The following is a 57,671-nucleotide window of genomic DNA, read 5'->3' as shown; positions in this document are numbered from 1 at the left end:
AGGTAAAAGATAATTGGTTTTAATCTTAAATAATGAATAGAATGATTATGAAGAAATATATATTCCTGATAGTGACAGTCGTTTGTCTATTTGCATGTAAGGACGGCGATGAAGTGCGGCAGACAACCTCCCCGGAGGCTTCTTTTTCTATAGATAAAGAAGAATATACGGTCGGTGATATCGTTTATCTGACTGATGAATCAGTAAAGACGGAAGGAGAGATAGTAGAGTATTTCTGGCATTTTGGATTTGAGGGGGAAGGGAATAGGGCTACTACTAAAGATGCGTCCGTTTTGTATAAGAGGGCTGGAACCTATGTTATTAAATTAACCGTGACAGATGAATTCGGAGGATATGCAACTGCATCCCATACTGTTGTGATTCGTCCGACGAATATGCCTCCGGTTACAAACTTCAGCTATAGCCCTGCCATTTGTAAAGTGAATGAGAAAGTTCAATTTACCGATAAGTCTGTGGATGAGGATGGAGAAATTGTTTCTTACGAGTGGGATTTTGGCAATGGGCAGACTTCTCAAGAAAAAGACCCGGAAATAACTTTCACGACAACAGGATTTGTAACTGTAAAGCTGACAGCTACTGATGATCGTGGAGCTACAAATACAAAGCAAGCTACTTTATACGTTCGTGATACTTCTATATCCGGAGTAACTGTCCTTTGGGATAAGACGTTTGAGGTATCCTCTTCTTTACGGTCTATCTCTCCTGCTGTAGGTGACAACGGGGATGTATATGTGTCATCCAATGCACTCCACCTTTTTGCTTATTCGCCGTCTGGAGAGCAAAAATGGATGTTTGATTTAAGTAAGGACGGAGGAGCTGGAGATCAAGGTTCGTCTCCTATGGTAGGTGCGGACGGAACTATTTATATGGGTGCGAGTACAACAGACAAAAACATAAGCAGCAGTCTGTATGCTATTCATCCGGATGGAACACAAAAGTGGAGATATGAACTAGGTATTGGTACTAATATTCCCTATATTTCTCCCGCTTTGTCTCGTGATGGCAATATCTTGATTGGAAATAGAGGGACCGATGGTTCTGTACACATGGTTGACCGTAGTTCCGGCAGACAACTTTGGAGACGCAAATCTCCCAATGGTGGTGCTAATGGTGGTATATCGGTTGGACAGAATGGAGTTATCTATTCAGCCTTGTCGGGAGCGAACGGATTTGCCCGTACTACGCAAGATGGTGTGAACTTGTCTCCTAATCTAGGGAAAGGAAATACGGCTGCTGCTGTATATCCCGCTATTGATGCGCAAGGAAATGTATATGTGGCATTTTCAGAGGGAGTGGTTGCTGCTTATGATAACCAGGGTAATGAGCTATGGAGATATCCGGCGAGTGGTACTATGGGCAAGATTGACCAGGGAGGACCGGCTATCGGTGCTGACGGAACCATCTATGTGGGTACAAAGAATCCGAATGCCCAAGTTGTTGCCCTGACTAAAGGAGGAGCAAAGAAATGGAGTTATTCCTCTGTCGCTGAAATAGGAACAACACCGGCTATAGACAGTGACGGAAATATTCACATCTGTGATGATGGCGGTAACTATATAATATTGAATGCTGATGGTACGGAGAAATATAAGAGACAATTAGGTTCTAAAATTTGGTCGTCACCAGTCATTGCTGACTATGGTATTGTGTATGTCACGTATGAGGATAATGGTGCCTGCAAATTGATAGCTATTGATTGTGGTATTGAAGGGCCTGCAAATTCACCATGGGCACAGCGCGGACAGAATGCAAAAAGAAATGCTTTACAAAAATAAAAAGATATGCTTAGAAAGATAAATATATTAATAGCTTTAACCCTTCTGATAATAGGAGGGTTAGAGGCACAGAATCATTCGGATAAAATAATTGCGAATCTACAGAAGCCTGCAAGTAATTCAGTTTTAGTTGTTTCTCATCGAGCTGACTGGCGTAATGCTCCGGAGAACTCCCTGCAGGCTATCCAGAATTGTATTGATATGGGGGTAGATGTAATTGAAATCGATCTGAAGAAAACCAAGGATGGACATCTGATTTTGATGCATGACAAGAAAATTGATCGTACTACAACAGGAAAAGGTTATCCGGCAGACTATACATTGGAAGAATTACGTCAGTTCCGTTTGAAAAGTGGTACAGGGCATAAAACAGCTCATTTGATACCGACATTGGAAGAAGTAATGTCATTATGTAAAGGTAAGATCCTTGTTAATATTGATAAAGGCTATGATTACTTCAAAGATGTATATGCTGTTTTGAAAGAAACAGGAACTGTTCAGCAATGTATTATTAAAGCCGGACTTCCTTATGAACAAGTCAAGGCTGAAAACGGTGATGTATTGGATAAGGTAATCTTCATGCCTATTGTACAACTTCATAAAGACGGGGCGGAAGCTGTCATTGATAGTTATCAGACACATATGAAACCTGCTGCTTATGAATTAGTGTTTGATAGTGACAGTCCGGAGATTCTTAATTTGATAAAGAAAGTACGTAATACAGGCTCTAATCTTTTTATAAATACGCTTTGGCCCGAACTATGTGGCGGGCATGACGACGACCGTGCAGTAGAACTTCATCAGCCGGATGAAAGTTGGGGGTGGATAATTGGCCAGGGAGCCAAGCTAATTCAAACAGACCGCCCAGCTCTATTATTAGAGTATCTACGCGAAAAGAAACTTCACGACTAAACGCACTTTCTTCATGTTGAAACAACTAATCAATTTTTACAAGGTCTCTTCGCCGAGACCTTGTAACGGAGAAGCTTTGTCTTCATCCGATGCTCGCCGTCTGAAGTTTCTGAAATGGTCTACTTTCCTTTCTGCGACTTTTGGTTACGGTATGTATTATGTGTGCCGTCTTAGCCTGAATGTCGTAAAGAAACCTATTGTAGATGAAGGCATTTTTTCGGAAACAGAGTTAGGCATCATAGGTTCCGTATTGTTTTTCACCTATGCCATCGGAAAATTCACGAACGGTTTCCTTGCCGACCGTAGTAATATCAACCGTTTTATGACTACCGGTTTATTGATAACTGCTTTGGTTAACCTCTGTCTCGGTTTTACTAATTCTTTTATCCTGTTCGCTATCCTTTGGGGGATTAGCGGCTGGTTTCAATCTATGGGAGCAGCCTCTTGTGTAGTAGGGCTTTCTCGTTGGTTCACGGACAAAGAGCGCGGTTCATACTATGGCTTTTGGTCTGCGAGCCATAATATCGGCGAAGCGTTGACTTTTCTGATAATAGCCTCAATTGTCAGTGTGTTGGGCTGGCGGTATGGTTTCTTCGGAGCCGGTATAGTGGGATTGATAGGAGCGTTGATCGTCTGGAAGTTCTTCCATGATACTCCCGAAAGCATGGGATTTCCTTCGGTGAATGTTCCCAAACAGAAAAAGGAAATGAGTGAGACAGAAACGGCTGATTTTAATAAAGCACAGTGTCAGGTATTGCTGATGCCTGCCATTTGGATACTGGCTCTTTCGAGTGCTTTTATGTATATCAGTCGTTATGCTATCAATAGTTGGGGCGTTTTTTATTTGGAAGCTCAAAAGGGTTACTCTACATTGGATGCCAGTTTTATCATTTCTATTTGTCCGGTCTGTGGCATAATCGGTACTATGTTTTCAGGTGTTATTTCCGATAAGTTATTTGGTGGACGTCGCAATGTTCCTGCGTTAATTTTCGGGTTGATGAATGTGTTTGCTCTTTGTTTGTTTCTCTTAGTTCCGGGAGCTCATTTTTGGATAGACGTGTTGGCAATGGTTCTTTTCGGTTTAGGTATCGGAGTTTTGATCTGTTTTCTGGGTGGTTTGATGGCAGTGGATATTGCTCCCCGTAATGCTTCGGGTGCTGCATTGGGAGTAGTCGGTATTGCCAGCTACATCGGTGCCGGATTGCAGGACGTGATGAGCGGTATACTGATAGAAGGGCAAAAGACTGTTCAGAATGGAGTAGATGTTTATGACTTCACCTATATCAATTGGTTTTGGATTGGTGCTGCTTTGCTTTCGGTGTTGTTTGCTTTGCTGGTATGGAATGCAAAATCAAAAGAAATGGATTAAAGTGAGTACATTAGGTTAGAATATAAGTCTTTGTTTTCGAGGTATTAGACACCATTCCGGGAAGTAAGTAATGATTGCTTATCTTTCTGGAATGGCTTTTTTATAATCAATTAAATAGAAAGTTTTATGGAAAATTCATTGAATGATGAATTATTGTGTTCATTGAAAGATGAACTTCGTGAAGTAACCGCACAAATCAATGTGCATAGTGAAAAATTAATGGATCTGCTCGACCAAAAAAAAGAATCGTCAGTCAACTGACTCGAGAGATGTCGCATCTCACGCCTGTCATCATCGAGTATCGGGGAAATCCGAAGCAATATGTCTCTGTTGTGCTCGATGCCATCAATCTGGGTAGGTTGACGTATGACGGAGTAGCAAATTGCGAACAGACTTTTCGTGCGTTAGCAAGCGTTGTAGATGTGATAAGCCCTAAGAATGGGAAAACGCTTAGTGTAGAGACGCTGGTGTCTTATGAGAAGAAAAAGCGTGCTGGAGAATTTGAGGAAAAATAATATAAAATAAAAAGACGATTGTTGTATAGTTGAACAACAATTCGCATATTTGCAGTATGGAAAGCCTCAACGTAACCTCCGTACATACGGAGGTTACGTTGAGGCTTTCATGGAGACTTTAACCGAAAAGGAACAAGATAAAATCCAGTATGGACTACTCTTGTTGAAAACACAAGAAAGACTCTCCACTAAATTTGTAAAATTTGTTCAGGACGGAGTTTTTGAACTTCGTACAGAATATAATGGTAATATATACCGGGTATTTTTCATATTTGATGATGGAAATATTGTAGTGTTGTTTAATGGCTTTCAAAAGAAGTCGCAAAAAACACCGGGTAGTGAAATAGATAAAGCATTAAAAATAAAGGAGGAATATTATGCAGATAAACAATCATCAAATAGTAGATTATGACGCTGTTCTTGGTGCGAAATTTGGAGCAGAAGGTACTCCCGAACGTGCGGAAGCAGAAGAAAAAGCGTATGCTTTCTATACCGGGCAAATTATCGAAGACGCAAGGAAAAAGGCTAAGATTACTCAAGCAGAATTAGCCCGGCGTATCGGTTCCGACCGTTCTTATATTTCAAGAGTGGAAAGTGGTCAGACAGAACCTAAGGTTTCTACCTTCTATCGCATCATGAATGCGTTAGGTTGTAGGATCGAATTTTCGATGTCTTTATAAAAAGCGATTAAAAAAAACATGGTGGGAAATTTGAAAAAGATAACTGTCTTTTTCAAATTTCCCACCGTTTTTTTGAGGAAGAAAAAGGAAAAGGTGAGGGTAGGTGAGGGTAAATTTCTAACATTCGTATTTTTTTTTAGAAGAAAATAGAAGAATAGAAATAAGAAATATAAAAATGAAAAGTTGCAAAAGTACCCTCACCAACCCTCACCTTTTTGCGTGCGAAGGAGATGAAATCTTATTCATATAGCCTGTTTGATTTCACCTGTTCCGTATCAATAATGAATACAGTGTATCTTCTCCCGTTTTTTCCCTTATGAAATTCGAAGCCGTGTTTGGACATCACTTTTCCTAGTTGGGCTTTGGTTCCGTGAGAATATTGATACCCCGTCCGTTCGCGAATCAATTCCGCAATTTCAGTGACCGTCAGATAATGCACCTTTTCGAAACGTTCCGGTTTGCGGATATGTGTCAACACCAGTTCTTCTTCCGGTGAGTGGAAAATGAAATCCTCGTTGTTCTCTTCAATCCGTGAGTTTTCCGACTGGGTGAACCAATACTGATACCCCGGCTTGTTGAGTAGATACTTGATTTGTGCATACAATTGCGTGTAGTTTATTTTGATAAACTCCATCGAGTCGACATGAAAGCAGAGAAAACGGCGGTTACCTGTGGTGTCGTGAAGCACTTCCTGGTAATTGCATGTGCCGGCAAAAGAAGCCGTGTGAGGGAAGTTCTGTGAACGCCGCGCGTATGGCAGGCGGATGCTGATTACTTTGCGGGTAACCAAATCCTTGAAGATATTCAGTTCCCGTCCGTTCATCCCTTCAAACTCATCCAGATTGATAAGCATCGCCTGCGCTATTTTGGCCAGATCATCCTTGTTGTTCGGGTTGATAAGACCGGTAGAAAGATAGGCGCGCAATTCGGGCGGCAGCAGGTTGTTGATAAACGTAGTCTTTCCGATGTTCTGTATTTCGCTGCAAAGCAACAAAACAGTGTGGTTCACCACATCGTCTTGTGTGGCGGCAGCGCACATTCCCACCAGATAACGTTCCAGACATTCTACCCAAAATTTCTGGTGACTAGTATGCACGCTGTTGGCAAGGATACCGATATAATCCGTTCCGTCCCATTCAGGCAGCGAGTCTAAATATTCGCGAATAGGATGGTAAGTGCTGCTGAAGTCGGAGTAGATCAGATTTTGAATTGTTTTGACGGTGCACGAATAGCCTAGTTCGTTCATCTCCATCCAAATGCTGTTTTCCATCATTTCGTCGAGAATATGGAAAGGTTCCGGTTGCTCCGTGTCCGTTTTCCTTCTGCGATATTCCATGATATGAAGCACTTCGTTGTAGCGTGTATCGTAATTTTCTTTGATATGTTGCTCAATCTGTAATATTCGCTTCTGCGTACTATTCAGCTTGCGGGTGTCGAATTCCTCATTGTGTCCGTAAGCACTCCCGATCAGTGCGTCCATTTCATCCGCGGGAAGATCGGTGAACTGGCTCTTGATAAAAGCTGCCGCCTCTTCCTGGGGGACACCGTAGCGATTGTACATACAAGCCAGGCAATGCAGGTAGTTGTTCCGGTTGCCGGTGACGTACTTTTCGGATTTATTGTGATAATAGTTCAGAGTCACCATTAAGGAAGCGTGCGAGGAATGGTAGTTGAGTGCCACTTGTTCGGTGAGGGGATTGTTGTCTGGTGCTGTCGTCTTTTTCTTTTTGCCGGATGCCCTTTTCTTCTTTTGAGACTTGAAGAACATCGGTGGCTGTTCCACGATGACAGCTGTGGCATCGGGATTGAAATAAATATCCGGATCGTAAGAGAACAGGCAAGTGCGGCTGACATCCTGTCCGGAAGTGTCGACCTCAACTCCGCAGAGCTGGGCATAAAAGGAAGCGATTTTGTGATAAGCGGCATGATGGAAATCTTCAATTTCCTGAATCGTTTCGGGCAATGTCCCGTCCGTCCGGCATACACGTACCACGATTTTCAGTCCCATTCCTTTGGGACTGATGAAAGCGATGCGGGTGTGGGCACACTTTTTTGCCAGTGCGAGGATGCGTGCCAATGCTTCCTGTGTCTGATGGTCGATGTCTACCACGATGTATCCCAGATACTTGACGAGAGTTGCGTTTGAACGTCCTCCCCGGTAGTTGGCTGAAAAGGTGATTTCCGGTAGTTCTATTTTCTTTTCGTTTGCTGCTTTCTCGCCTTGTTCCGCGAAGATTCGGCGCACGTCCTCCACTGTTTCCCGGTATGTGCCGTTGCTGATGGCCGATACGATTTCTTCTTCTGTCATTTCGGCTATGACGCGGTAAAAGTCTTGAAAGATGGTAAAATGCTCCATGTTGGTTTGTTCTTTTTAATTTGCGGTTGCAAAGAAATTTGTTTGTAAAATAATAGAATGGAACTTTTCGTTTTTTTGATTAAGTTCCTAGGGTTCTCCCAAATAGCGTATGATCGTTGCCACTTGCCGGGGAGAGAGAAGGCGGTTGCGGGCACGATAGCCTTCTTGTTCGAGTTCTTGCAGGAGCGGAAGGTTGTAGACAATCCAACGACGTAGTATTTGTAAGGCTACTTTGAGGCATACGTTGGGGTTGTAAAGATGAGCTAGTTCCGACTTTTTATAAGTGCGGATATGAAACGGCTGATCCGGATAATACATGATGAATGATGTTTGGTTTATGCTATAAAGTTACTGAAAATTAATGGTTTATTAAAAGAATAACGTCATTATTATTCATAGAATATCAGGAAACTTCGTTGGGGAATCCGGAGGGTGAAAAATGTGTTATCTTTATGTCGTTAACAAATAAGGAACGCGCTCGAAATGTATGAAAATTTAAAATTATTTTATTATGGCAATGACAGTAACTTATTCAGTAGTGCCGCGCAAGAATCCTGCCAAAAAGGATGAGTCGGCAAAGTATTACGCGCAGGCACAGGCTTCGGGAGAGTTGGATTTTGAAGAGTTGTGCGAGGGAATCACCAGTCGGTCTACCTGTACGGAGACAGATGTGCGTGCCGCCATTTCGGGTATTCTTTATGAGGCGAAGCGTGCGTTGAAAGCGGGAAGAATAGTCCGGCTGGGTGATTTGGGCAGTTTGCAGATCGGGTTGAACAGTGAAGGAGCTGTGTCGGTCAAGGAGTTTTCAAGTTCGCTGATTACGGCTGCCCATATTATTTTCCGTCCCGGAAAGACGTTGGCGGACATCACGAAGATTCTTAGCTACCAGCAAGTAACGACGCGTGCGGTGGCCCAAACGGGCGGTAGCGGCAATGAAGGAGAAGACGATGACAAAGGTTCCGGTGGCGGTTCAGACGGTGGTGGAAGCGGAGAAGCTCCGGATCCGGCAGCATGATAACTTTAATATTAGATCAAATGAAAGAAATTGTAACTAAGATTTTGGATGTAATCATGTTCCTTGTGCCTTTCTTCGGAAAAAGAAAGCGGAACAGAATTGTGAGAGAGGTGCGCTTCAATGCTACCCATAAGGAAGTGTGTAATGTGAAAACGACGGAAAGGGAGAAGGACGATGAGAAAGATTAGTCTGATTGTGATTCACTGCTCTGCTACCCGTGTCGATCGCGACTTCACGGCGAAGGATGTGGACACTGCCCATCGCTTTCGGGGCTTTTCGTGTTGGGGGTATCATTATTATATCCGCAAGTCGGGACAGATAGAACCGATGAGGGATGAAGATACGGTGGGTGCTCATGCACGCGGTTTTAATGCGATTAGTTTAGGGGTGTGCTATGAAGGCGGGCTGGATGAGAACGGAAAGGCAGCGGATACACGTACTTCCCGCCAGAAAGAGGCGATGCATCGTCTGGTAAGCGAGTTGTTGCAGCGTTATCCGGATGCAAAGGTGGTCGGTCACCGGGACTTGAGCCCTGACACCAACTACAACGGAATTGTAGACCCCTGGGAACGGATCAAAGAATGTCCCTGTTTTGAGGTGATTGAAGAATTTGAGAGTTGAGAATGGAGAGTTGAGAGTTGGCTGCGCACTGTTATACTGCATAGTTAACTCTCAATTCTCAACTTCTTCAACTAATTGACCACCACAGTAGTGAAATACTCTTTAAATACCTCCGCGGCTTTTTCAAGTTGTTCGGGGGTATTTTCTTTTACGTCTTTCAGTTTGTATTCCTGCTCCATCGCTTCATACTTATGTACGCCTAATGTATGATAAGGCAGGATTTCCACTCGTTGCACCATCTTATATTTTCCCAGAGCCTCTCCTAAACGGCGGATGTCTTCTTCGAAATCGCTGTATCCGGGCACTAATACATAACGCAGCCAGAAAGGTTTCTCGTTTTCTTCCAGCCATGCTGCCGTGCGGATGGTTTGCTCGTTACTTCTTCCGGTCAGTGCCTGATGGCGTGCCGGATTGAACTCTTTAATATCCAGCAATACAAGATCCGTCAGTTTGAAAAGTTCTTCTACTTCTTCGTTCCAGATACCGCCGTTGCTGTCTATGCATACATGTATTCCCTTTTCTTTCAGTTCACGCACCAGGGGAACCAGTGCTTTGGCCTGAAACGTAGGTTCTCCTCCGGAGAAAGTGACTCCTCCGCGTTTCCCGAAAAAAGGACGTTGGCTCATAGCCATGCGGACGATTTCTTCCGGTGGGGTAGGTGTACCTCCTTTTCCGGCTATCGTGTCGGGATTGGCACAATACAGGCAGCGGAAATTGCATCCTTGAAGAAAAACGACGAGCCGTAAGCCCGGCCCGTCGAATGTTCCCATACTTTCGTATGAATGTACGTTTATCGTCATATTGAGTAGATCTGATTACATACGTTCGTGGAAGCTACGGCTGATTACTTCCAATTGATGTTCGCGGCTCAACTTCACGAAGTTTACGGCATAACCGGAAACACGGATGGTAAGCTGCGGATATTTTTCCGGATGCTCCATGGCGTCGTAAAGCATCTCACGGTTCAGCACATTTACGTTCAAGTGGTGAGCGCCTTTGGTGAAGTAACCATCCATCATTGTCACCAGATTTTCTACGCGATCCTCTTCAGTAGCTCCCAGTGATTTCGGAACGATGGAGAAGGTGTTGCTGATACCGTCTTGTGAGTCGCGGTAACGCAATTTCGCTACGGAACTCAAAGAGGCGATAGCACCGTTCTTGTCACGTCCGTGCATCGGGTTGGCTCCCGGAGCAAAAGCGACACCTTTGGCGCGTCCGTCGGGAGTAGCACCTGTTTTCTTGCCATACATCACGTTGGAAGTGATGGTGAGCAAAGACAGAGTAGGACGGGCATTTTTGTAAACCGGAAGTTTCTTCAATTCTTCGCTGAAGAAATAGACCAGGTCAACACCCAGGTGGTCTACCTTGTCGTTGTCATTACCGAAGCAAGGGAATTCGCCTTGAATATCGAAACCTTCTGTCAGACCGATGTCATTGCGGCGTGCAGTCACTTTGGCATATTTGATGGCCGACAGTGAATCGAGGGCGATAGAAAGTCCGGCTACACCGTAAGCAAGGTTGATGCGCGGGTTGGTATCTACAAGAGCCATTTGGGCTTTTTCGTAGTAATACTTATCATGCATATAATGGATGATGTTCATCGCTTCGTTGTAAACACGGGCGATTTCTGTCAATACCTTCTTGTAGTTGCTCATTACTTCTTCGAAGTTCAGTGTGTCGCTGGTTAGTACGGGGATGTTTTTCACCATTACCGTGCCGGTGTTTTCGCAACGTCCGCCGTTGATGGCAAGCAGCAGGGCTTTAGCCAGGTTGCAACGTGCGCCGAAGAACTGGATTTGTTTTCCGATTTCCTGATAAGATACGCAGCACGCGATTCCGTAGTCGTCAGACTGGCGTACTTCACGCATCAGGTCGTCGTTTTCATATTGGATGGAAGAAGTGTCGATAGATACTTTTGCGCAGAATTCTTTGAATCCTTCCGGCAGTTCCGAGCTCCACAATACAGTCAGGTTCGGTTCCGGTGAAGGGCCGAGGTTGTAGAGTGTTTGCAGGAAGCGGAAAGAAGTCTTTGTCACCTTGGTGCGTCCGTCGTTGAGGCGTCCGCCCAGAGATTCGGTTACCCATGTCGGGTCGCCGGCAAAGATGTCGTTGTAAGATTGCATACGCAGGTGGCGCACCATACGCAGTTTGATGACAAACTGGTCGATCAGCTCCTGTGCGAAAGATTCTGTGATGGTTCCTTTGCTCAATTCATATTCCATATAAATGTCGAGGAACGAAGAGACGTTACCTAGTGACATGGCAGCACCGTCTTGTTCTTTTACGGCAGCAAGGTAAGCCATGTACACCCATTGTACTGCTTCTTGTGCGGTGTAGGCAGGACGGCTCAAGTCGAGTCCGTAGTATTCGCCCATTACCTTCATGTCCTTCAATGCCTTGATTTGCTCTGCCACTTCTTCGCGCAGGCGGATGCGGGCTTCGGTCATCGGACCGGTAAGGTTACGCAAATCTTCTTTTTTTGCCTCAATCAGTCGGTCGATACCATAGAGAGCCATACGGCGGTAGTCGCCGATGATACGTCCGCGGGCATAGTTGTCAGGAAGTCCGGTGAGGAATCCCAGAGAACGGAACGAACGGATTTCTTCGGTATATACGTCAAATACTCCGTCATTGTGCGTCTTGCGGTAGTGAGTGAATATATCTTTTACACGGTCGTCCACTTCCACGCCGTTTTCATGGCAGGCTTTGCTCACCACGTTGATACCTCCGAAAGGTTTGATTGCACGTTTCAGAAGTTCGTCTGTTTGCAGACCGACGATCAGTTCGTTTTCTTTGTCGATATATCCGGCTTTATGAGAAGTGATGGTTGAGACGGTGACATTATCCAGTGAGCGTACTCCGTTATTGGCTCTTTCTTCTGCCAGTGCTTCGAGGCAGCGGTTCCATACAGCTTTAGTGCGTTCGGTAGGTCCTTCGAGGAAAGAAGCATCTCCATAATACGGAGTGATGTTGTGACTAACGAAATCTCTTACGTTGATTTCTGTGCTCCAAAGACCGTCTTTAAAGATCTTATTTAATTCCATAAATGATAAAATTAGAGGTTGTAGTTATCCTTTTCTTTAGAGCGCACAAAGTTACAACGTTTTTTCATATAATCAGCATAAATATGCTCTATTTTATGCTTTTCAACATAAAATACCTAGATATTGCTATTCTTTGGAAATGACTTCTTATGGCTACATAAAAGTGATATGTTTCATCAGTATGGATGAAATTTGTCCTTTCAGTTGATTGGCGTTAATTGGCTTAGGCATATAAGCGTCAAATCCGTTTTCCATCACTCTCTGCTCGTCCGAGGCATAGGCAAAAGCCGTGACGGCTATGATGGGAACCCGTTGGGAGTATTTGCGTATTTCTTTGGTAGCCTCGTATCCGTCCATCACTGGCATGTTGATGTCCATCAGGATAAGCTGCGGATTGTGCTCTTTAAACAAGGTTACTGCTTCTTCTCCATTCCAGGCATGTACTAAGTTGTAGTCTTTCTTGAGGATGGACTCTATCAAACGGTAGTTGCTGCTATGGTCTTCTGCCACCAGAATACAGATTTTCTGCTTCTTGATTTTAACAGGTTCTTCTGCTGCTTCCTGTTGCGGTGCTTGAAGCGTAGGATGGTAAGAGAGAGTGAACCAGAATGTAGATCCTTTGCCTGTTTTTGAATGTACGCCGATTTCACCTCCCATCTGCTGGATGAGGGTTTGGCAAATGGAAAGTCCCAGGCCTGTGCCTTGTACAAAGCTGTTCAGCTTGACGAAGCGTCCGAAAACACTTTCTTGCTTGTCTTCTGAAATACCGCATCCGGTATCGGTCACATAGAAATAAAGTATCTCTTTTTCGCGTATTTCATAGCCGAAATGTATGCTACCTGTTTCTGTGAATTTGATGGCGTTTGTTACCAAATTGATGATGATTTGTGAAATTCGGTTACGTTCGGCATGAATATAACATTCCGGTTGCGGAGTTGTGAGTGTAAGCGTGACTTCTCTGTCGGGGGATAGTTTTAGGCGTAACGACTGTTCCAGCTCTTCCATTACCTTGTTTAGTTCGAAGTCTGTATAGAGAAAGTCCATAGTACCGGCTTCAATCTTCGAGAGGTCGAGAATATCGCTGATGAGTTGTAAAAGCAAGGTGTTATTGTTTTCGATGATGCTGACATACTCTCGTTTTTCCTCCTCCTCTTCGGTGGATGCCAATATTCCGGAAAATCCGACAATGGCGTTGAGCGGTGTGCGGATTTCGTGGCTCATGTTGGCAAGGAAAGCAGATTTCAAACGGTTGGATTCTTCTGCCCGGTTCTTGGCGGAAATCAAATCAATTTCCATATTCTTCCGGTCGGTGATGGTTAGAGAAGAACCTATCAGAGTTTCGGCTGTCCGTTTTCGTCATAACTGTCTATTGCGATCTGGGTCTCTATCCAGTCTATTCGTTTCGCTCCATTCACATTATTGAGAACGCGATATTCCAATTTGGCTTTTTTGCAGTGTCCCGTTATGAAATTGGTGCATATTTCTTTCACTTTAGGGAGGTCTTCTGCGTGTATTTTTGCGAAATACTGTTCGTCGGACATGGATAGTTGTTCGTCGTTTATTTCTTGATTCTCGTTGCTTAGTGCCTTGTTTACATCATAATGGATGGTATGTGTCTTTAAATCCCATTTCCAAGGGATGATATTGGCTATGTCGAGTGCCATAGACAGTTTGTGATTGATGGAACGCATTTGCATTTGGGCATGATGCAACTCTGTACTGTCCATGCAGAATACGTCCATGAAGCGTCCGTCATTACTGGCATTTACTACTACGTCGTAGAAAGTGTCTATCTCTTTATAATAATAAGAAAAGGTAATGGAACGTTTTTCCTTTAAAGCGATATTCATGAAATGCAGAAATTGTGGCAGTGATTCTGGGAATATTTCACTTCCCCGCTTACCGATAATTTGGTGCTTTTCGAAGAATTTCTTTTCGAAATGCTTGTTTACGTCTACATACATCGTGTCTACAATCCGCCCGTCATCATTCTTTATAAGTTCTTCCACCATGTAGAGGATAGGCATGTTGTTGATAATATTATAATATTTACCGGTGCTTTCCAGTTCTTTGTGTTGGATACGCTTCATCTTTTCGAGTACACGCACGCGATGGTACTGGAAAAATAGTAATAATAGAATAACTAGGCAGGCGATTCCAATAATTGTGTATTCGTATTTCTCCCAAAAGGTGGGAGGAGCGTTATAGAAGATCGTATTATCGGGACAACGTTTCGGGTCGAGGTTGCGCTGAATTAAGGATTGATAATTAAATATGGGTGTTGCATCCTCGGCATGATAGATTGGGGTGTAACGTGGTTGCTGTCCGTGGAGTATATCCTTGATGGTCTTTAGCATCCGGTCGATATACTTCTTTTCATTATAGATATAGCCGCCTACGATTCCCCCTTCTTCCTGTATTCCTACTTTTCTGAATGAGAACAAAGGGACAGGCGAAGTGGCTATGATGCGGTGTGAGTTGGTGGTCATCACAAGGTTGTCTTCATAGTCTTTTCTACGTAGCCAGGAAGAAAATATAAGTCCGGTAGTACGTGGATTCTGTTGATTAAGAATTGCGAAGAGACTGTCGGTGGAAGTGTCTTCTGCCGAGATAAGCTGATAATCCAGTTCCGGGTATTTTTCTTTGATAATAGTTGAGAGGTCATAATTGTTTTGCTGGCACATATAGGTACCGTCAGCTATATAAATCACCTTCTTCATTTGAGGAATGAGTTGTTTCATAAGTTGCAGGTTTTCCTCCATGTAGAGTTTTGCATGCATCATGGTCAGGTTCATTGTCTTTTGCAGGTCGCTGATTGGAATCCGCTGTTGTGGAGTGAGTGGGTGAGCCTCAATGATGAGACTGTCGGGCCCCGTGTAGTCTCGTTCACCACATAACAACATGGGAATGTCCGGCCATATCTTATTCAGGTTATCGCAAAATACGAAACTGGCATTTCCTATAAATACCACCATTTTAGGAGTGTATTGGGGAAGCTTCTCACATATACCTTCTTCAAACTTCTCTACATTTACCGAATTCTTCTGCACTGCAAACATTTTCAAGTTGATGGTATAAACTCCTATGGTGCTGTCTTGTGAGGCCATCGTAACGATGGGAGTAATGAAACTGTTACTCCATGGGTTAGAATCAGCATAAGCACTAATAATCAGAATATGTTTTATATTTTTTTCGGGCAGGTTGCCAGCCGATAAAAAGGAATGTGTGAGCAGGCAAAGAAAAAGAATACTTACCTTAAATATACTTCTCATGTTGTTTTTCGCTTATAATATGTTTATTTTGCCGTGAAAACAGGGCGAAGATATGCATAAAAAGCAAATATACAAAAGAAATATGAGAATAAATTTGCGAGCGGTAAATAGACTACTTTCACGGTCTTCATCGTTTATGCAGAAAATATTTCCGAATTTTTTGTCTTAAAAATATTTGCGTATTAAAAAAAGAGTTGTACCTTTGCACCGCTTTTAACAAAAAGCACTTCTGATAAAGAAGTTTTGGAGAGGTGGCAGAGTGGTCGATTGCGGCGGTCTTGAAAACCGTTGTACCGCGAGGTACCCGGGGTTCGAATCCCTGTCTCTCCGCTAGAAAGCAGCTTTTTGCTGCTTTCTGTTTTTATAGAGAGTTGTTCTCTAGTTGGTAATTATAAGGAGAGGTGCTCGAGTGGTTGAAGAGGCACGCCTGGAAAGCGTGTATACCCCTAAAGGGTATCACGAGTTCGAATCTCGTTCTCTCCGCTTTTTTGTTTGTTGTTAAAAAAATGTTTGAAAGCGGCTGCCTTGATTTTTCAAAGTAGCCGCTTTTTATTCCGGACATTTATTCCAACTCCTCGATAATCTTCTTCACATCTATCGGTTGCAATCTTCCGTACACTTTCTCGCCAATCATCACTACCGGAGCCAGTCCGCAGGCACCTACGCAGCGCAGGCAGTCCAATGAGAATTTTCCATCCGGTGTGGTTTCGCCGACTTCGATGCCTAGTACGCGTTTGAATTCTTCGAGCAACTTCTCGGAGCCGCGCACGTAACATGCCGTACCCATGCAGACGGAGATGGGATGTTTCCCTTTCGGGGTCATGGTGAAGAAGGTATAGAAGGTGACCACTCCATATACTTTCGATACGGGGATATTGAGTTTGGAAGCGATGATGCGTTGCATCTCTTCGGGCAGGTAGCCGTGCAGGTGTTGCGCTTCGTGCAAAATATTGATTAGTTCGCCCGGGTTGTTTCCGTGCTTGTCGCAAATCGTTCGGACTTGTTCTGCCACATCGCAGGCTAGTTTTATATCTGACATAATACTCTTCGTTTAAAGTTAATCCATAGATTTGTTGAAATAGTGCGTGTGCAATAGCGTTTCCGATATCTCGCCCAGTGGTTTGCCGAGATATTCTTCGTACAAGGTCTTGATGTACGGATTCTCGTGCGATTTGCGCAAAGGCTTGTTGGCGTCTTCGCGGTAGAGTGCGTTGGCGCGTGCATACAATATTTCCGAGTTGCCATGATGCAACGGCTGTCCGCCTCCTCCGATGCAACCTCCGGGGCAAGCCATAATTTCGATTACATGATATTCGTTGTGCCCGTTCCGTATGTCTTCCAATAGATGGCGGGCGTTGCCTAGTCCGTGTGCGATGCCTACTTTTAATTCAAATCCGTTTAGGTTGATGGTAGCACGCCGGACACCGTTAAGTCCGCGTACTTGTTCGAAGTTTACATTTTTCAGAGATTCTCCGGTATAGATTTCATAAACAGAACGGAGGGCGGCTTCCATTACACCACCTGTTGTACCGAAAATAACGCCGGCACCGGTCGACTCACCCATAGGGTTGTCAAACGGGCTGTCCAGTACCAGCGGGAAGCCGATATTGGCGCGTTTAATCAGTCGTGCCAGTTCGCGGGTGGAAATAGAATAATCTACGTCGGGAATACCGTTCACTTTAAATTCATCGCGGGCACATTCATACTTCTTTGCCAGACAGGGCATGATGGATACAACTACCAGCTTTTCTCTGGGAATTCCCATCTTTTCCGCCCAATAGGATTTGGCGATAGAACCGAACATTTGTTGCGGTGAACGGGCGGTGGATGGAATGTCCAGCATATCCGGGAAGTGATGTTCGAAGAAGTTCACCCATGCCGGACAGCAGGAGGTCAGGATAGGTAACCGTACGGACTTATCTCCGTTGAGATAGCGCGTCAGACGGTTTAGTATTTCCGATCCTTCTTCCATGATGGTGAGGTCGGCGGCAAAGTCAGTATCGAATACATAGTCGAATCCCAGTTCACGCAGGGCATAAACCATTTTTCCGGTTACCAGTGTGCCGGGAGGAAAACCGAATTCTTCGCCCAGGGCAGCACGTACGGCAGGGGCTGTTTGCACAATCACCACTTTATCCGGGTTGGCTAAGTCGTCGAGCAGACGGTTCGTATAATCGCGTTCGGTCAGTGCACCCACCGGACAGACAGCTACGCATTGTCCGCAATAGGTACATTCGCTTTCCGTCATCATCCGGTCAAAGGCAGGGGCTATCGTCGTGTTGAATCCGCGACGGATGGCACCGAGCGCACCGACTGTCTGAACATCGTTGCAGACACTTTCGCAGCGGCGACAGAAAATACATTTATCCATGTTGCGCACGATGGAGGCAGTGATTTCCCGCTTGCGGGGAGAGAGCTCGCCTCCATTGAAAGGCATTTCGCGGATATTAAAGCGTAGCGCTAATGTCTGAAGTTCGCAATTGCCACATTTGGGGCAGGTGAGACAGTCGTTGGGATGATCCGACAGGATAAGTTCGGCTACCACTTTGCGTGCGTTCATCACACGTAGCGTACTGGTTTTCACTACCATTCCTTCCGTGCAACGGGTAGCGCAGGCAGGAGCCAGATTGCGGCGTCCTATAACCTCGACCACGCAGATGCGACAGGAAGCAGGATTGTTCTTTATGCAGGTGCCTTTCAGGTCGATGTGACATAGGGTCGGTATGTTGATGCCGATTTTCGTGGCGGCTTCAAGGATGGTACTTCCTTCGGGGACGGTGATGAAATGACCGTCTATCTGGAGTGTGATTTGTTTATCTTCCATAGTAATCGATTTTAGCAGACAAGAATAGCGTTGAATTTGCAGCGTGCCATGCACATACCGCACTTGATACATTTATCGGGAGCAATGACATGTGGCTTGCGCACCAGCCCGCTGATAGCATCCGCCGGACAGTTTTTGGCGCATAGATGACAACCAATGCAACGTTCCGGACTGATGGTATACGTTAATAGTGATTTACATTGCTTGGAACGACAAGTCTTATCCCGCACGTGTTCCATATATTCATCGTAGAAGTTATCCAATGTGGATAAAACAGGATTCGGAGAGGTTTGTCCCAGTCCGCAGAGGGCCGTATCTTTGATGACTTGTCCCAAAGTGGCAAGTGTGTCCAGGTCTTTTTCTGTGCCTTTTCCTTCCGTAATCTTGTTCAGTAGTTCCAGCAGACGTTTGTTTCCAATGCGGCAAGGTGTGCATTTCCCGCAGGACTCTTCCACTGTAAAATCCAGATAAAAGCGTGCTACGGATACCATGCAGTCGTCCTCATCCATGACAATCATCCCTCCTGAACCCATCATGGAACCGGCCGAGAGAAGGTTGTCAAAGTCAATGGGAGTGTCCAGATGTTTTTCTGTCAGACAGCCGCCTGACGGTCCTCCTGTTTGTACAGCTTTGAATTTCTTTCCGCCTTTGATACCTCCTCCGATTTCGTAGATTACTTCCCGAAGAGTAGTTCCCATCGGCACTTCGATCAGCCCTACATTATTAATCTTTCCGGCAAGAGCAAACACTTTGGTTCCTTTGGAACGTTCTGTGCCAATCGTTGCAAACCAGTCGGCTCCTTTGGTTAGAATAATGGGAATATTGGCAAGTGTTTCCACATTATTTACATTGGTTGGTTTTCCCAGATAACCGGATTCGGCAGGGAAGGGAGGTTTCAGAGTCGGCTCTCCCCGTTTTCCTTCCATCGAATGAATAAGGGCAGTTTCTTCTCCGCATACAAAAGCTCCGGCTCCGTAACGTATTTCTATGTCGAAACTGAAATCTGTTCCTAAGATATGATCCCCCAGTAATCCGTATTCGCGTGCCTGATTGATAGCTGTTTTCAGTCGGTTGATAGCTAACGGATATTCGGCACGGATATATACTAATCCTTTGGTGGACCCGATGGAATAACCGCAGACACACATCGCTTCTACAATCGAATGTGGATCGCCCTCCATAATGGAACGGTCCATGAATGCACCGGGATCTCCTTCGTCGGCGTTACAAACCACGTATTTGACATCTGACTGTTGTTTGTTGGCAAATTCCCATTTCAGTCCCGTCGGGAAACCGCCACCGCCACGTCCGCGAAGTCCCGAACGTTTGATAATATCAATAACGTCCGTCGGCTGTTTGTTAAGCAGGCAATCGGCCAATGCAAAGTATCCTTCACGGGCGATATACTCTTCAATATTTTCGGGATCGATAAAACCACAGTTACGCAATGCGATGCGGAGTTGTTTCCGGTAGAAATCCATGTGCTTGGAGTCGCTGACGGTATGTTCCGTTTTGGGATCTACATACAGCAACCGTTCGATTCTTCGTCCTCCGATGATATGCTCGTTGATGATTTCTTCCGCATCTTCGGGAGTGACTTGGGTGTAAAAGGTATTATCGGGGATAATTTTCACGATAGGACCTTTTTCACAGAAGCCGAAACAGCCTACGGTGATGACTTCTACTTTGTCGGTGATTTCGTTCTTTTGGATGGCTTTTAGAAGATTGTCTGTAATACCCTGGCTGGAAGATGCCTTACAGCCTGTACCACCGCAGATCAGAATCTGAAGATGTTGCGCACCGGATGCCAGTCCGTAACACTTTTCAGTCACCTTTTCATTACTTTCTTCGCGCAATGAAAGATTGTGCTCTGCTCTCTTCCTGATTGTTGCCAAATCATGGATAGATAAAATTTTCATAAGTATCAGAATTGTTAGTCGGTTTTTTGCAAATATAATTCTTTGTTTGAAATAACAGCGTAGTCTCGTACAAATAAAATTGTTCTTTGACGGAGGATTTAGGTAAATAAATCTCTATCTTCGTATTTAATAGGTATCAAACCTAAAAAAAGAAAATTGAAGTATGAGACGAATTTTACTTGGACTATGTTTTCTATCCTTTCTGAACAGCGCATCCGGACAAGAGATTCCTTTGCCGGAAAAGATGCCGCAGACACATCCGCGGGTACTGACTACTCCGGCGGGAAAGCAGGAAACATGGAAGCTGATTAAAAAAGAAGAATGGGCGAAAGATGTTTTCAATAAATTGAAGGAACGGACGGAAGTATATACGAACCTGACGGATGCTCAACCGGCGTGGTTGCTGTCTCGTTTGGCAATGTACTGGAAGTCTCATGCCACGGAAGTATATGTGAAAGGTGAAACGTTCGACCATGCAGGTGGTGAAAAAGCTCCTTATCCCACTGTGCGTTACACAGGAACCCGTGGCACAGCTGCTACCCACGGCCGTCCCAAATTGGCAGATGTCGTTCCTTATGATGATGAGGATGGGAATGTCACTTTCTGCAATAATGCACTTCCCGACCGTCCTATGGAGAGTGTACACCCATCCAAAACAGGCCGGAATATTGAAAGCCTGAACTGCGAAATCCTGGGAATTGCCCGTGATGCCGCTTTCCTTTATTGGATGACGGATGAAGAGAAATTCGCTAAACTTGCCGCAGGGGTCTTTGATACATATATGACAGGTATTTATTATAGAAACGTGCCCATCGACCTGAATCACGGCCATCAGCAAACATTGGTAGGATTGACTTCTTTCGAAGTAATCCATGAAGACGCACTCCATATCGCTGTCCCTTTATACGATTTTCTATATAATTACCTAAAGGCCAATTACCCGGATAAAATGGAAATCTACGCCGGAGCTTTTAAGAAATGGGCGGATAATATCATTGCGAACGGTGTACCTCATAACAACTGGAATTTGCTACAGGCACGGTTTGTTATGAATGTCGGATTGGTATTGGAAGACAATAAGGAATATGCCGACGGAAAAGGACGTGAATATTATATCGACTATGTGATGAACCGTTCCAGCATCCGCCAGTGGAGTCTGACGCGATTGGCAGATTATGGTTTCGATATAAATACGGGAATTTGGGCAGAATGTCCGGGATATAGCAGTGTGGTAATCAATGATTATGCCAATTTCGTGAATCAGTTTGATACGAATCTGCAATATGATTTGGTGAAAGCAATGCCTGTATTGTCGAAAGCGGTAGCAACCACTCCCCAATATCTGTTTCCCAACCGTATGATTTGTGGCTTTGGAGATACGCATCCGGGATATTTGAGTACGAACTTCTTTATCCGTATGATACAGAATGCACAGGCGAACGGGAAGAAAGAACAGGAAAACTGTTTCACGGCTTTATTGAAATGCCTGAACCCGGATTTGGGAAATGATAAAACAGAAAAGAAGAATGTGCGTGTATCTGTCAATTCTTTCTTTGAAGATAAACCGCTGACGCTAAATCCCAAAGTGCAGCCGGGAAAGATAGAAGATTATGTTTCTCCTTTGTTTTATGCTCCCAATGTGTCATGGCTGGTACAGCGCAACGGTATGCATCCGCGCAACAGTTTGATGATTTCGTTGAATGGCAGTGAAGGTAATCACATGCACGCTAACGGCATTTCGATGGAACTTTACGGAAAAGGATACGTATTGGGTCCGGATGCAGGTATCGGGCTTTTCTTGTACAGCGGACTGGATTATGCGGAATATTATTCTCAATTCCCCAGTCATAATACAGTTTGTGTGGATGGAATATCGAGCTATCCGGTGATGAAAAGTAACCATTCTTTTGATTTGCTTTCCTGTTTCCCGGCATCAGCGGAACCGGGCAAAGCATTTACGTCCGTTACTTACAGTAACCTTTATTTTCGTGAACCGGAAAGCAGGGCGGATCAGACCCGTATGATGAGTATTGTCACTACCGGGGCGGAGACGGGGTATTATGTCGATGTATTCCGCAGCCGGAAAGAGAAAGGAGGCGATAAGATGCACGATTACTTCTATCACGACCTTGGGCAGACTTTGACATTGACAGCAGCAGATGGCAGCGACCTGAATCTCCAGCCTACGGAAGAACTCGCCTTTGCAGGCGCACATCTTTACGCTTATTCCTATTTATATGATAAGAAAGTGGCTGCAACCGCTAAGGATGTCAAGGCAACTTTCACCATAGATATGAAAGATAAGGACGGCGATGATATATACATGAATCTTTGGATGAAAGGCGAACCGGATCGTGAAGTCTTTACGGCTTTGGCGCCAATGACCGAAGGGCTAAGCCGTACACCGAATATGCCCTATAATATAAAGGAGCAGCCGACGCTGACATTTGTTGCCCGTCAGCATGGAGAAGCTTGGAATCGTCCTTTTGTCTCGATATATGAACCGAGTACGAAAAAGGAACCGTCTGCTATTCAGTCCGTCTCTTACTTTGATGCAGAAGGAGCAGGTTTGGAAGATTTTGCCGGAATCTGTGTGAAAAGCAAAAACGGACGTATAGATCATATCTTCTCTCTATCTGATGCTGCACAAACCGCTACTTATCAAGGAATGAAAGTGAAAGCGGATTATGCTGTTATTAGCAATGAATATGCAGGAAACCGGACGTTGTTTTTAGGGAATGGAACCCAATTGGTTGCACCCGGGGTAATGATTCAGACCGACAATGCCGCTAATGTATTGCTCGAAAAGAAAGAAGGGAAATGGTATATTATTTCTTCTGCTCCCTGTACGGTTGTTATCGGCGATAAGAAGATAAAACCCGATGCTGCGTCGGAGCCTATGTTGTTGCGTATCTGATGTTTCATTGGTAATAAAGAAAAATTGTATATCTTATCCGTAGTATGGTATATTATGGCCTAAGATGGAAATTGTTGCAATAAAAAACAAAAAAAGCGTGTTTAAACGTTTTTAATACTATATTTTTTCTAATTTTGTGGCTTTCTGTCCAAGTAGTATATAAAATGGACAGTAAGCCCTTTTTTGTGGGTAAATATTTAGTGGGAAATATTTAGTGGGAAATAAATGATGGTATATGTGATGAGAAATGGTCGCAGGGTAATAGCTGCGTTATCATTTCTGTTATTATGTTGTGGTGTACATGTGCACGCACAACGGGTGGCTGTAAAGACAAATGCATTGGGTTGGCTGACCGCCAGTCCGAATGTAGAAGCAGAATTTGTATTGGGTAGTCATGTCTCCTTGAACATGGGGATTGCTGCGAACCCAATCAGTACAGACAACTTTAAAACGACTTTCACGCATTTTCAGCCTGAAGTTCGTTACTGGCTAAATCGTCCGATGGTGAGTCATTTTCTTGGAATCACCGCTTTCGTGAATAATTTTGATATGATGGTAAAAGATGTGCATCACAAAGGCGATGCATACGCCGCTGGTTTGACCTATGGATACGCATGGGTGCTGGGCGATCATTGGAACATCGAAGCAACTGCCGGAGTGGGTGTGTTGCGCTACCGTCAGTTTAAGTATGATAAGGGTACTCCGAAACCGGGTGCGGTCAACGATAGTAAGACCACCATTGCACCTGTCAAACTGGGGGTATCCTTTGTTTATATTATTCGATAACGAACATTAGCTAGTCAGAAAAGAGAATGAAAATCAATTTGAAACGTGATAGATTAACAGGTATACTTCTCGTGGCGATGATGTTCGTCGGTATGAATGTATCCGCCCAACGGATCCGCGTGCAGGGGCATATCACAAACCCGCAGGGAAAAAGTGTTCCGAATGTAAATGTGTTGAATCCGGTCAATGACGAACGTATAGAAATGTCCGACGAGGATGGTCGTTACAGTGTCTTGGTTGAGAAAAACGGCTCGTTGAAGTTTACATGTGTCGGTTATGAAGACAAAACAGTGAAGGTGGCAGGAAAGCAGATTCTGAATGTAGTATTGAAAGATGCCGTCATCGAACTGGACGAAGTTACGATTACTTCCAAAGTGAAGGACAAAGTGATTCCGGAACCTACGGACATCGAAATCAAAGGTAATTATTTTCATCTGAAAACCCGTGTCCCGGTGCCTAAGGAGATGTTTAACTCACATCGTCGCTTGGTATTGCAGCCTTCCATTTATGATGTGACACTGAAAAAGCGTCTGTTGATGCGTCCTGTTGTATTCGACGGGGATACTTATAATACAACGCAAAATCGAATGTACGATTATGATATGGATAAAGATCCTTTGCACGATTACATCCGTGTGAAAACTACTTCTTCACGCAAGGGGGATATTATTGCTTACCATGATTCTATCTATATAGAATATCTGCAACATGACTACCGTGCAGATGTGCATCTGGCGATGGAAAATTACCGGAATATCATTTATCGTGACTCTTTCTCCATTGCACGCGGAACGGTCAACCCGCTTCGTTTCTTGGAGTATAAATTCTCCGCTTTCAGTCTGACGGACGAGAAATATCTTCCGAAACCCGTGATGCAGTTGCGGGATACGAAAGGTGAGGTAAACTTAACCTTCCTGGTAGGTAAAGCCGACCTGGATGATAAGAATCCACAAAATCAGGTGGAACTGAACCGATTGAATCAGGAATTGCGTGGTATTGAGACGAACCCGGATGCCTCTTTGAAGAGTTTTCATATTACGGGGGTGGCTTCGCCGGACGGTTCTTACGCGACGAATCTTCGTCTGGCAAAATTGCGTACGGATAAAGCCCTGGAACGTATACTGGCACAACTGGACCCGGAAACACGTAAACTGTTGGAGGTGAAATCGGATGCATCGGTTGCCTCCTGGAAGGAGGTAGCTGAATTGCTGAAAAAAAACTCCAAGCCGGAACTGGCTAAAGAAGTAGAGGACTTAATCAAACAATATGCAGCTACTCCTTACCGGTTGAATGGGGTCTTGAAATCGAAACCTTTCTACAAGGAACTTGCGGCTACTTATCTGCCTAAATTGAGAAAGGTGCAATATACCTATGGTTATTCAATCTTCCGTTCTTTGACGGACGACGAGATTAGAGAACTTTACAGAAAGAATCCGAAGCAACTGACCCGTTTCGAATATTACCGTATGATTACGACAGCAAAAACTCCCGACGAAAGGGAAAAGTATTGCAGGGAAGCTCTTGAACTTTATGATAACTTTACGTATGCAGCCAATGAACTGGCAGTGGCAACGATACAGAAAGATACTCCGGATTCACGTATTCTCGAACCGTTTGTCAGTAAATCGGCACCGGCGGAGTTATTGTCCAATCAGGCTATTGCCTTGCTGCATGAAGGGAAATATACAAAAGCAGATTCAGTCTTGACCTTGGTTCCCGAAGAAGCGGTTTCTGAAGATTTGCAGGCCATTGTTCAGGCATTGGCCGGTTATTATAATGATGCTTTCGAAAAGGTGGCGGCTACCAGCCCTTTCAATGAGGTGGTGATGCTGCTGGCAATGAAGAAGAATCAGGAAGCATGGGATAAGATTTCTACCATGGATGTAGAGACCGCCCGCGAATATTATATAAAAGCGATTGCCGCCAACCGCCTGGAGAAAATAGGTGATGCGATTATGAGCATTGAGAAGGCCCTTGAACTTGATCCTTCCTTATTGGAAGTAGCGAAGGTGGACGGTGATATTATTGACTTGCTGCCGGAAGAGCAGAAAATTAAATAATGATATATACAACAAGAGTAAACGATGAATATCTTCAGAATCAACAATAAATATGTAGCAGTGGCAATCTTCCTGATGCTTGCTGTTACCTTACAGGCACAGGATTATGGTGCATTGCAATATATGTTACAGAAACGGCCTGCAAATGAAAAGTTCGAGAGCAATAAATTCAATGAACATCTCTTTTTCTCTGCCGGAATAGGGCCATACAGCTTGTTAACAAGTGGAGATAGTCAGGATGGAATGGGAATGACCGCCCATCTCTTTATGGGAAAGTGGATTACTCCGGTTCATGGACTTCGGATAGGGGTGAATTTAGGTTATCTGCCGTCGAGTATCTACGATTCTAAAATAAAAATGGGTGGCGGCAGCCTGGACTATCTGTTGAATATGTCCTCCCTGGCATACGGATACAATGCAAACCGTTGTTTTGAGTTAGTAGGGATTGCAGGTATAGAAGCCGGTTATTCTAAGGTGGGCGACAATAGCGATCGTTCCGAAAAGTATCCGGATTTGAAAGGCGGCGGTCAGCTTTATTACGGCGCTCATCTCGGTTTACAGGGAAATGTACGTCTTTCTTCTACATTGGATTTGTTTGTAGAACCGCGGATCGGATGGTATAATGACGGTTTTGCGTATACGGAAAGTTGGAGAAACTATAAAATGGCTGGTTCGGTTCTGGTAGGTCTGACCTATATGCCTGCTGCTCCGATGGGAACTAAGATTCATTTCGATGATTTCGATAAAAGTTCCTTCCTGAATCATATGTTTATCTCTTTATCCGGTGGTATCAGTACACTGAAAGTTCCGGGAATCAAGAATACGATTAAAGGATTAGGTCCCCAGTTCTCTGCCGGAATCGGTAAATGGTTCAGTCCTTCTTCCGGTCTGCGTTTGTCCGGGACGGTTGGACTTTCAGACACCCCTTCGGGCAGTGCAAGCGGCTACTTTAAACATGTCGATCTGCATGCGGACTATCTGTTGAATATCAATAATGTTCTTTGGGGATATGATGAAGACAGAATATTTAGTCTGATCGGTATTGCCGGAGTTAACCTGGCAGGTACGAAAGGAGTGGATAAAACCGCCAAGTATGCTCCGGGAATAGGAGTCGGTGTGCAAGGAAGTTTCCGTATCAACCGTTCTGTGGATTTATTTATAGAACCTCGCCTCAATGTGTATAATAAGAGATATGCAGGAGGTCGCGGAGTAGGTGGCAATACGGATCAGCTCGGAGAGTTGAATTTTGGTTTGACTTATCATACGATTGACCGTGCGGCACGTCCGAAGAACAGATTCTCAAGCAATCACATCGCAGACAATCTGTTTATGACTTCGGGAATCGGTGTGCAAATGTTCCTGAATAAGACGAATCTTGAAAACCTTGGTTCTTTAGGTCCGCAGGCTTCTGTCTCTATCGGTAAGTGGTTGAGCCCTTATTCCGGTTTGCGCCTGGTGGGTACGGGTGGATTCTTTACGAACTATGTAGTTCCGGGAAGTGTTAAAGCGGGCAAACTTAGACATGCCAGCGTCAGTGGTGGTCTTGATTACTTGTGGAACATAACGTCTACCATGAGTGGATATAATCCCGATCGTATCTTTGATTTAATAGGTTCGGTAGGTGTCAACCTTGCTTATACTTCCAAATCAGACCATAAGTTCCAACCGGGTATTAATGCAGGCATACAGGGATTATGGCATGTGAATGATTTTCTCGGTTTGTACATTGAACCGCAGATTCGCTTGTATGGAGATAAATTCATTGAAGGTAATCTGGGCTTTATGCAGAAAGACGTAATGGTAGGAGTCAATGCAGGTTTCCACTATCGCTTTGTTCCTTATTCAAAAGCAGCCAATCGCAGCGTGTTTGGTCAGGATGACAAGCGTTACTTCATCTCCGGTGCACTTGGATTGGGTAGCTTGCTCGTAGCCAACAAAGATTTGGTGAAGAATGCAGGTGTAGAAGCAAAAGGAAGCATAGGTAAATGGTACACTCCGTTATCTGCATGGCGGGTAAATGGAACAATTATGTACAAGGCCAAAACGTCGTCGAAGATGAATCTTCATTATGCCGGTTTGGGTATGGATTATATGATGAGTCTGGCCACATTGGCAAAAGGATACAGCCCCGACCATGTGATAGATGTTGTTCCTTTTGTGGGAGTTACGGCCGGACTGGTACGCCGTTACGGTAAGTTCCGAGCAGTGCCGGGACTGGATGCCGGTGTGCAGGTAAAGCTGAAAGTGGCTTCTTCTTTGTATCTGTATGCCGAACCTAAAGTCGGTATCCGTACCGATACATACGATGGCTCCGAACAGGGAAGACCTGACCGCGTAGCTTCCATGGTAGGTGGATTATTGTACAGATTCAAGATGCCTACTTTCCAATAAGAAGAAAAATAAGAAATCGAATAAAAAGGGTTGCGCAATACCGGATTAGTGATTGTGCAACCCTTTTTGTATTCCATTTCCAAGAAATTACGGTTACATAAACGTTACATTAATATTACTTCCATTTCTACCTGATAATGAATAAAATGAATCTTTAGAATTCATTTTCTCCCTTGCTATTCTCCTCTACTTTTGCTCCAGAAATTAAAACGAAAACGTATGAAAACGATTACTGAAGCAATATCGAAACAAAGTTCAAACAGAAGATTAGCCGATTTCCTCTTTATTCTATGGGCAGGTGGAGCAGCCCTTCTTTCTTACTCACTGGTTTATACATTGCGCAAACCTTTCACAGCTGCTACTTTTGACGGGATAGAAGCATTCGGCTTTGATTATAAAGTACTGGTTACTATCATTCAGATAGCAGGTTATCTGATAGCCAAGTTTATAGGTATCAAGTTGATTTCCGAATTGAAGAGAGAGAATCGCCTGAAGTTTATACTCGTTTCCATTGCCGTAGCGGAATTGTCATTGGTTGCGTTCGGAGCACTTCCCACTCCTTATAATATGTTTGCCATGTTCTTCAATGGATTGTCATTGGGCTGTATGTGGGGAGTTATTTTCAGTTTTATCGAAGGTCGCCGCACTACGGATATTTTGGCCAGTCTTTTAGGAATCAGTATTGTTATCAGTTCGGGAACGGCAAAATCCATCGGATTGTTCGTTATGAATACATTGAACGTCAGCGAATTTTGGATGCCGGCACTTATCGGTGCTTTTGCACTTCCTTTATTGGCTCTTTTGGGATATAGCTTAACCCGTTTGCCACAACCTACGGCACAAGATATAGAACAAAAGAGTAGTCGTGTAACTCTGAATGGCAAGCAACGGAAAGAACTGTTCATCGACTTTATGCCATTTCTTGTATTATTGTTTGTAGCTAACCTAATGTTGGTAGTGCTTAGAGATATTAAGGAAGATTTCCTGGTGAAGATTATTGATATGAACGGACAGTCCTCATGGATGTTTGCGCAGGTAGATACAGTCGTTACATTAATAATTCTGGCGTTATTCGGAGCGATGGTCTTTGTGAAAAGTAACATAAAAGTTTTGGTTGCCCTGCTGGGATTGGTCGTACTTGGGACAGCCACCATGAGTTTTATATCTTTCAATTATGATTCTCTGCAATTGGATGCAATCACCTGGCTGTTTGTCCAAAGTCTCTGTCTGTATATTGCCTACCTCTGTTTTCAAAGCATTTTTTTCGACCGCTTCATCGCTTGTTTCAAGATAAAAGGAAATGTCGGTTTCTTCATTGTGACCATTGATTTTATCGGATATACGGGAACTGTACTTGTCTTGATGTTCAAAGAATTTGCCCATGTAGACATAAACTGGTTGGAATTTTATAATATATTATCCGGTTACGTAGGACTGATCTGTACGGTTGCTTTCACCTGCTCCATGATTTACCTGATACAGCGCTATAAAAAAGAGAAACAGCTGAAGAAAGCGAAAGAAGCCGAAATGAGCAACGGGATAAAATTTACGGGAGAAGGTATGGAGCCAACTACTTTTTCACAAATTTGATAAAAGGTGGACGATGAAAATAATAGGACTATATTTGAAATTCTCCTTCCTTCTATCTCTAATACTAACGACTTCCCGGATAACGGCACAGAATCTGCCCGATGGCATACAATATAAAATCACCGGGCGTCTATTAATGGATGGAGGAGTGTATCTGAAGAATCCGAATAACTTTGGCAACGGCACGGAATTTAATGACCTTCGCATCGGTGTAAAAGCTACCTATCAGAACTGGGGAATGAAACTGGAAATGGGATATGCCGGAAACAAAGTAGCCATCAAAGATGCTTTTGCCACCTATTCCTATAAGAATAGTTCCATTCAGATAGGACAATTCTATGAGCCATTCAGTCTCGATATGATTTGTAGTACATTTGATCTTCGCTTCAACCAATCTCCGGGAGCTGTGCTGGCATTGACAAATAGCCGACGTATGGGAGTAGCCTATTCCTATCGTACCCAATATTACTATCTGTGTGGCGGATTCTTTACCGATAATGATTTGAGCAACCTGAAAAACGCATCGCAAGGATATGCCATTGACGGACGTTTGGTTTACCGTCCACTTTATGAGCAAGCGAAACTGATACATATAGGATTAGCAGCTATCCATCGTACACCGGACGGCACGCTTCCCGAAGATGAGAACAGGAATACGTTTACTTATAAATCTCCGGGCGTGAGCACGATTGATAATCGTACATTAATACAAGCAGATGTAGATCATGCAGCATCCCAATTTAAAATAGGAACCGAACTGCTAATTTACTATCATAAATTCTTTCTTCAGGGTGAATACATCCGCGCCCATGTAAAACGGGAAAAGGGTTTTGAGAACTATACGGCACAAGGAGCTTATCTGCAATGTTCCTGGCTATTGTTGGGACAGAATTATCTGTATGACGAAGAAGTAGCCTGTCCCGGAAGACCGGAAGGAAAAGCACTTGAACTATGTGCCCGTTTCAATTATCTCTCTCTGAATGATGCCGGAATAAAAGGCGGAACACAGAAAGACCTCTCCTTCGGATTGAATTACTATATCAATAAACACATTGCTGTCAAATTGAATTATAGCTACTTCATCCCCGGCTCGCATATCAAAGAGATCGAAAGCACAAACTTTAGTGTAGTACAGGGACGTTTTCAATTCATATTCTAGTACTTGGCAGTTCCGTTCGAATAAAGCTATAATAAAGAATAGGAAGGTGTATTGTATACTAGTTTTACTAAATGTTTCAAAGACATATCGAGAGCACTGCCGACTCAATATGCAGAACCGTATGTAAAAAGTAAAAAATAAGAAGACAGAAAAAACTGGAATGTTCTAGGTAAATCTCCTTTATTGTTCGTAATAGACAATAAAGGAGATTTTTTGCATTGGTTATTTTTTCTATAGTTTCTGTTACCAGTTTGCCAACCTGGGTGGAATAGAAAGTATAGTTTTAGAAAGAACTTCAATAAACAGAATAATTAAAATATAACATAGTTTAGTGATATGAATATAGTAGGAGTTTTATCAGGTAAAAGAAAATGTTTGTTAGCAATAGCTATTGCATTTTCGACATTCGGGAATGCCCAATTAGTAACCTATCCGGAAGGATTGAACACTGGTATGCCACATAATGATGATTATACAGTCAAAGTACGTGAAGCAGGCGGTGAATGGAAAGATGTATTCGAATATGAAGTCCAAGTAGATATGGATCGGGTACAATCTGCTTCAATGGTACAGTTTGATATAGGCAGTCCCGTAGAAGTGATGGTGAAAAAGAACAATGGCACCATTCAGGATGTGAAAATCCGTCCGTTAGCAATAGGTATACAACATACGGTAAACCACAATGCTATCTTTTTTACACTCACTAGACCTCAATGCCTGTCGATTGAGTTTAACGGTGATCGTTTGCATAATCTTCATTTGTTTGCTAATCCTTTGGAAACAGAAACTTATACTGAAAGCAGTGACAAAGTAATGTATTTCGGACCGGGTGTCCATCGTCCGAAAGATTTGCCGAACACACAGATACAGATTCCTTCCAATACTACTGTTTATTTAGCTCCCGGAGCTGTTGTAAAAGCTAAATTATTGATTGACAAAGCTGAAAATGTACGCATTGTCGGGCGTGGTATTCTCGACCATCCGATCCGTGGAATAGAAGTTACTCATTCTAAAAATATATGGATTGACGGTATTACAGTTATAAATCCAGATCACTATACAGTATTTGGTGGTGAGTCTACAGGGTTGACCATCAATAATTTAAAGTCTTTTAGTTGTAAAGGATGGAGTGATGGCATAGATCTGATGTGTTACAGTGACGTATTAATAGACAATGTTTTTATGCGGAACAGTGATGATTGTATTGCCATCTATGCCCATCGCTGGAACTATTACGGAGGAAGTCGTAACGTGACTTTACAGAATTCAATCCTTTGGGCGGATATTGCTCATCCGATCAACATTGGAGGACACGGTAACCCGGACGATAAGGCTGGAGAGATTCTTGAGAATATAACTGTCCGTAATGTCGATATTCTGGAACATGATGAAGATGATCTTCTTTATCAGGGCTGTATGGCAGTGGATTGCGGTGATAAAAACTTGGTACGCAAGGCATTATTTGAGGATATCCGTGTAGAGAATATCCAGGAGGGAAGATTGTTTCATATTAATGTTCGTTTCAATTCAAAGTATGATAAGCAACCCGGCCGGGGAATTGAAGATATTATTTTTCGGAATATCATTTATAATGGAGTAGGGGAGAATCCATCTCTATTGAAAGGGTTTGATAAAGAACGTTCCGTCAAGAATATCATCTTCGATAATGTGATTATCAACGGCATGAAGATGAAAAATATAGATGATTTTATCACGAATGAATACATAAAGAATATCACAGTCAAATAGCATAATCTGGTATATGAAGTATGAATGGAAAAATCTCTTTGTATTAGGTGCAAACTTCTTTTCTTCTAATATCAAACTTTCTTTAGGTTAAACATAAACTATAAATGCAAGTTTCATTTATATAATTAGAACTTGCAATTATATAAATGAAACTTTCGTTTTTATAATCAAAGCTTGCAATTATAGATTTCTATTAGATAAGAGTAACTTTAGTATTAGAAGGAAAGAACTTTGCAATAGGAAGATAATAACTTATCTATTAATAGATGAGAGCAAAGCTGCACTGGAATCAGAATTAAGGAGTCTGGAAGAGAACCATGAGTATAAATACAAGAGTTTTATTCCCGGGTTTATGCTAATCAAAGTAAATGTTTCATTCACTTTGAACTCCTTTTTATTACTAAATACTATCTTTGCTTATCACTTGTATAAAAAACGAATCGCACTATGATTAACAAAATTATATGGATTATTGGGATTGTATGGATTGGGAATATTCAAAATGGAGTGCAAGCGCAACGACGTAACTTTATCCATCCCGGAATCACCTATACCCAAGGTGATTTAGACCGGATGAAAGCTATGGTCAAGGCGAAACATGAGCCTTATTATTCTACTTTTCTGAAATTAAAGGAATCTCCCTATTCTTCACTCAATACGCAAGTTATCAATCGGGAAAACAAATCAGAGAAGGACGTTTTAATGCTACTATCGGAGTAGATGGCAGGCGGGCACATGACTTAGCATTGCTTTGGCATCTGACGGGCGATGAGGCTTATGCCCGTAAAGCGGTCGAATATCTGAATGCTAATTCTTATTATACCAATACAAGTAGTCGTGGAACAGGACCATTAGATAACGGAAAGATTTACCTTTTAATTGATGCCGCCGAATTAATGCGTGATTATTCCGGTTGGAAAGTAGAAGACCAGCAACGTTTTAAAAATATGTTGGTCTATCCTGGATATAGCAATACGGAAGATTTCTCTTCCAAATATGCAAATTACTGGGATGATTCAAAGAACGGAGTTACATTCTATTGGAATATTTTTAATTTCGATGCCGCAAGGTTTGGTAATCAAGGACTTTTCGCTGCTCGTGGAATGATGGCAATGGGGATTTACTTAGATAACGAAGTAATGTATGACCGTGCTTACCGTTATTTATTGGGAATGAAGCATCGACCGGATGATTTACCTTATCCTTCAGGACCGACGGTCACTAGCAAAGAACCGATTAAGAAATCACCAACCATGCTTGATTATAAATTGGAAGGAAGAGAAAACAAGATTTCAGATTATGGATACGATGAACAGCTACAGTATTATATCTATCCAAACGGTCAATGTCAGGAGTCGAGTCGCGACCAGGGATATGTATTGGCAGGTATCCACAATTATGTAGCTATCGCAGAAATGGCATGGAATCAGGGAGATTCTTTGTATAATTGTCTCAATAACCGTTTGCTTCTTGGTTTGGAATGGAACTATCGTTATAACCTCTCTAAAGTCCAGACCTATGAAGAGCAAAAAGAGCCTTGGGAACCGACAAGTTATAGTAAGAATTCAAATGAAGTTACCTTTGAGAACGGAAAATTTCTCCAGATAAAAAGCCGTAGTGGACGTTGGGAATCCGTAGCCGTATCTCCTCACGGACGTGGAGACGTAGCAGGTAGTGGCGGAACTCGTGAAATGGCATTGGCGCATTATGCAGTACGTGCTGGATTGCCGGAGAACAACTATACCTGGTTGAAACGTTACCGTGATTATATGATAGAACATCACGGTTGCGAAAACTGGGGGATAGCACCCAACTGGTTTTATGAATGGACTGGCTGGGGAACATTGACCAAGCGATTGACTCCCTGGATGGCAGGCGATCCCGTTTCTTTCTCTACGGGAAAGCGTGTATCAGGAATTCATTTGCTACCTAGTGAAATATCGGCTGCCGATTACGATTATTATTGTCTTGCGGAAGATCCCGAAGGGCATACCTATCACAATGTAGGAAAGAAACGTGGCAACGAATACAGACCTGACGGAGCAGTAGAGCTACGAAAAGAAGAAGATAATTACGTCGTTACCCAAATAGAAGATGGAGAATGGATGAATTATACTGTAAGTATTCCTACCGATGGAGATTATACCGTTTATCTTGTTTATCAATCAAAAGGAAATTCTTTATTGTCCGTAGCTTCTGATTCAGAAGTAAAGACAGAACCCATGCAATTACCCAGTTCTATACAATGGACGGAAAGAGAAATAGGAAAACTCACTCTTCCCGCAGGAGCTTGTGTACTTCGTTTACAGATAGAGCAAGCCGGAGATAAACTCGAAATTCAGAAAATAATAGTAAAGTAGGATAAGGGGATTTGATTCTTCGTTCGTACTTAATAATAGTACTACAAAAAAAGATGGCCATGAAAATTCGAATATGTTTGTTAATCATACTAATGGGATTATTGTATCCGGGTTATATTAGCTCGCAAGAATCCCCTTATGTATTCCGCCAGATTGGAGTTGTCGAAGGATTACCGGATAACTATGTAAAAAGCGTTTTCCCCATTCCCGACGGACGTATCGGTGTGCGAAGTACTGTGTTATTAAGCCTGTATGATGGTGCGAACTATTCAAATTTCCCTTTCAATATTCATGGCGAATATTCGATAGCATATAACCATATTATTCCCGAACAATATATTGATGCCGACAAACGTTTGTGGATGAAAGAACGCAAGAGCCTACGCGTCTTCGATTTGACTACCGAACAGTACATCTATAACGTAGATTCTTTATTTCAACAATTCGGCTTAAAGGATAAAGTGGCGGACCTGATTATTGATTCAGAGAAACATTGTTGGTTTCTGACGCCGGGTTCCTCTGTCTATATGTACGATGCAGAGACAAAATCAATCGAACAGGTTTGTAGGAATGATGAGTTTATGGAATACTATGGAGGATTACTCGGAGTAGAAAGTCATGGAAAATACAGTTGGATGGTTCATCAGAAAGGGGCTATCCGTTGCTACGATTTAGAAAAGAAACGTTTCGTGCATCAACTTGATTTCCTGAAAGACCAACTGAAACCGGATGACCGTGTGGTTTTGAAGATACTCGATAATGGTGACTTTTGGTTGATGTGGGATCGTGGAGTAGGCTATTATGATGTCTATAATAAAAAATGGAACCAAATTTCAGGTATCCAACTCGGACACTATTCATGGTTTACTTCTATGGATGTGGATAAAGGTGGAAATGCATGGGTAGGAACCGTTATCGATGGATTCTATGTCATTGATATGCACAATTTCTCTGTAACCCGGACACTGGATATTCCTTTATTATCAGGTAATACAGTACGAAACGGTATTCAAAGCATCTATTGCGACCGGGAAAATAATTCCGTTTGGATAGGACTTTATAATCAGGGAATGTGTTATTATCATCCCAGCATGAATAAAATAGTGCTGTACAATAAGAAGATGATAAATGGCGACTGGAAAGGAGAGGAAATCCGCTGTATGCTCGAAACATCTAAAGGAGAAATTCTGATGGGTACTACGCAGGGTGTCTATCGCTATGAACCGGAGACTAAAAGCATGAACAGATTCTATCATGAATTCAGTCAGAAGAATTGCCGTGTACTTTATGAGGACAGCAAGAAGCGTGTTTGGGTCGGAACATACCACGATGGGCTCTACTGCATAGATCATGGAAAGGTACAATCTTACGATTATCCCGATACGGATTATCAGAATGAATTGGATTTCAGTAATATCCGTGTCATGGTCGAAGATTCTTCCGGTCGATTGTGGGTAAGTATATATGGTGGTGTAGGATTATTCAATCCTGAAAACGGGCAAATAAACTTATTGTCCGAACAGTTTCCCGAACTCAAAAAATATAAAGTAGCGAATGCATTGGCCATAGATAATCAATCCCGGTTGGTCGTAGGCAGTGATAACGGACTCTACATTTACGATCCTGCAACGAATAAAATATGGATACCGGAGGAAGACGGCCAGGCTAATTCTATTTTCAATCAGGGAAGTATCAAGTATAATCAGATACTCAAAGACCATGAGGGAACTTTATGGTTTGCTACACAATATGGCTTGAGCGTTTTGACTTACAATGGGCAAAGCTACACATTAGGGAAAGAAGAAGGTCTGTCTAAAGCTATCCTGAACGTAGTGGAAGATAAGAACCATGATATATGGATTTCGACAGTCACTTCTATTTATAAGATAAAAGTAGACAGAAGAGCAGATAAATACAGCTTTCATGTAATCAGCTGTCTGTCGGAAGATGAAATCCGTCAGGATGATTTATATAGTTTCCCTTCGTTAATGACCAGGGACAATCAGCTTTTCCTGGGGCTGATGAACGGCTTTATTGCTTTCTCACCAGAAAACATGATAGATAATCAGTGCCTCAATCGTCCTCTGTTTACCTCATTCCGCTTGTTTAATGTTCCGGTTGTTTCGGGCGAAATATATAACGGACGTGTCTTATTTGATAAAGCATTAAGTTATTCGGACGAAGTACAATTAAAATATGATGAGAACTATATCACACTTGAGTTTTCTGGTCTGAACTTCCCTAATCCTTCTCAAACCTCTTTCCGTTACCAACTGGAAGGATTTGACAAAGAATGGACGGAAACCCTTTTTGAGAATGGACAAGGACGTGTGGTCTATAATAATCTCCCTTCGGGCGAATACATCTTCCGTGTGTCCGCTGCCGGAAACGACCGGATATGGGGACCGGAGTCTGCATTCAAAATTGTAATTCATCCCCCATTCTGGGATACACTGGCCGCTCGTATTTTCTATGCAATTTTAGTTATTCTCTTAATCTTCGGGCTGATCTACGTAATAAACCGCCGCAACCGGCAGAAGATGATTCGTATGCAAGAAGAGGAAGCGTTGAAGCAGAAAGAAGAACTGGATCAGATGAAATTCCGCTTCTTCACAAATATAAGCCATGAACTCCGCACTCCGCTGACATTGATTATCACGCCATTAGACATGGTGATACGTCGATTGACAGACGATGCGATGAAAAAGCAACTGAATACCATCTATAAGAATGCTCAAAACCTATTGTCATTGGTGAATCAGCTACTCGATTTCCGCAAACTGGAAATGAAAGGAGAGAGGTTGCATCTGATGAACGGCGATATGGAGGAATTTATTGTTTCTGCCTATAACAACTTCATGCCAATGGCAGTAGAGAAGCACCTTAACTTTGTGAACCAATCTGAACATAGAGCGCTTTATATGTTCTTCGACCGGGATAAGGTACATAAGATTATGAATAATCTCTTGTCCAACGCCTTCAAATATACACCGCAGGGAGGCACAGTGAACTTACAGCTCGCGACAGAAGAGATAGAAGAAAGAAACTACGTGAGAATATCCGTATCTGATACTGGAATCGGAATATCCGAATCAGACCTTCCTTATATCTTTGACCGTTTCTATCAGGTAGGAAATGAAGGGGACGAAAAAATAGGCAGTGGCATCGGACTTCATTTGGTAAGGGAATATGTAAATATACATGGTGGCCGTATTAAAGTGGACAGTCAGATAGATCGTGGATCAGTATTCACCGTTTGGTTGCCGATGGACCTGAAACCGGAACCGAACGAACTGCCGGAAGAAATCATCGGAACGGAAACACCAGACATTAAAGAGAAAGAAACCACTACATCTACAGTCGATGATAACCTGAAGAAACTGTTGTTAGTGGAGGACAATCAGGAATTCCGTACTTTCCTGAAAGAACAGTTAGAAGATTTTTATCAAATCATTGAAGCGGCAGACGGCGAGGAAGGAGAGCGAAAAGCGATAGAGGAAAATCCGAACCTGATTATCAGCGATATTATGATGCCGAAAGTAGACGGTATCGAACTTTGCCGTCGGATCAAGACGAACGTGCAGACTTCCCATATACCTGTGATATTATTGACAGCCCGTACTGCCGATGATATCAAGATTAACAGCTATGAAGTAGGAGCAGACTCTTATATGTCGAAACCTTTCAACTTTGATATGCTGATGGTACGCATTGAAAAGCTGATAGAGCAGCAGGAAAAGAGAAAACAGGAATTCCGTAAAAACATAGAAGTAAATCCGAGTGCTATCACCATTACTTCAGTAGACGAACAGCTCATACAGAAGTGTCTGGAATACATAGAAAAGAACATGGACAATCCGGAATATGGCGTAGAAGAATTGAGTGGCGATTTGGGTATGGTGCGTATGAGCCTTTACCGCAAGCTGCAATCCATCACCGGACACACACCGACAGACTTTATTCGCAGCATCCGTTTGAAACGGGCGGCACAATTATTACAAGGAAGTCAGTTGCCGATTGTTGAAATAGCGAACCGGGTAGGATTCAGTTCACCCAGCTATTTCTCGAAGTGTTTTAGAGAAATGTTCGGGATGCTTCCCAAGCAATATGCCGAGGAATCGGGAAGAAAAGAATGACATTGTGTTTGTGTTTGTAGTTTAATTATTACATTTGCGCTCAATAAGTGAGATAATTGTAAGATCTTGTTCACATTGGAGCAGAAAAAGTTTTATTTTATAATATATGTTGATATGAAAGTATTAGTTTTAATTTCATTGGTAGGAGGTTTGATGTTATCTTCTTGCGGAGGTAGCAGTTCAAAAAATAATGCAAATGTTAAGGAGGTAAATCCTGCAGATACCATCTATTTGGGAGACTTACGTGAAAAATTTGCAAATGATAGTGTTTTCTTTAAAATAGTGGCACCGGATTTGATGTTGATGGATTATCAGTATCTTTGGGCAGTAACAGAATCGGAAGCAGTAGAGAAAGGACTGACAAAAGAATACTATAAACGTGTGAAGAAAGAAATCAGCGATACGAATGAAGCGATCAAAAGAGGTGTGATGAAAGGTGCGAACGTAAAACGTATACCGGATTTCCAGGCATCACAGGAAAATAAATAATGAATCCTTCCGGATGAAAGCTTTCATCCATGCAAATATAAGAACAGGGGAGTCGTCAAATGTAACGACATCCCCTTTTTTATTGGTGTAACGGTTAGATTTATCCCGATGAAATGGGAAGTTTTTGCAAAAATACACGCTTGTTACGATAGTTTTGTTATCTGTTACTTTTGTGGTATTTGAATTTGAAACTTGTTCCTACTTTTGTATCATCGTTAAACGGATAAATTTAATGCCATGAATAAACAGCAAGCTACATTTGACGACTTCTTCTCTGAATGCTATCTTAAATATAAGGAGTATATCAAGAACTATATCGCTATCCGCATTTGCCATCCGCATGAAGCGGAAGATTTGGCACAGGATGTCTTTGTCCGCTTATGGGAACACAGGGCATTCGTGAACAAAGATACAGTCTGGTCTTTGCTTTTTACCATCGCTCGCAATATAGTAACCGATAAAATCCGTCGTTATTATAAACAGGAAGATTTCGTCGCCTACGTATATAATAGGATGGAAGACACCAGTCGGAATACCACAGAAGATACCATTCATTTTCGTGAACTAAAGAAGATGCACGATCAGGTAATGGAAACTCTTCCTGTCAAACGCCGTCAGATTTATGAACTTAGTTTCAATCATGAACTCTCTTGTCCTGCCATTGCAGGAAAGCTGTCCTTATCTCCCCGTACAGTAGAATGTCAACTATTACTGGCTCGTAAGACTGTTCGCACCTATTTGAAAAATGAATTCTCCAAAGTCGGTTAAATACCAGATTCGGAAAAACACATATTAACTTTAACAATTTAATAGTATTATGGAAATTAAATCCAAATTCTTATGTTCAAAAGGAGTCGCATTGGCTTTCGCCATGCTGCTGGGTGGTTCGCCCGGTGTATTGCTCTATGCAAATGATTCTGTAGAAGAGAGTTTGATGGTAGTCCAGACGGGCCGCACCATCAAAGGACTTGTGACAGATGCGAATGGTGAACCACTGATTGGTTGTAATGTAGTGGTCGTAGGAAGCAATGCAGGAGTAATTACCGATATTGACGGTCGGTTTACGCTGAATATTCCTGCTGATGCCAAACAGATAAAAGTTAGCTATATCGGATATGTAGATCAGATTATTAACCTTCACGACCGCTCTGATTTTAAAGTGGTATTAAAGGAAGATAATAATGCACTGGACGAGGTTGTTGTAGTGGGTTATGGCACGCAGAAAAAAGCGACGTTGACAGGGGCGGTAGAACAAATTGGTAGCCAGGTATTGGAAAGTCGTGCCATTACCAATGTCGGTGCTGCTCTGCAAGGAGCCACTCCGGGGTTGGTAGTCACTCGTTCTTCCTCACGTCCGGGTAATGAAGGTTTAAATTTCCAGATTCGTGGTCTGACATCTGTCAATGGAGGTAGTCCGTTGATTATTGTAGATGGGGTACCTGTATTGAATTCAGAGTCATTCCAAAATCTAAACTCAGATGATATTGAGAATATTAGTGTTTTGAAAGACGGTTCAGCTTCCATTTATGGGGCGAAAGCAGCTAATGGCGTTATCTTGGTAACTACCAAAAAAGGTAAAGGCAAGACAACGGTTGATTATGGCTTCAATATGCGTTTCACTACCAATGGTATTATGGCTTTCTCTCCCAGTATGCAGGAATATGCTTCCATGTGGCTGGAAGCCAATAAAGAAATGCCGGAACATGACTGGTGGGGCTGGGGAGAAGAAAACCTGAAGAAGATGGCTCAAGGCATTGAAGGTATTTATGAGTCGACTGTAGCCGATTGGGGTACGATGTTCGTTGGTAATGCCAATCGCCTGGATGAATTGTTTGCCCGCCGTTATTCTTACCAGCATAATTTGAGTGTAGCAGGTTCTACAGATAAATCCGATTACCGCATCTCTTTAGCTTATGCTGATAACCAAGCCAATCTGGCCACTGCTTATGACGGGCAGAAACAGTTGAACTTGCGCTTGAACTACGGAATCAAATTGACTGATTGGTTCAAACTGGAGACTTCAGCCAGTATGATTAAAACAAATACCGAAACACCCACACATGCTATTGACCGTACACTTTACGGAAACGATGCTCCGTTTTTCCCGGCAAAAAATCCCTATGGACAATGGTACGCTAACTTCGGTAATGTCGGTGATCGCAATGCGGCAGCAGCTACAACGGATGGTGGACGTGACGAGAGAGAGAAGTTGACTACTCGTGTCGATTTTAAAGCATTGGTGGATATTTGGAAAGGAATCACTTTCGAGGGTACTGCTTCATTTCAAAATGAGGAATATCGCAGAGAACGCTATTCGCTTCCGGTACAGTGTTACAATTGGTTCGGCGAGCAGACGGCGAAGTTAGTATATGAAACAACACAAACCCTTAGTACTCCACAAGATGTGATGAATTTTAAAGACTCCCATCAGCCGGGATATTTGGTACAGGCAAATAATGCCCGGTATCAGTACTATTCAGGGTTATTGAAATATAAGCGTACATTTGCCGAAGTACATAATATAGATGCTATGTTCGGCATCAATGCCGAGAAATGGGTGACTAAGAAAGTTGTTACCGCCCGTGAGAAGTTTGAGGATGCCGGAATTTACGATTTGAATTTGGCTACGGGTACACAGGGTAACGGTGGAGGAAAGACTCATAATGGTACCTATTCATATATTGCCCGTTTGAATTATAACTATGCGGAAAAATATATGGTTGAATTGATGGGGCGTCGTGACGGAAATTCCAAGTTTGCTCCCGGTTATCGTTTTAAGAGCTTCGGTTCCGTTTCTTTGGGCTGGGCGTTCTCGGAAGAACAATTTGTAGAATTTCTAAAGCCAGTTCTTTCTTTTGGTAAGCTGCGTTTAAGTTATGGTAGCTCAGGTAATGATGTTGGGCTGGGCGATTACGATTATGTATCTACTGTTTCTCTTGGGACGGCCGGTTTTGGAACTATACCTGCCAACCAGGTATCTTCAGGTTTTGGCGGTTTAATTTCTTATGACCGTACTTGGGAGAAAGTTTCACAAAAAAACTTCGGTATCGATCTTAACTTTTTCGATAATCGTTTGAAAGCTACATTCGATTATTTTATAAAAGATAATACCGGTATGTTGGTGAATGTCACCTATCCGGGCGTATTAGGAGGTAAATCTCCTAAAACGAATAGTGGTCATTTGAATGTAAAAGGTTGGGAATTCACTATTGGATGGCGCGATCAGATTAAAGACTTTTCTTACTATGCCAACTTTAATATTGGTGATACAAAGAGTCTGTTGAAAGAGATGGAAGGAGCAGATTCTTATGGGGCTGGTTGGAATGCAGCTGTGAATGGGTATCCATTGAATTCGTACTTCCTTTATCGCACAGATGGTTACTTTAAAGATCAGGCAGAAGTAGACCGCTATTATGCACTCTATGGAGAGGGTAAAGAAGATTTGACTGGTGTAGGAGCAGGAAGTGCAAGCCGGTTGCGTCCAGGTGATACCAAACGTTTGGATTTGAATGGTGATTATAAGATTTCCGGTGCAGGGAATGAAAATAGCGATTTGCAATATCTCGGTGACTCCAATCCACATTTTGTTTTCGGTTTCACACTGGGAGGATCATGGAAAGGTATTGATGTGAACGCAATGTTCCAAGGTGTCGGCAAGCAGTATGTTATCCGTAATGACTGGATGGCTTATCCTTTTCAAACACGTACTGCCAATCAGAACCCGACATATTTGGGAAAGACATGGACAGAGAGCAATCCGAATGCTGAATTCCCTCGCTTGACTACCAATGCGAATCTCGCACGCTGGAATTATCAGAATAACGACTTTATGATGCAGAATAACCGCTATATCCGTTTGAAAACATTAATAGTCGGCTACACATTGCCGCAGATATGGACGCGCAAGGTGAAACTGGAAAAAGTGCGTGTTTACTTCTCTGGTAATGATTTATGGGAAGCTACCAGTATTCGAGACGGTTTCGACCCGGAAATGGGAGCAGCCTCCAACAACAGTGGATACCCGTTTGCACGTACTTGGTCGTTCGGTCTGAACATCACTTTATAGTAGCTATGGAAAATTAAATACAGAATAGAAGATATGAAAAAGATAACGAACTATATATTAATTTGCACCTGCGCATTGGGATTTTCTTCATGCGTGAATACGTTCCTTGACTTGGAACCACTGGATGCCAAGACAGATGTGATTTATTTCAAAACTCCGGAGCATTTCCGTGAATATGCTAACGGGCTTTACGGGCAATTATTGGGATGGCAGTCTTCCTATGGAAGTATATTCGATCACATGGATGCGGCATCTGATCTTTCTACTTGTTTCAGATATTCGTATGGTGTGGGGACCGGTGTGATGGGAGTTCCTAATGACGATAGCCGTTGGGGTAATTGCTATGGTAATATTCGTGCCACTAATCACATGTTTGAAAGAGCAGTTTCTTCCTATACAGGTAATTTAGCGGATATTAAAAAAGAATTAGCCGAAGGTCATTTTTTCCGTGCCTATAACTATTTTTACTTATTGAAGTTTTTTGGTGGAGTGCCTGTCGTTACGAAAGTTCTCGACGTGACTTCACCGGAGTTATATGGAAAACGTAACAGCCGTTATGAGGTTGTCAACTTGATTCTCTCCGATTTGGATGAGGCTATTGCAGGGTTGCCGTTGGAACAGAATATAACCTCTGCCGACAAAGGTAAAATCAGCAAACAGGCTGCACAGGCATTTAAGGCTCGCGTGTTACTTTATGAAGCTACCTGGCGTAAGTACAATGGTACTTCTACTGATTTTGAAGGTTCTGCCGGTCCGGCTTCCGATCAGGTAAATGCTTTCCTGGAAGAATCTGTTCAACTATCCGAAACAGTGATGGGGGATGCTGCTTATTCTCTTTGGAATTATAATAATGTGGCAGCAATGAAAAATTTGAGCAATCGTTACCTGTTTAATATTGAAGAAGAAGCTAGCAATCCTGCCGGTGCAGGAAGAGCGACGAACAAGGAATTTATCATCGCTTCTGTATATAGTCAGGAAACGCGTAAAGGACAGGTTGATTTGAATCAGGTGATTTATACGGATATGCGTCCCAGCCGGAAATTGATTGATATGTTTTTATGCACTGACGGGCTTCCGGTCAGTATGTCTGATAAGTTCCAGGGATATAAGAATCCGGGGGACGAATTTCAGAATCGGGATTTCCGTTTGACTTCTTATGTAGGTTCATATGCTACGAGCCTGACAGTTGAGAACTGTGGGTATGGTGTTTCCAAGTTTGCTATTACTGATATTCAACGCCAAAGTAAAGATGAATCGGCCAATTATCCGGTACTTCGGTTGGCAGAAGTATACTTGAATTATGCTGAAGCTGTGATGGAACGCTATGGTGAAATATCAGATGACCAGTTGAATAAGTCGATAAATAAAATCCGTGCCCGTGCGGGAATTGCCAACCTAACAAATGCATTGGCAAAGCGAATTCAGGAAGGAGTGCCGGCAAATGCGAGTAAGACAGTCAATCAGGTAATGCTGGATGAGATCCGCCGTGAACGTGCCTTGGAACTCTATATGGAAGGTTTCCGTTGTGACGACCTGAAACGTTGGGGTATTGCGGAGAAGAATCTGAATGAGTCTCGTTGCGGTGCGGTAGTAGGTAATGCCAGCTATCCGACGGCATTTATAGACGAAAACGGGAATGCTACCAGTGCTTTCAATCCGGCTATCTTTACGAAGGGGACGGAAGAAGTGGAAACAGGTAAAGGCAAATTACCTTGTGTAGTGCTTCTCAAATCATCCGACTGCGCATTTACTAAGGGAGATTATTTGTGGGCGATTCCAAGAAATCAAATCAACCTGAATTCAAATCTGGTACAAAATCCGGGATATTAATCATTCAATCGTTTAACGTATAATACCATAGATTATATGAAGTTTTTATTCAAATATACATTTCACTTGGCAATACTTGCTTGTGTTTCCGCACTTTTCTCCGGTTGTGAGCAAGACCCCAAGTATAGAGTTTATGATTATCCTGTACCAGTAGTGGAGAGTATTTATCCTACGGACGGATATGTCACTACACAGGTAGTTATTACGGGAACCAATTTTGGTGACCGTGCTGAAGCAGTGAAAGTTTTCTTCGGTGAAGCCCAATCCAATAAAGTGCTCGATTGCAAAAATGACCGTTTGGTAGTGGAAGTGCCGGAAACTGCAGTAACAGGCAATCTGTCTTTACAGATTTATAATAAAAAGGTGGAGAATATCGGTCATTATACAGTACTGCCTACGCCACGTGTCATTACAGTGACTTCTGATAGTGAAGACGGTGAAGGGGTAGCCGATACGGGAGACAAGGTCACTATAACAGGTGAGAACTTTGGTACGGATCCATCTGATATTTCTGTTAGTTTCAATGGAACGCTGGCCGAATTTGAGCTGGTGGATGAGTCTACTATTGTTGCGACAACTCCTGCTGATTATAAGACAGGTAATGTGACTGTAACTATTCATGGATATACAATGACAGGTAGTGCAATGTTTAATCCTAACTCAAAGGGTGATGTAACAGTGCTTTACCTTCAAAACTACAAGCAGCCGTTTGCCAAGGCAAATGATGAAAATTGGAAGAATGGTGAATGGTGGACTCCGGCAGTATGGAATCAGAATAAGGCATCTTTCAATGCAAAAAACAATACTACTGTTACCGGAATGCAGTATAAAGCAGCAGAGGGCTTCACATTAGCGTTCCAGAATGGATGGGAGAAGGAAGCTTATACGAATGGAAAAATATGGCAAGTTGCTACACTTCGTCCTGGTAAATACAGACTGGAAGTTACTTATGCCTATACGATGGTAGTAAGTGATGCGGGGAATTTTATTTCTGCATTGATGGCCAAAGGAAATAGTGAGAGTGATATACCGAATGTAGCTGATATTGAGCAATTAAATGGAGTTTGTGCGATCTATGACAAAGCTGGAACAAATGATGACTCGGGTGTTTTGGTAACCCCTTCATTTGAAGTGACGGAGACAACGGATGTTGTCATTGGATTCCTGACTTCTCTGGCTAAAGGTAATTCATACTTTAAGGTGACAGAATTGAAATTGATTCTTGAATGATGTGGAAAAAGAAAAAAGAGTAATTCATCGTGATAATATAATTAAGATTATGAAGAAAATATATAACTATCTGTTTCCCGTTTTTCTCTCGCTTTTCGCATTAGCTGCTTGTGACGAGGATAATGAAGAAATTGTTCCAATGAGTTACACTGATCCTGTGGCGACTGTAACAAAGATAGATCCCGTAGAAGGATATGTTGGGAATGAGTTTACCGTTAGTGGCAGTGATTTTGGTATCATAACAGAAGATGTGAAAGTATTTATCGGTTCCCAGGAGGCAGTAGTAGTCTCTTGCGCCGATGATGCTATCCTTGCGAAAGTGCCGGAATCGGCAACAAACGGAAAGATAACCGTTGAGGTTTTCGGGCAACGTGTGGAGACTGATCTAGTTTATCGTGTACTTGGTAAGCCGGGTGTCAGCGTAGTGAAACCTTCTTATGGTTTTCCGGGTGCCAGTATCGTTTTCGAAGGACAAGAATTTGTTTCTTCTAAAACACTGTATACTTTGACTTTCGGGACTTCCACAGACAAGGCAGAGATTGTGGGTACACCTACTGATACCGAATTTACGGCCAAAGTTCCCGAGACAGCTGTCAGTGGAGTTATGACACTTATTATGGCAGAACAAACGATTGATTTGGCTTCTTATCCTTTCACTGTGTTGAAGCATGCAACGCTTGATACTCCTAAGGAAGACGAACCGGTTCCATCAGGTTTTGCTGGCAGTAAATTTGCAATAACAGGAACCAATCTTGTGCAAGAATTGCTGGATAAGTCTGTTGAAGGGTTGGAGCCTTTGAAAGTAACTTTCTCTAAAGCTGGCGGAGAACCTGTAGAAGCTGCAATAGATACAGATAATTTGACGGATAAGAGTATTCCACTCACTGTACCTGCTTCGTTGGAAGCCGGAGATTATACAATTACTGTCATTACTCCGTTTGAAACTATCGGGACACAGTTGAAATATACGGTATTACCGATGCCGACAGTAACAGGCATTTCAACGAAAGCCGGATATATTAATGCGGAAGTAACGATCATTGGTCAGAACTTTGGTACGAAAGCTGAAAATATTCAGGTCTTTTTCGGAGAAACAGTTTGTGATAAAGTGACACTGAATGATAAAGGTAATATTGTAGTGAATGTTCCCAAAGGAGTTTCATCAGAAGCTCCGGTGAAGATTAAACTGATAATTCAGGGTAAGGAAATAGAGATGGGCGAATCGGGCACATTTGAGGTTTGGGAAACTCCGGAAATCACTTCTGTTGAAACACCGTATATTTATCCTAATGGCACATTAGTAAAAGCCGGACAGGAAATAACATTTACAGGAAAAGGTTTTGGAACGGATAAGAATTCTGTTACAGTTACTTTTGAGGGAATATCCGTACCCGTTACGGTTAAAGAGATTACTACGACTTCTATTACTGTAACGGTTCCGCAAGGTTTCAATGGTGGAAAAGTAACAATGGTGTTTGAAGGTATTGCACAACCCGTAGAGAGTGATATGTTACAACCTCTGCCGGTGGATGGAGATATTTCTCAATATGTACTCATGAACTATAAACAGCCTTTTGAATATGTAAAAGAAGGTGGGGATAAAGGATTCCATAAAAAAGGAGAGTGGGCAAAAGCTGCTTATTGGATAGTTCAGAACTCTAACTTGACTGCTGGTGAAGGAGGTGCTGCTGTTGATTTGGCATTTAAAACGAAATATGGTGATGGAAGTGATGCAGGTTTGGCTTTACAAACAGATTGGGGATTTGACAATCCTAAAAATGATGGTAAGGTATATCAGACTTCTCATCTTCAAAAAGGAAAATATAAGTTGACGGCACACGTTTATGAATATGACGGCAGAGGTTTTACCGGTTATGTTGCGGTTTGTAAAGGTAACGAGATGGCAAATACGAGTGATATACCAAGTAAGAGTCTGGCAAACGCTTCTATTTCGGGTACGGGTGATGTAGTAGTTGATATTCTTGTTGAAGAGCCTACCGATGTTGTCATTGGTTTTGTATGTACGATTACAGTAAAACAAGGACGGGCTAAGATAGATAATTTCAAATTAGAGTTAGTAGAGCAATAAACTATAATTGGGTGCACCGTAATCAATGGTAGATATGGTGTACCATTAAACCAAAAATATGATGAAAAAGATATATTATATAACCGCAGTATTTGCTACCCTGTTTTTGGTAGGATGTGGGGACGGCATTGACCTTCCGGGTGTCAATGTGGAAACTGATTTGAATAAAATTCCTCTTCCTGATAATAATGTAAATTTGGAACAGGTTGAACTTAAACCGTCAACGGAACCCATGCTGCATGAAGGGTTGCATACGGAGGAAGACTTCCAGCGTATCCGGGATAAAAAAGCTGCCGGAGAAGAGCCTTGGATAAGTGCTTATCAATTATTAGTAGAAAGTCAGTTTTCGCAGAAGACGGCAGATACTTATCCTACGGAATGGATTAAACGTGGAGTTTCCGGTGATGAAAATTATATGAATGCAGCCAGAGGGGCCACTATTGCATATCAGCAGGCGCTTCGTTGGAAGATTGAACAAGATGATGAATATGCGGCAAAAGCGGTGGAGAATCTGAATAAGTGGGTACAGACTTGTGTAGGTGTAACAGGTAATACGAATTTATCGCTTGCTGCAGGACTTTATGGTTATGAATTTGCTATTGCCGGTGAATTATTGAGGGATTATGGAGGATGGGATCGTGCGGACTTCGCAGCGTTCCAGAATTGGTTGCTTAAAGTGTTCTATCCTGCTAATGATGATTTCCTGAAACGTCATCACGATACGAATGCGTTACATTATTGGGCTAACTGGTGTCTTTGTAATATAGCGGCTAAAATGGCTATCGGCATTGTAACCGATCGTCGTGATATTTATAATGAAGGTATTGCCCATTTGCAGACAGGTGATACAAACGGACGTTTACGTCGTGCTATCTATCACGATTATGCACCGGACTATAACTTTGCTCAATGGCAGGAAAGTGGCCGTGACCAGGGACATACATTGATGTGTGTTGGATTGATGGGAATTATCTGTCAGTTGGCATGGAGCCAGGGAGACGATTTCTTTGCTTATGATGATAATCTCTTCCTACGGGCCTGCGAATATGCCGCTTGTTGTAATTACACTAATGAGACTGTACCATATACTACTTATATATGGCAAAAACAGAGTCAATGGGGATATCCGATTCCGGAAGAACAAACAACACTTGGTGGTGGTAAATGGATCAAACGTGCGATATGGGCGTTGCCTTACTATCATTACAAAGGGATAAAAAACATCTCGGATGATAATCTCAAATATACTAAGATTGCTACCGAATATGTAGGAATAGAAGGCGGCGGCGGTTATTATGATGCTAACTCTGGTGGGTATGATGTACTTGGACTCGGTACATTGATGTATGCACAATAAATGAATAATTCAAAATGAATAGATTGATACGAATAGCGCTTACATTTTTACTTGTAATGACTTCAGGAGTTATACAGGCAGAAATTGTCATCTATCCGGTGCCACAAGGCATCTACTATGCCCGCCACAATGACGATTATACAGTAAAAGTACGGCAAGTGGGTGAAAAAGATTGGGTAGACCTTTATGAATATAATGTAAAGGTGGATATGGATACCAAGTCGGATGCAACCATGGTACAGTTTGATTTTTCCGGTAAAGTGGAAGTGCTGGTGCAAAAGAATAACGGGGAACTCCGTTCAGCAGTAGTGCGTCCACTATCTAAAGGTATTCATCCGGAGATAGACGGAAATTTTCTGCTGTTCACATTGGATAAACCACAAAAACTCTCTGTAGAGTTCAACGGTGACCGTTTGAATAATCTGCATGTGTTTGCCAATCCGATCATTGAGAATGTGCCTGATAAGAATGATCCGAATGTGATGTATTTTGAGTCCGGTATACACGAACCCACAGATGTGGCAGGCAAATGCTTCCGTATTCCTTCCAACACGACTGTCTATCTGGAAGGTGGAGCGGTGCTGAAAGGTTGCCTGACTTGCGACAGTGTAGAGAATGTAAAGATTCTCGGACACGGTATGTTGCTTGAACCGCAGCAGGGAATATCGGTGGCATACTCCAAGAATGTACTGATTGATGGAATTACAGTTGTCAACTCCCGTCACTATACAGTTTCCGGTGGACAATCACAGGGAATTACTATCAAGAATTTGAAATCATTCAGTTATCAGGGTTGGAGTGATGGATTGGATTTTATGTCTTGCTCGGATGTAGTGATTGATGATGTTTTTCTTCGTAATTCAGACGACTGTATAGCCATCTATACGCATCGTTGGAATTATTATGGAGATTCTCGTAATATCCGTGTACTTAATTCTACACTATGGGCGGATATTGCTCACCCTATCAATATCGGTACGCATGGAAATACGAAAACAGGAGATGAGGTTTTAGAAGATATATTGTTCAAGAATATCGATATCTTGGAACATGATGAGGACGATCGTGATTACCAAGGCTGCATGACTATTAATGTAGGAGATCACAATCTGGCACAAAACATCACTTTTGAGGATATTCGTGTGGAACATATCCAGGAAGGACAGTTATTTCATCTTCGGGTGATGTATAACCAAAAATATAACACAGGTCCCGGCAGAGGTGTCAGAAACATAACGTTCCGTAACATTTCATGTACCGGAAAATATATCAATCCTTCTTTGATGGAAGGTTATGATAAGAATAGGAAGGTTGAGAATATTTTGTTTGAGAACATAATGTTGAACGGCAAACGGATCGCCTCTTTGGAAGAACTGAATATAGATAAAAAAGATTTTGTAGGGAAGATACAGATAAAGTAGCTAACAAATAAAAGATTGTGTTGATTTTACCCTCACACTCTCACCCGGCTCTCAATCCCTTTATCCATCGTACTTTCGTGGGTGAGGGTAAAGGTGAGGGTAGTGTGAGGGTAAAACTTACTCTCACACTGTCGACGCTTACCAAATGATATAAGTATGCATTGGCATTGAAAGGTTTAGCTATTGAGAGAACAGTCCGTTGTATTTATTGTATCGGAATTATATGATTATAACTAAAAGCCTAGAGACAGAATGGTTGTTTCTTGTCTTTGAGATAGAATTTACCTGCTTTAGAAACTATAGTTTCCCGCCTTTGGAACTGGAGTTTCGAGCCTTTGGAACTAAAGTTTCAAGACGGGAAACCATCAGTTTCAACGCTTGAAACAAAATGTTTCCCGCCTTGAAACAAATAATGAGGTTATTGCTCTGACGAAGCTCTGACTATATCAGCATTGTGATGATTATAATATTATCTGTCGTTTTTTCTCATCATCCACCACAGCCATCATTCCTTCTACTTGTGCAAGAGCCAGCATACGTCCGTGGAAAGAATATCCTGGGTTGTAGCCTTTATCTTCATCTCCCAGCATCATTCGTCCGTGGTCTACACGCATCGGTAATCCCGGATTCTCATTTTCGAAGATACGGATAAGGTCAACCAGATGTCCTCTTCCCGTAAGATGGGAGCTTTCAATGAAGTTTCCACCTTGCATGGCAGCTGTGCTGCGCAGATGTACGAAATGAGTTCTTTTTGCAAATTTCTTAGCCAACTCACGTGTATCGTTATGTTCGCCTGCACTCAAAGAGCCTGCACAGAAAGTCAATCCATTATGAGGATTATCTACGGCATTCAGGAACCATTCAATATCATTTTCATTGGTAACGATACGTGGTAAACCTAATACCTGGAATGGAGGGTCATCCGGATGTACGCACATATTAACTCCATATTCTTCGCATACAGGCATGATTGCAGATAAGAAATAACGCATATTTTCACGCAAAGCATCCCGGTTTATATCTTTGTACAAAGCAAGTAACCGCTTGAAGATGGAAACCGGATTTTTATCTCCTTCTTTGATATTGCCATTAACAAAACCTTGAGTTTTGACAATGATCGTATCAATCAAAGCGTCTTTTTCTGCTTCTGTGATAACCTTATCCAACTCGGCAACTTTCTGAAGTTCTTCTTCAGTGTAATCTTTTTCAGCTCCTTCACGTTCCAAGATTCGGATATCGAAATAAGCAAAGCGAATACGGTCGTAATAAAGTGAACTGGTTCCGTCCGGCCAGGGATGTTGCAAGTCTGTACGTATCCAGTCGATAACGGGCATGAAATTATAACACACTGTCTTTATGCCGCATTTACCCAAATTGGCAAGGCTTACTTTGTAGTTCTCAATCAACTGTTCACGTTCCGCTCCTGCGTATTTGATTGCTTCACATACAGGAAGACTTTCCACTACCGACCAACGTAAACCATAAGATTCGATATATGATTTCAAATCGTTAATAGCTTCCATTGTCCATATTTCACCGTTCGGTACATCATGCAGGGCAGTGACAATCCCTTTTACCCCTATTTGTCGGAGCATCGGCAAGGTTATCTTATCCTTTTTGCCGAACCATCTCCAAGTCTTTTCCATCATAGTCTTTCTCTTTATAACAGGCTATTATTTATTGCTTAAACTCCGCTGAATGCACTGAAACCACCATCAATAGGTAACATTGCTCCGGTTACGAAGCTAGCGGCTTCACTACACAGGAAATGCACTGCACCATTCAACTCTTTGATGTCACCGAAACGTTTCATTGGAGTTTTAGCCAATACTTTCTTGCTTCTATCTGTCAATGAACCATCTGGGTTGATGAGTACACGACGGTTTTGGTCGCCGATGAAGAAGCCCGGTGCAATAGCGTTTACACGGATACCATCACCGTATTTAAGTGCCATTTCGCTTGCCAGCCATTGAGTGAAATTGGCTACGGCAGTTTTTGCAGCCGAATATCCCGGTACGCGGGTGATAGCGCTGTATGCTGCCATTGAGGATACATTAATGATACATCCTTTGCCTTGTTTTGCCATTACTTTACCGAATATCATAGACGGATAAACCGTTCCGTTCATATTCAGATTAGTCACTTTCTCCCAACAGGAAATATCCATGTCATAAAAATGTTGTTCCGGTTCAAGAGTAGCTCCCGGCATATTGCCACCGGCAATGTTCAATAGAATATCGATCTGTCCCCATTTGGCTACGACTTCTTCGGCTACTTTCTCCAGGCTGGCGATGTCAAGTACATTACCGATGATGCCGATTACATCGTTACCGTATTGCTTAAGTTCAGCCACACGGTTGTCCAGTTGCTCCTGACGAATGTCAATAGCTACAACTTTTGCTCCCTGCTGTACAAAGTGTTGGGCAATATTTCCGCCCAGTACACCACCTGCTCCGGTAATAACAGCAACTTTACCGGCAATACTAAATAATTCGTTCATGTTTTCTATCAAATGTTTTTATGAATGGATGCAAAAATAGCGGGTTTTTATACATGCTATGATGCGTATTTTTGCAAGATATTTACCTATCTTTGCAAAAGCAGTTTAGAAAGGAGATTTATGAAGAAGATAATGAATGAGAAGTTGACTATTACGACTTCTAATCCCGTCCGTGCCCGCTTTTATGAATATCCACGTTTCACGTATCCGTGGCATTTTCATAGTGAGTATGAAATTATTTATGTGGAGAAGGGAGAGGGGGATTGTCTGGTGGGTGACAGCATTATCTCCTATTCAAAAGGTGATTTGATTCTTTTCGGTTCCGAACTGCCTCATAGTATGCAAAGTCCACCGGACGGCGGGGAAGAATCTGATAACGAAGAAAAATCCGAACTGAAAGTAAGAGGAGTCAATATTCAGTTTGAAAAAGACTTCATGCATTATTCTATATCTCAATACTCCCAGTTTATTCCTATCAGGAATTTATTGGAGGATGCTTGCAGAGGAATTAAATTCACAATTACCCGTTCGGGGAAAATCATTAAGCTATTAAAACAAATACCTTCTGCCAAAGGAGTAGATCAAATTATCCTGTTGCTTTCACTCCTACAAATGATGGCTACCAGTAATCACAGGAAGTATCTGACTACTTCTCATTATACTCCGTCTCCTTCGATTATGCGTAATGAAAGAATGGAAAAAGTGATTGCCTATTTGAATAAACATTATACCGAGTCTATCGGTCTGGATGAAATTGCTTCTTATACAGCGATGAACCCTACTGCTTTCTGCCGATACTTTAAAGAAAACACAGGAAAAACATTCAAAGAGTATGTACTTGATATGCGTATCGGATATGCTTGTAAACTATTGAATAGTAGTATGATGAATATATCTCAAATCAGTGCTACTTGCGGATTTGAATCACCTGTACATTTTAACCGCATTTTTAAAAGGGTGACAGGAATGACACCTACTTTTTATAGGGAACAGATGGAATAAGCTTTTCAGGCAATAAACATTTGAGTATAATTTCTTTCTCGTTCGTATATAATAGGAAAGATGAATAAACATGAACGTAAATAGAATGAAGAAAAGAATTTTGCTTTTGTTGTTGGTGATACCGGCATTGATAAAAGCGCAAGATGTGATGACAGAAACCCGTCAGGAACTGACGTCTCCTGATGGAGCTTATCGTTTTACCTTTTATCAACGTGCGGTAGGAGAGGATAATGCACAAATGTATTATACCTTGACTTATAAAAATCGTCCGGTGATTGAAGAAAGTAAACTGGGTGTTCTGATTGAAAATCAGTTGTTTGAATCGGCGTTGGGTATACCGAATGATACTTGTCATTTTTGGTGTGAGAATCTGAAGTTGACGGGGACTGAACATCAAAAGACGGACGAGAGATGGAAGCCTGTATATGGCGAGCGTGCGGAGGTTCGTGATTGCTATAATGAGATGACCTTGAAGTTCAAGAAAGGAGAAGGAAAAGGTAATCGGGATGGTGGTTATGATAAGCGTAAAAACTACTTTATGAATATCATAGTCCGCGCCTATAATGAAGGAGTTACTTTCCGCTATCATTTTCCGGAAATGACAAACGGGCTTTTCTTGCATATCGTCGGTGAGCAGACTAGCTTCACAATGCCTGAAGGAACGATGGCGTATTATGAACGTTGGGCACAAGGGCCTTATGAACTCCGTCCGTTGGAAGGATGGGGCAAAGAGGAGAGTGAGCGTCCTTTGACATTGAAACTGCCTGATGGATTATCTGTAGCCTTGTTGGAAGCGGAAATGGTGGATTATGTTCGTGGTAAATTCCGTTTATCGGCAGAGAAACCTTCCACTTTGGAGACAAGCCTGTATAGTAGCGTCGATATTATTTCTCCTTACAGTACTCCGTGGCGTGTAATCATGGTTGGCGAACGTCCGGTCGATTTAATTAATAATAATGATCTTGTCTTGAATCTGAATCCGGCTTGCAAACTGGCTGATACTTCTTGGATCAAACCCGGGAAAGTATTCCGTTCGGGCGACTTGAAACAAGATAGAGTAAAAGCGGCCATTGATTTTGCGGCAGAACGCGGTATTCAGTATGTACACATGGATGCAGGCTGGTACGGACCGGAAATGAAAATGAGTTCGGACGCTACTACAGTTTCTTCTGATAAAGACCTTGATATACCTGCTTTGTGTAAATATGCCGAATCGAAAGGAATCGGACTTATGGTGTATGTCAATCAGCGCGCATTAGTGCAGCAGTTGGATATTCTGTTGCCTTTGTATAAAAAATGGGGATTGAAAGGTATCAAGTTCGGTTTTGTACAGATAGGTAATCAGCGTTGGAGTACCTGGTTGCATGATGCAGTTCGTAAATGTGGAGAATATAATCTGATGGTAGATATTCATGACGAATATCGTCCGACAGGTTTCAGCCGTACTTATCCTAACCTGATGACGCAGGAAGGTATTCGTGGAAATGAAGAAATGCCGGATGCCACACACAATACGACTCTTCCTTTCACCCGCTATCTGGCAGGTGCAGGAGACTATACGCTTTGCTATTTCAATAATCGGGTGAAGAATACGAAAGCACATCAGTTGGCGATGGCAGCTGTGTATTACAGTCCTTTGCAATTTATGTTTTGGTATGACAGACCGGAATTCTACCAGGGAGAAGAAGAACTGGAATTTTGGAAAGCAATTCCGAGTGTATGGGATGACAGCCGCGCGTTAGATGGAGAGATTGGTGAATATATCGTTCAGGCACGTCGTTCGGGGAATGACTGGTTTGTAGGAGCAATGACGAATACGGAAGCCCGCACAATTACATTGACTACGGATTTTCTGGAACCGGGTAAGAAGTACATGCTTCACCTGTACGAAGATGATGACAAGCTGAATACACGCACGAAAGTACGCAGTACTCATAAGAAGATAAAAGCCGGAGATAAGCTTGTTTTGAAGCTAAAAGCAAGTGGCGGAGCCGCATTGCATTTCACTCCGCTAAAGAAATGACTCAAATTATTTTGATGGTCATTGAGTATGTGAAAATGACAAGTAAATGATAATTTTGCGGAGTGCCCTGAAAGGGCTTAATTATATAGCGTAGGGCGTTGCCCTACGCTATATAATTAAGCCCTTTCAGGGCACCCCAATAAATATATAATTGTAAGGCTTTCAGCCTAACCGATAAATTCTCATTTAACCG

General features: G+C 42.5%; 38 protein-coding genes, 2 tRNA genes and 2 pseudogenes (1 of these 42 only partly in view). 32 read left to right on the top strand and 10 right to left on the bottom strand.

Annotated features, from left to right (window positions below; genetic code table 11):
- From BSCG_RS22665 to BSCG_RS22695, 8 genes are all read left to right on the top strand, one after another.
- A protein-coding gene (locus BSCG_RS22665; protein WP_008774983.1) for a glycerophosphodiester phosphodiesterase family protein crosses the window boundary here: on the top strand, window positions 1-13 show its final stretch. It extends 1,142 nt beyond the left edge of the window; only the last 13 of its 1,155 coding nucleotides appear in the window; its start codon lies off the left edge, out of view; its stop codon occupies window positions 11-13.
- 28 nt (window positions 14-41) lie between these two features.
- Entirely contained in the window at window positions 42-1,796 is a 1,755-nt protein-coding gene (locus BSCG_RS22670; protein WP_308044024.1) for a PKD domain-containing protein, read from the top strand.
- Window positions 1,797-1,802: 6 nt separating this feature from the next.
- A complete protein-coding gene (locus BSCG_RS22675) occupies window positions 1,803-2,708 on the top strand; it encodes a glycerophosphodiester phosphodiesterase family protein (RefSeq protein ID WP_008774981.1) in 906 nt (301 codons plus the stop codon).
- Window positions 2,709-2,721: 13 nt separating this feature from the next.
- The gene (locus tag BSCG_RS22680) at window positions 2,722-4,077 is read left to right on the top strand and encodes an MFS transporter (RefSeq protein WP_008774980.1); all 1,356 of its coding nucleotides are present in this window, start codon (window positions 2,722-2,724) and stop codon (window positions 4,075-4,077) included.
- A gap of 126 nt (window positions 4,078-4,203) precedes the next feature.
- Complete coding sequence (locus BSCG_RS30740; RefSeq protein WP_004302294.1) at window positions 4,204-4,338, top strand: hypothetical protein; 135 nt, start codon at window positions 4,204-4,206, stop codon at window positions 4,336-4,338.
- 8 nt (window positions 4,339-4,346) lie between these two features.
- A complete protein-coding gene (locus BSCG_RS22685; RefSeq protein ID WP_004315521.1) occupies window positions 4,347-4,592 on the top strand; it encodes a hypothetical protein in 246 nt (81 codons plus the stop codon).
- A gap of 109 nt (window positions 4,593-4,701) precedes the next feature.
- The gene (locus BSCG_RS22690) at window positions 4,702-5,004 is read left to right on the top strand and encodes a type II toxin-antitoxin system RelE/ParE family toxin (protein ID WP_049703407.1); all 303 of its coding nucleotides are present in this window, start codon (window positions 4,702-4,704) and stop codon (window positions 5,002-5,004) included.
- A complete protein-coding gene (locus tag BSCG_RS22695; RefSeq protein WP_008774978.1) occupies window positions 4,970-5,272 on the top strand; it encodes a helix-turn-helix domain-containing protein in 303 nt (100 codons plus the stop codon). The genes BSCG_RS22690 and BSCG_RS22695 overlap by 35 nt, the downstream gene beginning before the upstream one ends.
- A 238-nt stretch (window positions 5,273-5,510) precedes the next feature.
- Here the strand turns inward: BSCG_RS22695 and BSCG_RS22700 are convergent, their stop codons facing one another.
- Window positions 5,511-7,628 carry a BT4734/BF3469 family protein gene (locus BSCG_RS22700; RefSeq protein WP_008774976.1) on the bottom strand — a complete coding sequence of 706 codons (2,118 nt, stop codon included), beginning with the start codon at window positions 7,626-7,628 and terminating at the stop codon, window positions 5,511-5,513.
- Window positions 7,629-7,715: 87 nt separating this feature from the next.
- A complete protein-coding gene (locus tag BSCG_RS22705; protein ID WP_004305834.1) occupies window positions 7,716-7,946 on the bottom strand; it encodes a DUF4248 domain-containing protein in 231 nt (76 codons plus the stop codon).
- A gap of 193 nt (window positions 7,947-8,139) precedes the next feature.
- Between BSCG_RS22705 and BSCG_RS22710 the strand changes: the two genes are divergently transcribed.
- Genes BSCG_RS22710 through BSCG_RS22720 form a run of 3 tightly spaced genes read left to right on the top strand, consistent with a single transcriptional unit; the run spans window position 8,140 to window position 9,264 of the window.
- The gene (locus BSCG_RS22710; protein ID WP_004305836.1) at window positions 8,140-8,643 is read left to right on the top strand and encodes an HU family DNA-binding protein; all 504 of its coding nucleotides are present in this window, start codon (window positions 8,140-8,142) and stop codon (window positions 8,641-8,643) included.
- The gene (locus tag BSCG_RS22715; RefSeq protein ID WP_004302306.1) at window positions 8,640-8,831 is read left to right on the top strand and encodes a hypothetical protein; all 192 of its coding nucleotides are present in this window, start codon (window positions 8,640-8,642) and stop codon (window positions 8,829-8,831) included. Before BSCG_RS22710 ends, BSCG_RS22715 begins: the two co-directional genes overlap by 4 nt.
- Complete coding sequence (locus tag BSCG_RS22720; RefSeq protein ID WP_008774975.1) at window positions 8,818-9,264, top strand: N-acetylmuramoyl-L-alanine amidase; 447 nt, start codon at window positions 8,818-8,820, stop codon at window positions 9,262-9,264. Before BSCG_RS22715 ends, BSCG_RS22720 begins: the two co-directional genes overlap by 14 nt.
- Window positions 9,265-9,335: 71 nt before the next feature.
- On the opposite strand, the gene pflA is transcribed toward BSCG_RS22720, so the two are convergent.
- The 3 genes and pseudogenes from pflA to BSCG_RS22735 all read right to left on the bottom strand — a co-directional run bounded on the left by pflA (window position 9,336) and on the right by BSCG_RS22735 (window position 15,580).
- A complete protein-coding gene (gene pflA / locus BSCG_RS22725; RefSeq protein ID WP_004308786.1) occupies window positions 9,336-10,064 on the bottom strand; it encodes a pyruvate formate-lyase-activating protein in 729 nt (242 codons plus the stop codon).
- 15 nt (window positions 10,065-10,079) lie between these two features.
- Window positions 10,080-12,308 carry a formate C-acetyltransferase gene (gene pflB, locus BSCG_RS22730; RefSeq protein ID WP_008774974.1) on the bottom strand — a complete coding sequence of 743 codons (2,229 nt, stop codon included), beginning with the start codon at window positions 12,306-12,308 and terminating at the stop codon, window positions 10,080-10,082.
- A 153-nt stretch (window positions 12,309-12,461) separates the two neighbouring features.
- Window positions 12,462-15,580 (bottom strand): annotated as a pseudogene (locus BSCG_RS22735) (response regulator).
- A 245-nt stretch (window positions 15,581-15,825) separates the two neighbouring features.
- On the opposite strand from BSCG_RS22735, the gene BSCG_RS22740 reads away from it, so the two are divergent.
- Together BSCG_RS22740 and BSCG_RS22745 are read left to right on the top strand one after the other, a co-directional pair.
- Window positions 15,826-15,910: transfer RNA gene (locus BSCG_RS22740), tRNA-Ser, on the top strand.
- 65 nt (window positions 15,911-15,975) lie between these two features.
- Window positions 15,976-16,063: transfer RNA gene (locus BSCG_RS22745), tRNA-Ser, on the top strand.
- A gap of 79 nt (window positions 16,064-16,142) precedes the next feature.
- On the opposite strand, the gene nuoE is transcribed toward BSCG_RS22745, so the two are convergent.
- From nuoE to nuoF, 3 genes are read right to left on the bottom strand one after another with little or no spacing between them, the layout of a single operon-like run.
- Window positions 16,143-16,619 carry an NADH-quinone oxidoreductase subunit NuoE gene (gene nuoE, locus BSCG_RS22750; protein WP_008021615.1) on the bottom strand — a complete coding sequence of 159 codons (477 nt, stop codon included), beginning with the start codon at window positions 16,617-16,619 and terminating at the stop codon, window positions 16,143-16,145.
- Between the two features lie 18 nt (window positions 16,620-16,637).
- The gene (locus BSCG_RS22755; RefSeq protein WP_008774972.1) at window positions 16,638-18,404 is read right to left on the bottom strand and encodes an NADH-dependent [FeFe] hydrogenase, group A6; all 1,767 of its coding nucleotides are present in this window, start codon (window positions 18,402-18,404) and stop codon (window positions 16,638-16,640) included.
- A gap of 11 nt (window positions 18,405-18,415) precedes the next feature.
- Window positions 18,416-20,323: an NADH-quinone oxidoreductase subunit NuoF gene (nuoF, locus tag BSCG_RS22760; RefSeq protein WP_008774971.1), complete on the bottom strand. Its 1,908-nt coding sequence runs from the start codon at window positions 20,321-20,323 to the stop codon at window positions 18,416-18,418.
- A 163-nt stretch (window positions 20,324-20,486) separates the two neighbouring features.
- Between nuoF and BSCG_RS22765 the strand changes: the two genes are divergently transcribed.
- From BSCG_RS22765 to BSCG_RS22840, 17 genes and pseudogenes are all read left to right on the top strand, one after another.
- On the top strand, window positions 20,487-23,240 hold the full coding sequence (locus tag BSCG_RS22765) for a heparinase II/III family protein (protein ID WP_008774970.1): 2,754 nt from the start codon (window positions 20,487-20,489) through the stop codon (window positions 23,238-23,240).
- 240 nt (window positions 23,241-23,480) lie between these two features.
- Window positions 23,481-24,026, top strand: a complete 546-nt coding sequence (locus BSCG_RS22770) for a DUF3575 domain-containing protein (RefSeq protein WP_004305849.1) — start codon at window positions 23,481-23,483, stop codon at window positions 24,024-24,026.
- Window positions 24,027-24,052: 26 nt separating this feature from the next.
- Entirely contained in the window at window positions 24,053-26,086 is a 2,034-nt protein-coding gene (locus tag BSCG_RS22775) for a tetratricopeptide repeat protein (RefSeq protein WP_004325483.1), read from the top strand.
- A 24-nt stretch (window positions 26,087-26,110) separates the two neighbouring features.
- Window positions 26,111-28,477, top strand: a complete 2,367-nt coding sequence (locus BSCG_RS22780; protein ID WP_008774969.1) for a hypothetical protein — start codon at window positions 26,111-26,113, stop codon at window positions 28,475-28,477.
- A 219-nt stretch (window positions 28,478-28,696) separates the two neighbouring features.
- Window positions 28,697-30,067, top strand: a complete 1,371-nt coding sequence (locus BSCG_RS22785) for a DUF5690 family protein (RefSeq protein ID WP_004316051.1) — start codon at window positions 28,697-28,699, stop codon at window positions 30,065-30,067.
- Between the two features lie 13 nt (window positions 30,068-30,080).
- Entirely contained in the window at window positions 30,081-31,226 is a 1,146-nt protein-coding gene (locus BSCG_RS22790; RefSeq protein WP_004302334.1) for an OprO/OprP family phosphate-selective porin, read from the top strand.
- Window positions 31,227-31,562: 336 nt separating this feature from the next.
- On the top strand, window positions 31,563-32,975 hold the full coding sequence (locus tag BSCG_RS22795) for a glycosyl hydrolase family 28 protein (protein ID WP_008774967.1): 1,413 nt from the start codon (window positions 31,563-31,565) through the stop codon (window positions 32,973-32,975).
- A 447-nt stretch (window positions 32,976-33,422) separates the two neighbouring features.
- Window positions 33,423-35,335: pseudogene (locus tag BSCG_RS0127210) on the top strand (alginate lyase family protein).
- A gap of 59 nt (window positions 35,336-35,394) precedes the next feature.
- Window positions 35,395-39,471 carry a hybrid sensor histidine kinase/response regulator transcription factor gene (locus BSCG_RS22800; protein WP_004310204.1) on the top strand — a complete coding sequence of 1,359 codons (4,077 nt, stop codon included), beginning with the start codon at window positions 35,395-35,397 and terminating at the stop codon, window positions 39,469-39,471.
- 114 nt (window positions 39,472-39,585) lie between these two features.
- Window positions 39,586-39,960, top strand: a complete 375-nt coding sequence (locus BSCG_RS22805) for a hypothetical protein (protein WP_008770872.1) — start codon at window positions 39,586-39,588, stop codon at window positions 39,958-39,960.
- A gap of 237 nt (window positions 39,961-40,197) precedes the next feature.
- On the top strand, window positions 40,198-40,728 hold the full coding sequence (locus BSCG_RS22810) for a sigma-70 family RNA polymerase sigma factor (protein WP_008774962.1): 531 nt from the start codon (window positions 40,198-40,200) through the stop codon (window positions 40,726-40,728).
- 49 nt (window positions 40,729-40,777) lie between these two features.
- A complete protein-coding gene (locus BSCG_RS22815; protein ID WP_008774961.1) occupies window positions 40,778-44,026 on the top strand; it encodes a SusC/RagA family TonB-linked outer membrane protein in 3,249 nt (1,082 codons plus the stop codon).
- 33 nt (window positions 44,027-44,059) lie between these two features.
- The gene (locus BSCG_RS22820) at window positions 44,060-45,856 is read left to right on the top strand and encodes a RagB/SusD family nutrient uptake outer membrane protein (RefSeq protein ID WP_008774960.1); all 1,797 of its coding nucleotides are present in this window, start codon (window positions 44,060-44,062) and stop codon (window positions 45,854-45,856) included.
- A gap of 36 nt (window positions 45,857-45,892) precedes the next feature.
- Window positions 45,893-47,086, top strand: coding sequence for a DUF5013 domain-containing protein (locus BSCG_RS22825; protein ID WP_008774959.1), 1,194 nt, complete (start codon window positions 45,893-45,895; stop codon window positions 47,084-47,086).
- A 49-nt stretch (window positions 47,087-47,135) separates the two neighbouring features.
- The gene (locus BSCG_RS22830; RefSeq protein WP_050428035.1) at window positions 47,136-49,175 is read left to right on the top strand and encodes an IPT/TIG domain-containing protein; all 2,040 of its coding nucleotides are present in this window, start codon (window positions 47,136-47,138) and stop codon (window positions 49,173-49,175) included.
- 58 nt (window positions 49,176-49,233) lie between these two features.
- Window positions 49,234-50,532: an alginate lyase family protein gene (locus BSCG_RS22835; protein WP_008774957.1), complete on the top strand. Its 1,299-nt coding sequence runs from the start codon at window positions 49,234-49,236 to the stop codon at window positions 50,530-50,532.
- A 14-nt stretch (window positions 50,533-50,546) separates the two neighbouring features.
- Window positions 50,547-51,953, top strand: a complete 1,407-nt coding sequence (locus BSCG_RS22840) for a glycosyl hydrolase family 28 protein (RefSeq protein WP_004319640.1) — start codon at window positions 50,547-50,549, stop codon at window positions 51,951-51,953.
- Window positions 51,954-52,414: 461 nt separating this feature from the next.
- On the opposite strand, the gene uxuA is transcribed toward BSCG_RS22840, so the two are convergent.
- Complete coding sequence (gene uxuA, locus BSCG_RS22845; protein WP_004325491.1) at window positions 52,415-53,602, bottom strand: mannonate dehydratase; 1,188 nt, start codon at window positions 53,600-53,602, stop codon at window positions 52,415-52,417.
- Between the two features lie 35 nt (window positions 53,603-53,637).
- Window positions 53,638-54,453, bottom strand: a complete 816-nt coding sequence (locus tag BSCG_RS22850; RefSeq protein WP_004325492.1) for an SDR family oxidoreductase — start codon at window positions 54,451-54,453, stop codon at window positions 53,638-53,640.
- Window positions 54,454-54,573: 120 nt separating this feature from the next.
- Here BSCG_RS22850 and BSCG_RS22855 point away from each other — a divergent pair, with 120 nt between their 5' ends.
- Both BSCG_RS22855 and BSCG_RS22860 read left to right on the top strand, forming a co-directional pair.
- Complete coding sequence (locus BSCG_RS22855) at window positions 54,574-55,455, top strand: AraC family transcriptional regulator (RefSeq protein ID WP_004310215.1); 882 nt, start codon at window positions 54,574-54,576, stop codon at window positions 55,453-55,455.
- 70 nt (window positions 55,456-55,525) lie between these two features.
- The gene (locus BSCG_RS22860) at window positions 55,526-57,478 is read left to right on the top strand and encodes a glycoside hydrolase family 97 protein (protein WP_004310216.1); all 1,953 of its coding nucleotides are present in this window, start codon (window positions 55,526-55,528) and stop codon (window positions 57,476-57,478) included.
- Window positions 57,479-57,671: the final 193 nt, after the last annotated feature.

This window comes from Bacteroides sp. 2_2_4, from assembly GCF_000157055.1.
Taxonomy (GTDB): domain Bacteria; phylum Bacteroidota; class Bacteroidia; order Bacteroidales; family Bacteroidaceae; genus Bacteroides; species Bacteroides ovatus.
The sequence above is the reverse complement of the archived record's forward strand: the minus strand, read 5'-3'. Positions and strand labels throughout refer to the sequence as shown.

What these genes read in the sequence shown, in the direction of transcription:
- BSCG_RS22800 (WP_004310204.1), top strand. Translation starts at nt 35,395, where the DNA reads ATGAAAATTCGAATATGTTTGTTAATCATACTAATGGGATTATTGTAT.
- BSCG_RS22850 (WP_004325492.1), bottom strand. Translation starts at nt 54,453, where the DNA reads ATGAACGAATTATTTAGTATTGCCGGTAAAGTTGCTGTTATTACCGGA.
- BSCG_RS22690 (WP_049703407.1), top strand. Translation starts at nt 4,702, where the DNA reads ATGGAGACTTTAACCGAAAAGGAACAAGATAAAATCCAGTATGGACTA.
- BSCG_RS22825 (WP_008774959.1), top strand. Translation starts at nt 45,893, where the DNA reads ATGAAGTTTTTATTCAAATATACATTTCACTTGGCAATACTTGCTTGT.
- BSCG_RS22790 (WP_004302334.1), top strand. Translation starts at nt 30,081, where the DNA reads ATGAAAATAATAGGACTATATTTGAAATTCTCCTTCCTTCTATCTCTA.
- BSCG_RS22815 (WP_008774961.1), top strand. Translation starts at nt 40,778, where the DNA reads ATGGAAATTAAATCCAAATTCTTATGTTCAAAAGGAGTCGCATTGGCT.
- BSCG_RS22770 (WP_004305849.1), top strand. Translation starts at nt 23,481, where the DNA reads ATGAGAAATGGTCGCAGGGTAATAGCTGCGTTATCATTTCTGTTATTA.
- BSCG_RS22685 (WP_004315521.1), top strand. Translation starts at nt 4,347, where the DNA reads ATGTCGCATCTCACGCCTGTCATCATCGAGTATCGGGGAAATCCGAAG.
- BSCG_RS22680 (WP_008774980.1), top strand. Translation starts at nt 2,722, where the DNA reads ATGTTGAAACAACTAATCAATTTTTACAAGGTCTCTTCGCCGAGACCT.
- BSCG_RS22765 (WP_008774970.1), top strand. Translation starts at nt 20,487, where the DNA reads ATGAGACGAATTTTACTTGGACTATGTTTTCTATCCTTTCTGAACAGC.
- BSCG_RS22710 (WP_004305836.1), top strand. Translation starts at nt 8,140, where the DNA reads ATGGCAATGACAGTAACTTATTCAGTAGTGCCGCGCAAGAATCCTGCC.
- BSCG_RS22705 (WP_004305834.1), bottom strand. Translation starts at nt 7,946, where the DNA reads ATGTATTATCCGGATCAGCCGTTTCATATCCGCACTTATAAAAAGTCG.
- BSCG_RS22840 (WP_004319640.1), top strand. Translation starts at nt 50,547, where the DNA reads ATGAATAGATTGATACGAATAGCGCTTACATTTTTACTTGTAATGACT.
- BSCG_RS22830 (WP_050428035.1), top strand. Translation starts at nt 47,136, where the DNA reads ATGAAGAAAATATATAACTATCTGTTTCCCGTTTTTCTCTCGCTTTTC.
- pflA (WP_004308786.1), bottom strand. Translation starts at nt 10,064, where the DNA reads ATGACGATAAACGTACATTCATACGAAAGTATGGGAACATTCGACGGG.
- BSCG_RS22670 (WP_308044024.1), top strand. Translation starts at nt 42, where the DNA reads ATGATTATGAAGAAATATATATTCCTGATAGTGACAGTCGTTTGTCTA.
- BSCG_RS22810 (WP_008774962.1), top strand. Translation starts at nt 40,198, where the DNA reads ATGAATAAACAGCAAGCTACATTTGACGACTTCTTCTCTGAATGCTAT.
- BSCG_RS22755 (WP_008774972.1), bottom strand. Translation starts at nt 18,404, where the DNA reads ATGGAAGATAAACAAATCACACTCCAGATAGACGGTCATTTCATCACC.
- BSCG_RS22795 (WP_008774967.1), top strand. Translation starts at nt 31,563, where the DNA reads ATGAATATAGTAGGAGTTTTATCAGGTAAAAGAAAATGTTTGTTAGCA.
- pflB (WP_008774974.1), bottom strand. Translation starts at nt 12,308, where the DNA reads ATGGAATTAAATAAGATCTTTAAAGACGGTCTTTGGAGCACAGAAATC.
- BSCG_RS22855 (WP_004310215.1), top strand. Translation starts at nt 54,574, where the DNA reads ATGAAGAAGATAATGAATGAGAAGTTGACTATTACGACTTCTAATCCC.
- BSCG_RS22805 (WP_008770872.1), top strand. Translation starts at nt 39,586, where the DNA reads ATGAAAGTATTAGTTTTAATTTCATTGGTAGGAGGTTTGATGTTATCT.
- BSCG_RS22675 (WP_008774981.1), top strand. Translation starts at nt 1,803, where the DNA reads ATGCTTAGAAAGATAAATATATTAATAGCTTTAACCCTTCTGATAATA.
- BSCG_RS22720 (WP_008774975.1), top strand. Translation starts at nt 8,818, where the DNA reads ATGAGAAAGATTAGTCTGATTGTGATTCACTGCTCTGCTACCCGTGTC.
- nuoE (WP_008021615.1), bottom strand. Translation starts at nt 16,619, where the DNA reads ATGTCAGATATAAAACTAGCCTGCGATGTGGCAGAACAAGTCCGAACG.
- BSCG_RS22785 (WP_004316051.1), top strand. Translation starts at nt 28,697, where the DNA reads ATGAAAACGATTACTGAAGCAATATCGAAACAAAGTTCAAACAGAAGA.
- BSCG_RS22775 (WP_004325483.1), top strand. Translation starts at nt 24,053, where the DNA reads ATGAAAATCAATTTGAAACGTGATAGATTAACAGGTATACTTCTCGTG.
- BSCG_RS22820 (WP_008774960.1), top strand. Translation starts at nt 44,060, where the DNA reads ATGAAAAAGATAACGAACTATATATTAATTTGCACCTGCGCATTGGGA.
- uxuA (WP_004325491.1), bottom strand. Translation starts at nt 53,602, where the DNA reads ATGATGGAAAAGACTTGGAGATGGTTCGGCAAAAAGGATAAGATAACC.
- BSCG_RS22860 (WP_004310216.1), top strand. Translation starts at nt 55,526, where the DNA reads ATGAACGTAAATAGAATGAAGAAAAGAATTTTGCTTTTGTTGTTGGTG.
- BSCG_RS30740 (WP_004302294.1), top strand. Translation starts at nt 4,204, where the DNA reads ATGGAAAATTCATTGAATGATGAATTATTGTGTTCATTGAAAGATGAA.
- BSCG_RS22715 (WP_004302306.1), top strand. Translation starts at nt 8,640, where the DNA reads ATGATAACTTTAATATTAGATCAAATGAAAGAAATTGTAACTAAGATT.
- nuoF (WP_008774971.1), bottom strand. Translation starts at nt 20,323, where the DNA reads ATGAAAATTTTATCTATCCATGATTTGGCAACAATCAGGAAGAGAGCA.
- BSCG_RS22700 (WP_008774976.1), bottom strand. Translation starts at nt 7,628, where the DNA reads ATGGAGCATTTTACCATCTTTCAAGACTTTTACCGCGTCATAGCCGAA.
- BSCG_RS22780 (WP_008774969.1), top strand. Translation starts at nt 26,111, where the DNA reads ATGAATATCTTCAGAATCAACAATAAATATGTAGCAGTGGCAATCTTC.
- BSCG_RS22835 (WP_008774957.1), top strand. Translation starts at nt 49,234, where the DNA reads ATGATGAAAAAGATATATTATATAACCGCAGTATTTGCTACCCTGTTT.
- BSCG_RS22695 (WP_008774978.1), top strand. Translation starts at nt 4,970, where the DNA reads ATGCAGATAAACAATCATCAAATAGTAGATTATGACGCTGTTCTTGGT.